The 57,671-nt window shown below is 45.5% G+C and carries 48 protein-coding genes, 3 riboswitches and 1 other annotated feature (2 of these 52 running past the window's edge); of the genes, 39 read left to right on the forward strand and 9 right to left on the reverse strand.

Going from position 1 to position 57,671, the window contains the following annotated elements; translation table 11 throughout:
* The 3 genes in view from M5E81_RS01690 to meaB are tightly spaced (at most 10 nt apart) and all read left to right on the forward strand, a layout consistent with a single transcriptional unit that may run on beyond the window.
* Positions 1 to 818: the end of an acyl-CoA mutase large subunit family protein gene (locus tag M5E81_RS01690; protein WP_009144833.1), read on the forward strand. Its footprint begins 1,408 nt before the window's first position; only the last 818 of its 2,226 coding nucleotides appear in the window; the start codon falls outside the window, past its left edge; the stop codon is at positions 816 to 818.
* Positions 818 to 3,013 (forward strand): methylmalonyl-CoA mutase, encoded by a 2,196-nt coding sequence (gene scpA / locus M5E81_RS01695; protein WP_009144832.1) that lies wholly within the window; start codon positions 818 to 820, stop codon positions 3,011 to 3,013. Before M5E81_RS01690 ends, scpA begins: the two co-directional genes overlap by 1 nt.
* Before the next feature lie 10 nt (positions 3,014 to 3,023).
* A complete protein-coding gene (gene meaB / locus M5E81_RS01700; RefSeq protein ID WP_009144831.1) occupies positions 3,024 to 4,199 on the forward strand; it encodes a methylmalonyl Co-A mutase-associated GTPase MeaB in 1,176 nt (391 codons plus the stop codon).
* 802 nt (positions 4,200 to 5,001) lie between these two features.
* On the opposite strand, the gene M5E81_RS01705 is transcribed toward meaB, so the two are convergent.
* Complete coding sequence (locus tag M5E81_RS01705) at positions 5,002 to 5,934, reverse strand: LysR family transcriptional regulator (RefSeq protein WP_009144830.1); 933 nt, start codon at positions 5,932 to 5,934, stop codon at positions 5,002 to 5,004.
* Positions 5,935 to 6,054: 120 nt separating this feature from the next.
* Positions 6,055 to 7,095, reverse strand: a complete 1,041-nt coding sequence (locus M5E81_RS01710; RefSeq protein WP_249746999.1) for an IS30 family transposase — start codon at positions 7,093 to 7,095, stop codon at positions 6,055 to 6,057.
* A gap of 345 nt (positions 7,096 to 7,440) precedes the next feature.
* On the opposite strand from M5E81_RS01710, the gene M5E81_RS01715 reads away from it, so the two are divergent.
* The 3 genes from M5E81_RS01715 to M5E81_RS01725 all read left to right on the forward strand — a co-directional run bounded on the left by M5E81_RS01715 (position 7,441) and on the right by M5E81_RS01725 (position 9,553).
* Entirely contained in the window at positions 7,441 to 7,620 is a 180-nt protein-coding gene (locus tag M5E81_RS01715; protein ID WP_249747722.1) for a hypothetical protein, read from the forward strand.
* Positions 7,621 to 8,061: 441 nt separating this feature from the next.
* Positions 8,062 to 8,259 carry a hypothetical protein gene (locus tag M5E81_RS01720; RefSeq protein ID WP_021720459.1) on the forward strand — a complete coding sequence of 66 codons (198 nt, stop codon included), beginning with the start codon at positions 8,062 to 8,064 and terminating at the stop codon, positions 8,257 to 8,259.
* A 16-nt stretch (positions 8,260 to 8,275) separates the two neighbouring features.
* The gene (locus M5E81_RS01725; protein ID WP_249747723.1) at positions 8,276 to 9,553 is read left to right on the forward strand and encodes an SLC13 family permease; all 1,278 of its coding nucleotides are present in this window, start codon (positions 8,276 to 8,278) and stop codon (positions 9,551 to 9,553) included.
* Between the two features lie 407 nt (positions 9,554 to 9,960).
* Here the strand turns inward: M5E81_RS01725 and M5E81_RS01730 are convergent, their stop codons facing one another.
* From M5E81_RS01730 to M5E81_RS01745, 4 genes are all read right to left on the reverse strand, one after another.
* Positions 9,961 to 10,290: a branched-chain amino acid transporter permease gene (locus M5E81_RS01730; protein ID WP_249747724.1), complete on the reverse strand. Its 330-nt coding sequence runs from the start codon at positions 10,288 to 10,290 to the stop codon at positions 9,961 to 9,963.
* Positions 10,287 to 10,982: an AzlC family ABC transporter permease gene (locus M5E81_RS01735; RefSeq protein ID WP_249747725.1), complete on the reverse strand. Its 696-nt coding sequence runs from the start codon at positions 10,980 to 10,982 to the stop codon at positions 10,287 to 10,289. Before M5E81_RS01735 ends, M5E81_RS01730 begins: the two co-directional genes overlap by 4 nt.
* A gap of 73 nt (positions 10,983 to 11,055) precedes the next feature.
* Complete coding sequence (locus M5E81_RS01740; protein ID WP_249747726.1) at positions 11,056 to 12,123, reverse strand: LacI family DNA-binding transcriptional regulator; 1,068 nt, start codon at positions 12,121 to 12,123, stop codon at positions 11,056 to 11,058.
* 48 nt (positions 12,124 to 12,171) lie between these two features.
* The gene (locus tag M5E81_RS01745) at positions 12,172 to 12,900 is read right to left on the reverse strand and encodes a glycerophosphodiester phosphodiesterase (protein ID WP_009144822.1); all 729 of its coding nucleotides are present in this window, start codon (positions 12,898 to 12,900) and stop codon (positions 12,172 to 12,174) included.
* Between the two features lie 249 nt (positions 12,901 to 13,149).
* On the opposite strand from M5E81_RS01745, the gene M5E81_RS01750 reads away from it, so the two are divergent.
* The 4 genes from M5E81_RS01750 (at position 13,150) to glpK (ending at position 17,721) form a co-directional block, all read left to right on the forward strand.
* Positions 13,150 to 14,190, forward strand: coding sequence for a C4-dicarboxylate TRAP transporter substrate-binding protein (locus M5E81_RS01750; protein WP_367317904.1), 1,041 nt, complete (start codon positions 13,150 to 13,152; stop codon positions 14,188 to 14,190).
* Positions 14,191 to 14,317: 127 nt separating this feature from the next.
* The gene (locus tag M5E81_RS01755; protein ID WP_040564727.1) at positions 14,318 to 14,800 is read left to right on the forward strand and encodes a TRAP transporter small permease; all 483 of its coding nucleotides are present in this window, start codon (positions 14,318 to 14,320) and stop codon (positions 14,798 to 14,800) included.
* Positions 14,800 to 16,077 carry a TRAP transporter large permease gene (locus M5E81_RS01760; RefSeq protein ID WP_009144819.1) on the forward strand — a complete coding sequence of 426 codons (1,278 nt, stop codon included), beginning with the start codon at positions 14,800 to 14,802 and terminating at the stop codon, positions 16,075 to 16,077. Before M5E81_RS01755 ends, M5E81_RS01760 begins: the two co-directional genes overlap by 1 nt.
* A gap of 141 nt (positions 16,078 to 16,218) precedes the next feature.
* On the forward strand, positions 16,219 to 17,721 hold the full coding sequence (gene glpK / locus M5E81_RS01765; RefSeq protein WP_249747728.1) for a glycerol kinase GlpK: 1,503 nt from the start codon (positions 16,219 to 16,221) through the stop codon (positions 17,719 to 17,721).
* Between the two features lie 189 nt (positions 17,722 to 17,910).
* On the opposite strand, the gene M5E81_RS01770 is transcribed toward glpK, so the two are convergent.
* The 3 genes from M5E81_RS01770 to M5E81_RS01780 form a co-directional block, all read right to left on the reverse strand.
* On the reverse strand, positions 17,911 to 18,699 hold the full coding sequence (locus M5E81_RS01770) for an ABC transporter substrate-binding protein (protein ID WP_249747729.1): 789 nt from the start codon (positions 18,697 to 18,699) through the stop codon (positions 17,911 to 17,913).
* 157 nt (positions 18,700 to 18,856) lie between these two features.
* Positions 18,857 to 19,801 (reverse strand): cation diffusion facilitator family transporter, encoded by a 945-nt coding sequence (locus M5E81_RS01775; protein ID WP_249747730.1) that lies wholly within the window; start codon positions 19,799 to 19,801, stop codon positions 18,857 to 18,859.
* Between the two features lie 76 nt (positions 19,802 to 19,877).
* Positions 19,878 to 19,972: riboswitch (NiCo riboswitch) on the reverse strand.
* Positions 19,973 to 20,150: 178 nt separating this feature from the next.
* Positions 20,151 to 21,125, reverse strand: a complete 975-nt coding sequence (locus M5E81_RS01780; protein WP_249747731.1) for a M14 family metallopeptidase — start codon at positions 21,123 to 21,125, stop codon at positions 20,151 to 20,153.
* Positions 21,126 to 21,380: 255 nt separating this feature from the next.
* Between M5E81_RS01780 and M5E81_RS01785 the strand changes: the two genes are divergently transcribed.
* From M5E81_RS01785 to mutM, 29 genes are all read left to right on the forward strand, one after another.
* A complete protein-coding gene (locus M5E81_RS01785; protein ID WP_249747732.1) occupies positions 21,381 to 22,688 on the forward strand; it encodes an MATE family efflux transporter in 1,308 nt (435 codons plus the stop codon).
* Between the two features lie 146 nt (positions 22,689 to 22,834).
* Positions 22,835 to 22,963, forward strand: a riboswitch (cobalamin riboswitch).
* A 108-nt stretch (positions 22,964 to 23,071) separates the two neighbouring features.
* A complete protein-coding gene (gene nikB / locus M5E81_RS01790) occupies positions 23,072 to 24,013 on the forward strand; it encodes a nickel ABC transporter permease (RefSeq protein ID WP_009144812.1) in 942 nt (313 codons plus the stop codon).
* Positions 24,014 to 24,019: 6 nt separating this feature from the next.
* Positions 24,020 to 24,856, forward strand: coding sequence for a nickel transporter permease (gene nikC, locus M5E81_RS01795; RefSeq protein WP_009144811.1), 837 nt, complete (start codon positions 24,020 to 24,022; stop codon positions 24,854 to 24,856).
* Positions 24,857 to 24,938: 82 nt separating this feature from the next.
* Positions 24,939 to 26,513 carry an ABC transporter substrate-binding protein gene (locus tag M5E81_RS01800; RefSeq protein WP_249747733.1) on the forward strand — a complete coding sequence of 525 codons (1,575 nt, stop codon included), beginning with the start codon at positions 24,939 to 24,941 and terminating at the stop codon, positions 26,511 to 26,513.
* A gap of 31 nt (positions 26,514 to 26,544) precedes the next feature.
* The gene (locus tag M5E81_RS01805) at positions 26,545 to 27,339 is read left to right on the forward strand and encodes an ABC transporter ATP-binding protein (RefSeq protein ID WP_249747734.1); all 795 of its coding nucleotides are present in this window, start codon (positions 26,545 to 26,547) and stop codon (positions 27,337 to 27,339) included.
* Entirely contained in the window at positions 27,329 to 28,309 is a 981-nt protein-coding gene (locus M5E81_RS01810; RefSeq protein ID WP_249747735.1) for an ABC transporter ATP-binding protein, read from the forward strand. Before M5E81_RS01805 ends, M5E81_RS01810 begins: the two co-directional genes overlap by 11 nt.
* A gap of 892 nt (positions 28,310 to 29,201) precedes the next feature.
* Positions 29,202 to 31,574 (forward strand): heavy metal translocating P-type ATPase, encoded by a 2,373-nt coding sequence (locus tag M5E81_RS01815; RefSeq protein WP_419720853.1) that lies wholly within the window; start codon positions 29,202 to 29,204, stop codon positions 31,572 to 31,574.
* A gap of 245 nt (positions 31,575 to 31,819) precedes the next feature.
* Positions 31,820 to 32,029, forward strand: a complete 210-nt coding sequence (locus tag M5E81_RS01820; RefSeq protein WP_148495308.1) for a FeoA family protein — start codon at positions 31,820 to 31,822, stop codon at positions 32,027 to 32,029.
* Positions 32,030 to 32,046: 17 nt separating this feature from the next.
* Positions 32,047 to 32,268, forward strand: a complete 222-nt coding sequence (locus M5E81_RS01825) for a FeoA family protein (protein WP_021720435.1) — start codon at positions 32,047 to 32,049, stop codon at positions 32,266 to 32,268.
* 14 nt (positions 32,269 to 32,282) lie between these two features.
* Positions 32,283 to 34,430: a ferrous iron transport protein B gene (feoB, locus tag M5E81_RS01830; protein WP_249747737.1), complete on the forward strand. Its 2,148-nt coding sequence runs from the start codon at positions 32,283 to 32,285 to the stop codon at positions 34,428 to 34,430.
* A gap of 14 nt (positions 34,431 to 34,444) precedes the next feature.
* Positions 34,445 to 34,615: a hypothetical protein gene (locus M5E81_RS01835; RefSeq protein ID WP_009144802.1), complete on the forward strand. Its 171-nt coding sequence runs from the start codon at positions 34,445 to 34,447 to the stop codon at positions 34,613 to 34,615.
* A 398-nt stretch (positions 34,616 to 35,013) separates the two neighbouring features.
* A riboswitch (ZMP/ZTP riboswitch) is annotated at positions 35,014 to 35,096 on the forward strand.
* A 76-nt stretch (positions 35,097 to 35,172) separates the two neighbouring features.
* Complete coding sequence (locus tag M5E81_RS01840; protein ID WP_249747738.1) at positions 35,173 to 36,384, forward strand: L-lactate MFS transporter; 1,212 nt, start codon at positions 35,173 to 35,175, stop codon at positions 36,382 to 36,384.
* 181 nt (positions 36,385 to 36,565) lie between these two features.
* A complete protein-coding gene (locus tag M5E81_RS01845) occupies positions 36,566 to 37,105 on the forward strand; it encodes a hypothetical protein (protein ID WP_249747739.1) in 540 nt (179 codons plus the stop codon).
* Between the two features lie 144 nt (positions 37,106 to 37,249).
* Positions 37,250 to 37,492, forward strand: coding sequence for a hypothetical protein (locus M5E81_RS01850; RefSeq protein ID WP_249747740.1), 243 nt, complete (start codon positions 37,250 to 37,252; stop codon positions 37,490 to 37,492).
* Between the two features lie 555 nt (positions 37,493 to 38,047).
* On the forward strand, positions 38,048 to 39,469 hold the full coding sequence (locus M5E81_RS01855) for an ISLre2 family transposase (protein ID WP_050787089.1): 1,422 nt from the start codon (positions 38,048 to 38,050) through the stop codon (positions 39,467 to 39,469).
* A gap of 192 nt (positions 39,470 to 39,661) precedes the next feature.
* Positions 39,662 to 39,943, forward strand: a complete 282-nt coding sequence (locus M5E81_RS01860) for a DUF7724 family protein (RefSeq protein WP_009144797.1) — start codon at positions 39,662 to 39,664, stop codon at positions 39,941 to 39,943.
* Positions 39,936 to 40,172, forward strand: a complete 237-nt coding sequence (locus tag M5E81_RS01865) for a DUF7723 family protein (protein WP_009144796.1) — start codon at positions 39,936 to 39,938, stop codon at positions 40,170 to 40,172. The genes M5E81_RS01860 and M5E81_RS01865 overlap by 8 nt, the downstream gene beginning before the upstream one ends.
* The gene (locus M5E81_RS01870; RefSeq protein WP_009144795.1) at positions 40,156 to 40,437 is read left to right on the forward strand and encodes a DUF4160 domain-containing protein; all 282 of its coding nucleotides are present in this window, start codon (positions 40,156 to 40,158) and stop codon (positions 40,435 to 40,437) included. Before M5E81_RS01865 ends, M5E81_RS01870 begins: the two co-directional genes overlap by 17 nt.
* A gap of 130 nt (positions 40,438 to 40,567) precedes the next feature.
* Positions 40,568 to 41,062, forward strand: coding sequence for a hypothetical protein (locus M5E81_RS01875; RefSeq protein ID WP_249747741.1), 495 nt, complete (start codon positions 40,568 to 40,570; stop codon positions 41,060 to 41,062).
* Between the two features lie 28 nt (positions 41,063 to 41,090).
* Positions 41,091 to 42,410, forward strand: a complete 1,320-nt coding sequence (locus M5E81_RS01880; RefSeq protein ID WP_249747742.1) for a uracil-DNA glycosylase family protein — start codon at positions 41,091 to 41,093, stop codon at positions 42,408 to 42,410.
* Positions 42,411 to 42,482: 72 nt separating this feature from the next.
* Positions 42,483 to 42,695 (forward strand) — a binding site (T-box leader).
* Between the two features lie 41 nt (positions 42,696 to 42,736).
* Entirely contained in the window at positions 42,737 to 45,391 is a 2,655-nt protein-coding gene (locus M5E81_RS01885) for a valine--tRNA ligase (RefSeq protein ID WP_249747743.1), read from the forward strand.
* A gap of 387 nt (positions 45,392 to 45,778) precedes the next feature.
* Positions 45,779 to 47,200 carry an ISLre2 family transposase gene (locus M5E81_RS01890; RefSeq protein ID WP_050787089.1) on the forward strand — a complete coding sequence of 474 codons (1,422 nt, stop codon included), beginning with the start codon at positions 45,779 to 45,781 and terminating at the stop codon, positions 47,198 to 47,200.
* A gap of 176 nt (positions 47,201 to 47,376) precedes the next feature.
* Positions 47,377 to 48,180 (forward strand): DUF805 domain-containing protein, encoded by an 804-nt coding sequence (locus tag M5E81_RS01895; protein ID WP_249747744.1) that lies wholly within the window; start codon positions 47,377 to 47,379, stop codon positions 48,178 to 48,180.
* A gap of 173 nt (positions 48,181 to 48,353) precedes the next feature.
* Positions 48,354 to 49,658: a bifunctional folylpolyglutamate synthase/dihydrofolate synthase gene (locus tag M5E81_RS01900; protein ID WP_249747745.1), complete on the forward strand. Its 1,305-nt coding sequence runs from the start codon at positions 48,354 to 48,356 to the stop codon at positions 49,656 to 49,658.
* 510 nt (positions 49,659 to 50,168) lie between these two features.
* Positions 50,169 to 51,530, forward strand: coding sequence for an O-antigen ligase family protein (locus M5E81_RS01905; RefSeq protein WP_009145585.1), 1,362 nt, complete (start codon positions 50,169 to 50,171; stop codon positions 51,528 to 51,530).
* 465 nt (positions 51,531 to 51,995) lie between these two features.
* On the forward strand, positions 51,996 to 52,604 hold the full coding sequence (locus M5E81_RS01910) for a hypothetical protein (protein ID WP_148495334.1): 609 nt from the start codon (positions 51,996 to 51,998) through the stop codon (positions 52,602 to 52,604).
* A gap of 219 nt (positions 52,605 to 52,823) precedes the next feature.
* On the forward strand, positions 52,824 to 54,245 hold the full coding sequence (locus M5E81_RS01915; protein ID WP_050787089.1) for an ISLre2 family transposase: 1,422 nt from the start codon (positions 52,824 to 52,826) through the stop codon (positions 54,243 to 54,245).
* Positions 54,246 to 54,442: 197 nt separating this feature from the next.
* Positions 54,443 to 57,040 carry a DNA polymerase I gene (gene polA, locus M5E81_RS01920; RefSeq protein ID WP_249747746.1) on the forward strand — a complete coding sequence of 866 codons (2,598 nt, stop codon included), beginning with the start codon at positions 54,443 to 54,445 and terminating at the stop codon, positions 57,038 to 57,040.
* Positions 57,041 to 57,079: 39 nt separating this feature from the next.
* Positions 57,080 to 57,671, forward strand: the 5' portion of a protein-coding gene (mutM, locus tag M5E81_RS01925) for a bifunctional DNA-formamidopyrimidine glycosylase/DNA-(apurinic or apyrimidinic site) lyase (RefSeq protein ID WP_249748085.1). 221 nt of this gene lie beyond the right edge of the window; 592 of the gene's 813 nt are visible here — the first part of the coding sequence; the start codon lies at positions 57,080 to 57,082; its stop codon lies off the right edge, out of view.

Raw genomic sequence — 57,671 nt, forward strand, 5'->3', positions numbered from 1 at the left:
ATCCGCAAGCACAAGTTGCTGACGTTCTGGCTAAGCGCTTCAAAGCTCTGGAAATGCGCAGCGATCGCGCTGTTGGCGTAAACATGTACCCGAACATGACCGAAGAACCGCTGGAGCGCCGCGAAGAGGACACTCCGAAACTGAAGAAAGAACGCGAAGCTGCTGTTGCTGCTTACGTTGCTGACATCGACACCAACTACCTGGCCGGCAAGCTGGCTGCTGTTGAAACTGTTGAAGGCGCAATCGAAGCATTCAGCAACGGTGCTACTATCGGCCAGGTTGCTGCTGCATCCTGCAAGGCTGAAGCTCCGGAAACCGTTGAAGCAATCGCTGCTCATCACTGGACCGAGCGCTATGAAGCACTGCGTTTCGAAACTGAAGACTATGTTAAGAAAACCGGCAAAAATGTTGAAGTATTCCTGTGCAACATGGGACCGATTCCTCAACATAAAGCTCGTGCCGACTTCTCCACCTCTTTCCTGCAGGTTGGTGAATTCAACGTTCATCTGAACGATGGTTTCCAAGACGGCGAAGATGGCGATCAATACGAAAAATGCCTCAAAGCTTTCAAAGAAGGCGACTACGATGTTGCAGTTATCTGCTCCACCGATGCTACCTATCCGGAAATCGTTCCGAAACTGGCTCCGATGATTAAAGCAGCTATGAAACCGTCCGCTACTCTGTTCCTGGCCGGCGCTGCTCCAAAAGACATGGAACAAGTTTACAAAGATGCTGGCGTTGACGATTTCATCAGCGTAAAAGCTAACTGCTTCCAAACTCTGAAGATGCTGCAAAAGAAGAAAGGGATGATTGAATAATGAGCATTAATCCGGATTTCACTAAAGTAGCCCTTCCTGATCATCCTTCTTGTTCTTATGACGAATGGAAGAAAAATCTGGAAGAAAAAATGGGCGAAAATTATGATGCCCTTTATGATACTACCTTGGAACGTATTCCTAAAGCTCCGCTGTACACCAAGGATATCTATGATAAATGTAACCATTTGGACTTCATGAGCGGTATTCCTCCGTTCCTGCGTGGTCCTTACTCCACAATGTATGTATTCCGTCCGTGGACTGTACGTCAATATGCAGGTTTCTCCACTGCGGAAGAATCCAACGCATTCTATCGTCGTAACCTGGCTGCAGGCCAAAAAGGTCTGTCCATCGCGTTCGACTTGCCGACTCACCGCGGCTATGACGCTGATAACCCGCGTGTAGTTGGTGACGTTGGTAAAGCAGGCGTATCTGTTTGCTCCATGCTCGATATGAACATCCTGTTCTCCGGTATTCCTCTGGATCAGATGTCCGTATCCATGACTATGAACGGCGCAGTACTGCCTGTACTGGCATTCTTCATCGTATCCGGTGAAGAACAAGGTGTTGATAAATCCATCATGGCCGGTACCATTCAGAACGATATTCTGAAAGAGTTCATGGTACGTAACACCTACATTTATCCGCCTGCTATGTCCATGCGTATCATCGGTGATATTTTCGAATATACCACCAAATATATGCCTAAATTCAACAGTATTTCCATTTCCGGTTACCATATTCAAGAGTGCGGCGCAACCTGCGACCTTGAATTAGGCTACACTCTGGCCGATGGTATGGAATATATCCGTACCGGTGAAGCTGCGGGCCTGCCTGTAGACGCATTCGCAAAACGTCTGTCCTTCTTCTGGGATATGGGCAAAAACTACTTCATGGAAGTTGCAAAAATGCGTGCTGCTCGTGTTCTGTGGGCTAAGATTCTTAAGAGCTTCGGCGCTAAGAACCCGAAATCCATGGCACTGCGTACTCACAGCCAGACTTCCGGCTGGTCTCTGACCGAACAGGATCCGTTCAACAACATCTCCCGTACTTGTATGGAAGCTATGTCTGCTGCTCTGGGCCATACCCAATCCCTGCATACAAACGCACTGGACGAAGCTATCGCACTGCCGACCGACTTCTCCGCTCGTCTTGCTCGTAACACCCAGCTGTACATCCAGGATGAAACCAAAGTCTGCAAGATTATCGATCCGTGGGGCGGTTCCTACTATGTTGAATACCTCACCAACGAAATCATTCGCCGTGCTTGGGCTCATATCCAGGAAGTTGAAGCACTCGGTGGTATGGCAAAAGCTATTGCAACCGGCCTGCCGAAAATGCGTATCGAAGAGTGCGCAGCTCGTCGCCAAGCTAACATCGATAGCGGTAAAGAAACCATCGTTGGCCTGAACAAATATCGTCTGGCTAAGGAAGATCCTCTGAACGTACTGTCCATCGATAACACCGCTGTACGTAACGCTCAGATTAAACGTCTGGAAAAACTGAGAGCAGAACGCGACAACGACGCTGTTGCACGCGATCTGGAAGCTATTACCCGCGCAGCAGAAACCCGTGACAACGGCAACCTGCTGGAAATGGCTGTACAAGCTGCTCGCGACCGTGCTTCCCTCGGTGAAATTTCTGACGCAGTTGAAAAAGTATCCGGTCGTTTCAATGCTGTAATCCACACTGTATCCGGTGTATACTCCAGTGAATTCAGCGGCAACGATGACATGGAAAAAGCTACCAAACTGGCTGATGAGTTTGAAAAACTTGAAGGCCGTCGTCCTCGTATCTTCTTGGCTAAAATGGGCCAAGACGGTCATGACCGCGGACAAAAAGTTCTGGCAACCTCCTTCGCTGATATGGGCTGGACCGTCGACGTTGGTCCTCTGTTCCAGACTCCGGAAGAATCTGCACAAGACGCTGTAGATAACGACGTTGATATGGTTGGCTTCTCTTCTCTGGCTGCAGGTCATAAAACCTTGCTGCCGGCAATCGTTGAAGAACTGAAGAAACGTGGCCGTGAAGATATCATGGTATGTATCGGCGGCGTAATTCCTGCACAGGATTACGACTACCTGTATGAACATGGTGCAGCAGGCATCTTTGGACCTGGTACCAACATTCCTAAGTGCTGCATCCAATTACTGCAAATGTTGGTTGACCGTGCAAAAGCTGAACACGCTGAAGACTGAGGTGATATAAATGCCTGAAACTGGTGAAAAAGATATTAGGCCGAGTTGGGTACCCCTGAAAAAAGATCCTAACTTTGCCTGCTCTGTAATGGGCGGGATTGACAGTGCCGTAAACGCTGTCAGCGAGGAGAAGTATAACCCTGTGGATAAAATTAGGAAATTCCCCTTGAGGAAAAAGCCTAGTCCGGAAGAGTTAATAAAAGGAGTCAGTGAAGGCGATCGTAAAACCTTATCTCAAGCTATTACTCTTATAGAAAGCAATGCACCGAGGGATTTTGATAAAGCACAGCGTGTCCTGCAGGCTCTTCTGCCGCGTACAGGCAAAGCTTTGCGCATCGGCATTTCCGGTGTACCGGGTGCCGGCAAAAGTACCTTTATCGAGTCCTTTGGCCAGATGCTGTGTCATCAGGGCTACAAGGTCGCAGTTCTTGCTGTCGACCCTACCAGCTCTATTACCGGTGGCTCTATTTTGGGTGATAAAACGCGTATGCAGATGCTTTCGCGTGAACCAAATTGCTTTATCCGTCCGTCCCCTGCAAAGGGTACCTTGGGCGGCGTTGCCCGTAAAAGCCGTGAAACCATGCTGCTTTGCGAGGCTGCAGGCTGTGACGTTATCTTAGTAGAAACCGTAGGTGTAGGCCAGTCCGAAATCACTGTCCGTTCGATGGTTGACTTCTTTATGCTGGTAGTACTGACCGGTGCCGGTGATGATCTGCAAGGCATCAAGAAAGGCATCATGGAGGTTGCCGACGCTATCGTTGTCAACAAAGCCGATGGTGACAATCTGCCGAAAGCTATTGTTACCCAGGGTGAGTATGAGCGTATGATTGAATTCATCCGCCCTGCTACCGAAGGCTGGAAAACTCACGCCTACAGATGCTCTGCTTTGACCAAGGAAGGCCTGCTTGAGCTTTGGGCAGTAATGCGCAAGTTCGAAAAGGTTACCAAGGAATGCGGTTCCTTCGACAGACGTCGTAAATCGCAGACTATTTCTTGGGTTAACAGCATGATTGACGAGCATTTACATAACCTGTTCTTTGAAGACCCGATGATTAAAGGACGCTTACCGGCAGTAATGGAAGCAGCTGTTAATGGCGTGGTATCCCCAAGTCAGGCTGTTACCGAGCTGATTAATGCCTTTGATATTGATCGTGCTTCAATGAGGCATCGCAATCAAAACAAATAAAGTCTGGCAAGAAAGCACCCAGTGGTGATTTTTGACCGGCAAGCTAAAGGCTGTCATTGATGAAGCTTCATCGGTGACAGCCTTTTTGTTTTTTATAATGGCTTATAGGTGCTGCAAAACATTAATATAAAAGTGTAAAAACACAATGTAAAACAAAGCGGGGCGTGATAATTTTTAACCTAAAAAGAGTAAGAGATGCTAATTCTTTTATTGTCAACAAATAAGCGCCTCTTTAGTGATATAAGTTCTTACAATATTTTTTTCGAGAACTTTTTCGCTAAAGCCTTGACATTCTTAATCGGACTTAGTATAATTAAAAGCAACAAATCAATATTTCGTATGAAGCGCTAATTGGTGAAAATCCACACGGTCCCGCCGCTGTAACAGGTTTGCCTGGAGTCAGCAAAGCACTTCGTACAAGCATATGCTTGACCTGCGAGCGACAGGAGAAGATGTTAACAGACAAGATACTGTTTATGTGAGAGTGGCAGCTATCTTAATTGTGCGCATTAACCGTCTTTGCTTGCAAAGACGGTTTTTTTCAACTATCAAATGTGGGTCGAAATATTGATTTCCCAAACATTAGAACAAACCAAGCAAATCGGACAATTTGCTGTTCTGTTACGTAAAGATTTTTCAAATTCTCCTTCTCCTCCAATTTTATCGTGTGTAGCTTGTTACAGGGGTGTGGCAATGCAACAATAAAAAAACCGCCAGGTAAGGCGGCTTTTTTATTGCCTTCGCAAGGAAAGCATAAGCATAGTATTATAAAACAAAAAACCGCCGTGAGGCGGTTTTTGTTTTATAACGAGGAGTTTTTCAGGACTTCATCCAGGTTGCATACCTGTTGTGAATTACGTGTCTTGGAATAGAATTTGAGGAAATGCTGGGCAACGACGGAAAGCGGTCTGTCCTTAACCTTTACTACGGTTTTGTAAACGTCTGCCTTGATGTCGGATATAGGACGGGTGATAAATTCTTCACCAAGGTCCTCTCCGGGCTCTACAGGCACTATAGAAACAGCTGCCTTGACGCGTGTCCATTCCAATGTAGTGCTGCGGGTTGTGCTGGTGCAGGTGATACGCGGCACGATGGATGTCTGCGCACAGGCCTTGAGAAAAATTTCGGAGCAGCCGGAGCTGATGCTCAGAGGTACATCCTCTAATTCCTTAAGGGTGACAACCTTTTTGCTGTCGTCCAAAAAAACAGAGTTTTTATGGAAAACGGCTGTAAGCTCTTCATCGCGACGGAAGAGAACCTCAAAGTTATCCTGATGCTCTACCGGAACACTCAAAATTCCCAGCTCGGTAATACCGTTAAGCATTTGCTGTGTCTGTTCATTTATGCTTGCTTCAAACAGCTCACATTTAATATTAGGATAAAGAGCACAGAAATCCTTGAGTGAGGATTTGATGAATAAAGCACTGCGGGAGTTGGCAATGCTGAAACGCAGGGTACCTACAACACCGCCCATGATGTTTTCGATTTCGCTTTTGGCAAGATCCTCCAAAGCGCACATGTACTTTGCTTTTTGATAGAGGACGCGTCCTGCTTCGGTCAGGAGAATCTGACGGCTGCCGCGGGTGGTAATTATAAGCTTGGTGCCGAAATAGTTTTCCAGGGCACGCAGCTGCTTGCTGAGGGCCGGCTGAGCGATGTGTACGTAATCAGCCGCACCGGTAAAACTGCCGGCTTCGATAATTGCCAAAAAGTTTCTGTAATTGTCTAATTCCATGTTTTGCAGACCTCCAACTAAAACTAAACTTATGTAAAACAAAAACAGTAATGAATTCTAAATATGGGAATAATATAATTAGTTCTAAATTGCAATAAGAAGTTGCACACTTTTTGAAAATTAAGATGCATAGATCTTATCCAACTCAAAGTCAAACAGTTCATCTGGAGTTTTATATCCCAGAATCTTCCTTGGAAGTGAATTACACCAATCAGCGATAAACATAATATCTTCGTAGCTATAATTGTCCATCCTCTTTCCTTTTCGGATGAATCTTCTGAGCAAACCATTATGGCGCTCATTACTGCCTCTTTCCCAAGAACTGTAAGGATGTGCGAAGTATATTTTTATAGAAGTGTCATTCTCTATTTGCGAGAGTTCTGCAAACTCGCTTCCATTATCGCTAGTAATTGTCTTAAACACCTGACTGAATTTAGTACCATAGTATTCCTTTAGGTAAGCAATGCCTTCGTTAACAGCAAAGGATGTTTTACTAGTTATTTTCAGTGCGATATACTTGCGTGTTATACGTTCCACAAGAGTCAACACCACGTTGTCACTCTTGCTTTTACTTCCTATAACAGTATCTATTTCCCAATGACCGAATTCATTGCGTTCATCCACATTAGAATCCCTCTCGTCTATGCTGCGACCCATATGCTTCAGATTTTTCTTTATGCTGCGGGTTGTTCTACGTCTTCTTACCTTTAATGGAAGGTCAATGTTGCGCAATCTAAGCAGCATGGAATCTACATAGTTATAGAGAGTCTTTACGCACACAATTTCTTTGAGAGGAAATAGATGATTGTCTAGGGCATAGCCATGGCAGGCATCCAAAGACCAGTGTTCTTGCAATACTTTTCGAACAGTCCAAGTAACAAAATTACTTGTAAGAAATCTTTTAGACTTGCAAATACTGTTGCTATGGCTAGCAATATAGGCACGTTGAGCACGAGCAGCTCCATATCTACCGGTATGAGGATGAGCACCACGCTTGAGTTCATTCCTGATAGTATTTGGAGCACAGTTAAAATACTTTGCCAGCTGACGAAGAGAATACTGTTTAGAGCTGTCAGACAGAATTCCTTGTAATTCCCTGCGGTCTCCTAAAGAAAAGTGTTTACCTTTTTGATGATTTGTGATATCTTTGGTGTAGTCCATTGTGATTACTCCTTAGTTAGTTTTTGTGTAGCAACTTAATCTTAACACAAAGGTATCACAATGGACTATTTTTTATTCAATTTTTCAGGTGTGCAATTTCATTATACAATGAGCCTAATATAATTAGTTTATCATATTGCTAGTATGATTTCAAGAATTTAAGTGGTTAAGGCTATTATAGAACAGAAGAATGCTAAAAAGCAATAATAAAATGTCATATCTATAATTCCTATTAGCTATTTTTCTTATTAAGCAATATCTGTTATACTAAATGCGTATAAAGCAGGGGCCTTATACAGAGCAAATTGACAAATTGACTTATTCAAAGCAAAGGAGAGAACAATCATGGCTGAAACAAAAATGGCAGTCGAAAAAGAAATCGGTTTATTCGCACATCTATGCCGTCAACGCAACGGTGCAGCAAAAGTATTCCCGCATTGTGGTGAAAAAGGCTTTGCCTTCAGCAAAAGAGTACAGGGCTTCAAACTGAGCGAAGCATCCCTGAAAGCATTAACAAGAGGTTAAGAAGAAAGATGAGCTTTGTACTGAACTATCTCAAAGAGTTGGACAGAGAATACTATAGTAAGTGGTTTAAGAATATTTTGCTTTAAGCTTTAGACAGCAGCATTATAATATGCCAGTCCGCGAGCGATGACGTTATAGCCTACCTCCTTGTACGTCGTTGGCAGACTGGCTTTTTGTTCGCCTAAAATATTCCTGACTGATATATGAATAATGCTACATAGGTATTTTTATTCCGGCGATAATTATAGTATAATGTAAAACTGCCTGCTGTAAAAAATAAGTGGAAATCAGTTCCAAAATATATTTAATTACTTTCCGAAATATACTTAATTCATATAACTTCTATTCCAACTAGGTATTTTTATTATTTTGGAATATATTGTATAATCTCTAACAGTGAAAGGCACTCTCCAAAAGGAACAAGAAAGGAGCTGATAAGTTTTGGACATTGCACTTATCATGAATGATGAAAAAGAAGATTCTAAGATTCGGGAGTACCTGAAACAGGTAGACAAGAAGTTTTACTATCGAGCTATCGAGAACAGGAAAAAGGAAGGTAAAGTCTTCCCGCATCGAGGCGAAGATGGCAAGCTCTTTGTAAACACTTTTCAATATGTAAACCTATTTAAGAAGAAATAAGTGGAGGGAAATTTTTATGACACCAGCAATTAAATGCTTGATTTTGTTAGCAGTAGTTGCACTGTTATTCGTTACCGAAATGATTCCGCTGGCAATGACCGCGGTTCTGGCTGCTATAGCCTGCAGTGCATTGGGCCTGGTTCCTGAGAACCAAATCTTCCTTGGCCTGGCAGATTCTACTGTAGTTCTTTTTGGCGGTATGTTCGTCGTTGGCGCTGCTATGTTTTACACCGGCCTTGCTCAAAAGGTTGGCGGCGCTGTAGTAAAGCTGTTTGGTACCAATGAAAACAGCCTGATGTTTGGTCTTATGATTATTGCAGCTGTTATGTCTGCGTTCTTGTCTAACACTGGTACCACCGCTTGCCTGATTCCTGTAGTTATGGGTATCTGCGCACAAGCAAAGCTTTCCGCTTCTCGTCAGCTGATGCCGTTGGCTTTCGCTGCCGGCCTTGGCGGTACCTGCACCCTGATTGGTACCCCGCCGAACATTCTGGCAAACGTTGCTCTGAAAGCAGCCGGCATGCCAGAGCTGCAATTTGGCTTCTTTGAATATGCCTACATCGGTATTCCTATTACTGTTGCCGGCATAGTTTACATGATGTTCCTTGGCAAATACATCCTGCCGGAAGCTAAAACCGACGAGGTTGCAGATGTAGAGCAGGAGATTGATGCTACCAACACTACTCCTAAAAAACAAATGATCTGCGGTATCATCATGGTTGGCGTTATCGGTTCTATGGCAACTAGCATTGTTCCTTTGGAACTGGCTGCTGTTGTCGGAGCGGTACTGTGCGTACTGACAGGCTGCATCACTGAAAAACAAGCCTATAACTCCATCGACTGGATTACCATCTTCCTGTTTGCAGGCATGATTCCTGTTGCAACAGCTATGAACACCAGCGGCGCTGGCAAGCTGATTGCTGAATTCACCGTAAGCCTGATGGGCGGTAACCCGTCTCCGTACCTGGTAACTGCAGTACTCTTCGGTCTGGCAGTTGTCCTGACTCAATTTATGAGCAACACCGCTTCTAAAGCTCTGCTGTGCCCGGTTGGCATCGCACTGTCCGCACAAATGGGTGCATCTCCGAAAGCTGTACTGATGGCAATCCTGATTGCTTCCAGCTGTGCATTCGCTTCTCCGGTAGGTACTCCTCCGAACACCCTGGTACTTGGCCCTGGCAAGTACAAATTCATGGATTATGTTAAATGCGGCGGCGGCTTGGTAGCAGTCAGCATGATTGTTGCAATCATCGTTATTCCTATCGTATGGCCGTTCTTCCCAACTGCAGCATAATTAATTAAAGACATAAGTCTTACCACCTTTCTTAAAACGTCTGCAACGCTCCCGAAAGGGAGCGGTCAGCAGACGCAAATTGGATAGAGAACAATTTATTATAGACGGGGCGGAAGCTGCCCTGACGCACAAAGCTTCAAAGATGCTTACAATTACAAATTCCTTCTTTCTGTATATATTTGCTTAGGGGACATTGGCAGTATATATAGGATATAAATGAAAAGACTACCCTTCGTCATGTTGGACAGAGCATGGCGGAGGGTAGTTTTAATTTTGTACGGCAGATAAAAAACATTCCCCTATACTATATATAATAGTAGAAAATCAATTTACCATTATATATGGGGAATATTATCTTTCGTATTACAGCTTTGCTGATATCTTTGTGCTTGCTTTCGAACATTCCTTTACATAAATACATATTGCACCAGCAGCATATAGCCTATAGTGCCTGCTGCTATCGTCAGCAGCAGATTACGCAGGGTTGCCTGCAATATAACTGTCAGCGCTACAGCTATGGCTTCGGGAATACCATGACTGCCGGTCATAATTTGTGTATCCTTGAGGGAGTAGACCACAAGCATGCCCATAACGGCCGCAGGCAGCATTTTACCTAAAAATGCTACCAGAGGCGGCGTTTTTTTATTGGCCGGAAACAGGATGAAGGGCAGAAAGCGCGTTAACATCGTGCCTGCGACAACGGCGGCAATGGTTATGATTTGTTCTGTGAAGCTCATAATTTAATGCCCCCTTTGTAATATGCGGTGATGAATACCAGCAGCAGAAGCAGCATAGCCGGCGGAATAAAGCTTTGCGGACCGATGAGCACGAGGCAAACCAACGGAATGACAATGCCTAAAACAGCAGGAGTGTTATTTTCTGTCGATTGCCATTGGCTGACGAAAATTGCCGTGAAGAGAGCGACGAGGGCAAAGTCCAGGCCTTTGGTATTGATTTGCAGACTGTTGCCTAAAAGACCGCCGATGGTTGCGCCAGCTACCCAGTAGATTTGGTTCAGCAGATTTACGCAGACCATGAAGCAGCCCTTGTCGATGCCTTCAGGTATAACAGTATTGCAGTTGATGGCGAAGGATTCATCACACATACCGAAGATCAGATAAAATTTCTTCAGACCGGTATTCTTATACTTTTCCAACATGCTCAGGCCATAGAAAAGATGACGCGAGTTAATCATCAGTGCCATAAAAAAGCAGTATAAAGGATTGAAGGGGCTCAGCAGCATCGTGACCAGAACGAATTCCATGCTGCCGGCAAAGACGAGAGCACTGGTAAAAAACGGATACCAGGGCGAAAAGCCCTTGCTGCAGATGTAAAAGCCGTAGGAAATGCCTAAAAAAAGAAACGCTGCGCAAATTGGCAGCGTTAGTGGAAAAGCAGCTTTGAGTGCTTTTGTATATTTGTTGTTCATAATTAAAACCTGCACAATTCTTTAATTCATAGAAACTATGTAGGCTTTATTGTACAGTATCCTGCGGGAATTGTCAACGCATGGGAGCAGTGCCGCTGCTGGAGCGGGCAACAAGACGGCATTTGTATTCTACATGGGTAATAGGCTCAAATTTACCGTGGTGCTCGTAGCTGGCTATTTCCTCCTGCAACAGCTTAAAGGCGCTTTTGCCGCATTCTGTCAGCGAGTTGTCGATAGTTGTGAGGCTGACACCGCGCAGATACGAGGGGAAGATGTTATCGAAGCCGCAAAGGCTGATATCATCGGGAATCCTTAGGCCTCTGTCGATAATGGCATTATATGCACCATAGGCAACCATATCGTTGATAGCGACCATGGCTGTTGTTTCAGGCGCTGTATCAAGACAGCGTTTGGCAAGCTCATAGCCTGTGCTGTATTCTACTTCAACGTGCGAAAGCTCGTAGTCAGAAGTAATCTCTTGGGTGAAGAGGGAAAGCTTGGCATCTGCTGCCTTGCAGGCATCCTCCAGACCCTGATAGCGGCGCACACGTGAGGTGTGCTGATCGTTGAGCGTTGTAGAAAGATAGGCAACATGTTTATGTCCCAAATCCGTAAGATGCTTGCCGATGAGCTGACCTGCAGTAAAATTATTCATATCTACTGTAGCAAGCTCCAGATCACTGCGTCTGTCACCGATGGCAACAACCGGCAGATATTTGCTCAGCTGATATGCCAGCTGCGGCTGTTGGGGAATCATGGCAAAGATGACACCGGCAACGTTGAATTTACGGGCCTGCTCCATGATAAATTTTTCCGTATCCGTATCCCAATAGGTGGTGCGGACGGAGGTGACAAAGCCCTGCTTACGGGCAGCGATTTCAATACCCTGGATAATAGTAGTATAGAAAGGATTGAATAATGAAGGACAGATAATAATAATCAGTGTATCTGAGGGCCTGACGAGGGCGTAGGCCTTTTCCTTGCTGCTTTTGTAGCCGAGCTCAGTGGCGATAGCGTAGACCTGTTCAACAGTTTCTGCATTGAAACGGTCAATACTGCGCCTGTTGAGAATCATCGATACGCTGGCAGGCGAAAGACCTGCCTTGGCAGCAATATCCTTCAGGGTAACCTTCTTAGGCATAAACACAATCCTTTCTAATTTAATTATGTATCAGGTTGCTGATATAAATTATCTGCCTAAAACCTTTGCGGCAATGTCAGGATAATTGGTAATCAGAACGTCAACACCGGCATCAACCAGCTCCTGCATCATTTCAGCATCGTTAGGAGTCCATGCCTGCAGAGCGATGTTGTGTGCGTGCAGATCAGCAGCAACGCCTTCCTTAGCACAGAAATAGGTGCGAGCGTTAACACTTGCAGCGCCTTGGGAAGCAGCATATTCACCGATGTTCATCAGCCAGGTGTCGGTTAAAAGACCGCATTTTGCTTCCGGCATCAGTTTTTTGATTCTGGCAACAGTGTAATGGTTGAAGGAAGAATACCAGATCTGGTCTTCCAGACCGAATTCCTTGACCATAGCAATGAGCTTTTCTTCAATGCCTTCATATTCAAAATAGCTGGTTTTGAGCTCGATATTGGTAATCAGCTTGGTGGTTTTCAGCCAGGTGAAATATTCGCGTAATGTAGGAATGGTTTGGCGAGGGAAGAAGCCTTTGACATTAACGCCTACAGAAAGCATTTTCAGCTCTTCCAGGGTATGGTCCTTCAGCCAGCCGCTGCCGTTAGTGGTGCGGTCGAGCATTTCGTCATGCATGATAACGATTTCACCGTCTTTGGTGAGCTGGATATCCAGTTCAATGCCGTCAGCAACAGTTTCTTCTGCTACCTTTTGGAAAGCAAGCATAGTATTTTCAGGATAATAGCCGCTGAAGCCGCGGTGCGCAAAAATTTGAACCATTTCTATTCCTCCTTGAAATTTTCAATAATGTTCAACACTATCTTAGCATAAGATAAGCGAAAAAACAAGTGGGACACAATAAGGCCAATAGGGATAAAAAACGGCCAAAAGCAAGACTGCAAGTGCATTTGCTAAATATGCGTAAAATTATTGACAATTCTGTGTCACTCTGTTAATATGATATTAGATTCAAAACGGGAATCTCTATAATAATAAATTTCAACAAAATTCAACAAGGGATTTAGGAGGATGAACATGAAAAAGATCGTAGCTCTTCTGTTAATGTCTGTTATGATGTTGGCGCTGACCGGTTGCGGCGGTTCTGACAAAAAGGATGAAAAGGCAGCAGGTTCTGACAAAAAGGTTGTTTTGAAGCTGAGCCATGTATTTTCTCCCGATGAGCAGCTGTACAAATCCATGGAATTGGTTGCTGAACGTATCAAGAAGAAAACCAATGGCCGTGTAGAAATTCAATGCTTTGGTCAAAACCAGCTGGCTTGCTACAAGGATGGTCTGGAGCAGGTTGCTAACGGTGCCAACTTTATTTCTGTAGAAGACCCGTCTTATCTGGGTGACTATGTACCTGATTTCAAACCTTTGGTTGGTCCGATGCTGTATCAATCTTATGACGAATATGAGAAGATGATTGAAACTCCGTTGGTTAAGGATATGGAAAAGAAAGCTGAAGAAAAAGGTATTAAGGTTCTGGCTCTGGACTACATCTTCGGCTTCCGTAATGTTATGACCAACAAGGTTATTACTAAACCTGAAGACATGAAAGGCCTGAAACTGCGTACTCCCGGCAGCAAGCTGTTCATTGACACCATCAATGCTATGGGCGCTACTGCTACCAGCCTGCCGTTCTCCGAAACTCTGTCCGGCGTTTCCCAAGGCGTTGTAGATGGTCTGGAAGGCTCCGAATTCACCAATATCGGTACCAAATGCTATGAGCACGTTAAAAACGTAGCTACCACCAAGCATTTCCTGGGTACCTGCGGCGTATACATTTCCACCAAAGTATTCAACAGCCTGTCTCCGGAAGATCAGAAGATCGTTGCTGAAGAATTTGCTTACGGCGGTAAAGAAATGACCAAGATTTCCACCGAATCCTATAACAAGGTTTATAAGGAACTGGAAAGCAAGGGCGTAAAATTCAACGATGTTGACCATGTTGCTTTCGAAAAAGCTACCGAACCTGTATTCAAACAGATGGAAGAAAAAGAAGGCGCAACTCCTGGTATCTATGAAAAGCTGAAAGCTGAGCTGGCAAAAATCCGCGCTGCAAAATAAGCTGTAGATTTTTTCAACATTACTAAACCGTTATAATGAAACACTAAGGAGCTACCACGCTGCATGTATGCGGCGTGACAGCTCCTTCCTTTGCATAAGTATTACTATAAAAAATGGAGGTAAAATTTTGGGTAAAAACCTGAGCTTCGTGCTAAATAATCTGGAAGATTTAGTTGCTGCATTTTTCATCAGCATTACTACTATCCTTGTTGTCATCAATATTGTTCTGCGTTATGTTTTTAACTCCGGCCTTGTTTGGTCTGAAGAGGTTGCTACCGGCTGCTTTGTCTGGTCGGTATTTATCGGCGCTGTTGCCGTATTCAAGCATCGTGGTCACGTTGGCGTTGATATCATTGTTAAGAGAATGCCCCAAGGTATGCAGAAGGCTATCGGCCTGATTACCGACGTTATTCTTGTCGCGCTCAACGGCTACATGTCTTATCTTTCTATTATCTATATTTCCAAATCCTATACGAAAATGACCCCGGTACTGGGTATTTCTTCCGTTTATATCAGTTCTTCCGTACTGATTGCGTTTGTACTCATGACCATGTATTCTATTAAATTTGTCTGGCAGGATGTTACCGGTTCCGGAAAGGAGGAAAAATAATGGCTTATTTGCCCGTCATCATCGTTTTTGTGCTTTATTTTTCCAGTATTCCAATCGCTTATGCCCTGTTCGGTGCAACGATTTCCTACTTTACCTTTTTGGATGCGACTTCTCCTGCGCATCTGGTATTCCAACGTATTATTACCAGCACGCAGTCCTTCCCGCTGCTGGCAATTCCCTTCTTTATTATGGCAGGCTCCATCATGAACTATGCCGGTATCAGCGATAAGCTGATGAAATTTACCGACGTGCTCATGGGTCATATGACCGGCGGTCTGGCTCAGGTTAACGTACTGCTCAGCCTGCTGATGGGCGGTGTTTCCGGCAGTGCTAACGCTGATGCTGCTATGCAGAGTAAAATGCTTGTTCCGGAAATGGAAAAGCGTGGTTACGGCAGAGCCTTCAGTGCCGCGGTAACAGCTGCATCCTCCGCAAGTACGCCTGTAATTCCTCCCGGAATTAACCTGATTATTTATGCGCTGATTGCCAGCGTATCCGTAACTAAAATGTTTATGGCAGGCTATGTGCCCGGCATTCTCATGGCAGTATCTATGATGATTGTTGTTGCCATTGTTTCCAAAAAGCGTGGATACAAGCCTTCGCGTGAAAAGGCTGCTACCTTCGGCGAAATCATGACTCAGCTTAAGGAATCTATCTGGGCGCTGCTGTTCCCGTTCGGTATTATTGCCGGCCTGCGCATGGGTATGTTCACTCCGTCCGAGGCAGGCGCTGTAGCAGTAGTATATTGCATCTTGGTAGGTGTCTTCATTTATAAGGAGCTGAAATGGGAATATGCCTGGCCTATTATGAAGGAAACTATTTACGGTACCAGCTCCGTTGTACTGATTATCGTTGCAGCTTCTTTCTTTGGCTATTATCTGAACTGGGAGCGTATTCCGCAGCATATAACTTCCGCAATGCTTGACTTTACCCGCAATCCGTACATGATGCTGATGCTGGTAAATATCCTGCTGCTGATTTTGGGCATGTTCCTTGAGGGTGGCGCTGCACTGATTATTCTGGCTCCGCTGCTGGTTCCTGTTGTAACCAAACTGGGTGTAGACCCTGTACACTTCGGTATTATCTGTATTGTTAACATTATGATCGGCGGTCTGACGCCACCGTTCGGTTCGATGATGTTTACGGTTTGTGCGATAACGGAAACGCCGCTCGGCGAATTCTTCAAGGAAGTTTGGCCGTTTATCGTAGCGTTGTTAGTAGCATTACTTATTGTCACCTATGTTCCGGGGTTGGTAATGTTCTTGCCTAATTTATAAGACGTCCGATAAGGCACCGTATACATTATCAGGATTCCAATCACATATAATTAAATATGCTTTTTCAGGAGCTGCTACGAAAGTGGCGGCTCCTTATGTTTTGTGTTATACTTAAAAATATCAAGGAAAGGTCGTGAAAGTATGAAGAATAAATATATCATGGCGCTGGATTTGGGAACTACCAGCTGCCGCTGTATTTTATTTGACAAGCATGGAGAAATCTGCAGCGTAGCACAAAAGGAGTTTACGCAGTATTATCCGCAGGCAGGCTGGGTAGAGCATGATGCCGAGGAAATCTGGGCTACTCAGGTAGGCCTGATGTACGAGGCAATGAGCAAGCTGGATGTTACTCCGGCTGATATTGCCGGTATCGGTATTACGAACCAGCGCGAAACTACCGTAGTTTGGGACAAGAACACCGGTCGTCCTATCTGCAAGGCGATTGTTTGGCAGTGCCGTCGTACCGCTGAATATTGCGATTTACTGAAAATCCGTGGCTATGCTAATATGTTCCGTGAAAAGACAGGCCTGGTTCTGGATGCTTATTTCTCCGGTACCAAGCTGCACTGGATTCTGGAAAACGTACCTCATGCACGCGAGCGTGCGGAAGCAGGACAGCTGCTGTTCGGTACTATTGACAGCTGGATTATCTGGAAGCTGACCGGCGGTAAGGTTCATGTTACGGATTATTCCAATGCTTCGCGTACATTGATGTTTAATATTCATACTCTGCAATGGGATGACGAAATCCTGACTGTTTTGGGCATTCCGCGCCAAATGTTGCCGGAGGTTAAACCATCCAGCTGTGTATACGGTTCTACCGATGCCAAGCTTTTTGAGGCTTCTATTCCTATCGCCGGCGCTGCAGGTGACCAGCAATGTGCGCTGTTCGGACAGACCTGCTTTGCACCCGGCGAAGCAAAAAATACCTACGGTACGGGCGGTTTTATGCTGATGAATACCGGCGAAAAGCCTGTAGACAGCAAAAACGGTCTTGTTACAACTATCGCCTGGGGTGTAGACGGCAAGGTGGAATATGCGCTTGAAGGCTCCATTTTTGTTGCCGGTGCTGCTATCCAATGGCTGCGTGATGAGCTGGGGCTGATTCGCAATGCTGCCGAATCCGAAGCTATGGCGAAATCTGTGCCCGATTCCAACGGCTGCTACATGGTTCCTGCTTTTGTAGGCTTGGGTGCGCCGCATTGGAACCAATATGCGCGCGGTGCGATTGTAGGCCTTACGCGCGGTGTTAACCGTAATCATATTGTGCGTGCAACGCTCGAAGCTATTGCTTATCAGGTGTACGACGTACTGAAGGCTATGGAGGAGGACAGCGGTATTAAGCTGAGCTCGCTGCAGGTTGATGGCGGTGCCTGTGCCAACAGCTTCCTGATGCAGACGCAGGCGGACATCATCAATGTTAAGGTGGAACGCCCGAGCTGCATTGAAACCACTGCCATGGGCGCTGCCTATCTTGCAGGTCTGGCAGTAGGCTATTGGGATGACAAGGAAATGATTAAGGGCAATCACGTTATTGAGCAGACCTTTATGCCTGATATGGATGAAGAAACTCGTAATCATCTGCTGCGTGGCTGGCATAGGGCGGTGCGTGCGTCCTGCATTAAGCTGCATCCGGAGGATTAAATTGAATATAAAAATACAGCAAAAAAGCCTTGCAGTTTGGACTTACTGCAAGGCTTTTCTGCTTTTTGATGAGTTGGGTGTTTGTTCGCCGGCTTTAGGAGTGCCGGCTGATAAGGAGTATTATAAAAAGAGTATTGTAAGGGGTGTGATATATATAAGCTATTAGCTTTTAGCTGAGTTAGGGGTGTATCAGGACTGTTTTTCGATATCGCCGAAGTAGAATTTGATGAGTCTTTTGTATTCGCCGCTTTTTTTATAGTCGCTCAAAGCAACGTTAAACTTTTTAATCAGCTCTTCATTTCCTTTTTCAGCATAGACAACAAGATCATCCTGGCGTTCGGAATGGCCTACAACCTGCAGGCAATTGTCGTCATCGGTATGAGTCATATAGTAAGCAGTGGTCAGGTTACCGCAGATAGCGTAATCTGCTTCGCCGGTTTCTACTGCATGTAAAGCGCTGGCATTTTCCGGATATTCAACAATGATGCTGCCGGGGAAGGATTTTACAACACGCTCAGAGGAAGAGCCTTTTTTGATGGCAACCTTACGGCCGTTCATGCTGTCGATGTCTGCTTTAAGTTTGCTGCCTTTTTTGGCAACAATAGAGAAAGCAGCCTTGGCATAGGAATCACTTGCAGCATAGTCAATGGAACGTGCCTTGGTTTTACTGAAGTTGTTCATGGCAATATCATATTTTTTCTGATTCAGGCCGGGCAGAAGCTCGTCGAACGGGGTATTGATAAATTCAACCTTGTCATAGCCCATTTTTTTTGCTACATCGTTGATTAAATCGATATCAAAACCGGTAAATTTATTTTGCTCCTTAAGATAAAGCTCAAAGGGCGGAGAAGCAGGTGATGTTGCCACACGCAACACCTTGTCGGCGGCAGGTGCTTGCGCTGCCTGTTTGTCGCTGCCGCAGCCGGCTGATAAAAGCAGGCACAGCATGCTGACAAGAATAAATAACATCTTTTTCATTAGCAGATACCTCCATGCATTTATTAATATGTTCAATAATACATATGAGCAATCACTCATTAATTACCTAAATTATATACCCCCTTAAGATAGCTTGTCAAGAGGGTATATCAAGAAAAATTTAAAATTATTTTATGTGGCGTAAGCTGAGTTTTGTTTAATTATTCTGATTGTGCGGACGCAAGTCCGGAGGCAGCATAGTGCAGGATTCATGGCTGTCCTCGCTCAAAGGGTTGACATGCACCATGCAATGCTTTACCAGCGGAAAGTTTGCTTCAACAGCGGTGTGTACCATTTCTGCGATGTGATGTGCCTGCAGCAGGGTAAGGTTATCCTTGACGCTGATTTCAATATCAACGTAGATACGGCTGCCGAAAAGGCGGCTGTGCAGACTGTCGAGATGCTCTACGCCTGGAACACGGGAAACAAGGTCTTCCATTGCGATGGTAGTTTCTTCATCGCAGCTGCGGTCAACCATTTTATCCATAGAATCCTTGAATACTTCGTAGGCAGCATATAAAATCATCACGCAGATTACCAGGCTGGCGATGGGGTCTAAAATAGGATAGCCCATGCGTGCGCCCAAAATACCGATAAAAGCGCCGACGGAGCTCATAGCGTCACTGCGGTGATGCCATGCTTCTGCCATCAGTGCGCCGGAATTGATTTTTTGTGCAGCGTTGCGGGTGTACCAGAACATTGCTTCCTTAGCAACAATGGAAATAATGGCTGCCCACAGAGCAAGCTGGCCGGGGATTTCCAGCTCAGCAGGGTCACCTACGATTTTTTCGTAACCACTGTAGCCGATGAGCAGTGCGATAATCGTCAGGATTATTGCCAAAAGAATAGCTGCAATGCATTCAATACGCTCGTGGCCGTAAGGATGGTCATCATCCGAAGCCTTGTTGGAAAATTTTACGCCGGCCATAACAATGAGGGTACCGAAAACATCGGACGCAGAGTGGATACCGTCGGAAACCATGGCAGCGGATTGGGCGACGAAACCGGCAATAAGCTTGCCCAATGATAAAAGCAGATTACCGATAATACTGTTGATGGAAACAATCATAGCGATTCTTTCGGCATCATTTTCAAATTTCATAATAAAACCTCCTAAAGTGATCTTTGCATTTTTGCAGGCCTTTTTACATATAAAAAACGCCTGCGAGATAGTAGTTAACTGTCCCGCAGACGTTGCGTCAAGGTCTGCTGCCCAGAGGGCCCGGCTGCAAAAACCCGGAAGAAGGTTTACCGCCTGATCAGTTTGTACTGTAGCTAAAATTGCAGTGCAAAGAGATTATCTGAATTATAAGCGGTTAGCAAAGGCTTTGTCAAGCGGTTTTTGCAAAATATTTTACAGTTTTCAGAGAAAAAATTCCTGCATAGAGATTAAGTGCTAACTTAAGCAGGAGGATACCTATGGCTAATCGATAAAGGCCATCAAGCAATTTTTACTCTTCGTCATCAAATTCCTTGATGGTGCCGTAGGCTACAAGAATGGTGCCCTTGGGAGATGCCAGTGCAGGGCAGACGTAAAGGATTACGCCTGTCTGCTCTGCGTAATAGGTTGTCAGCGTATTGCCGAAAACGTCGGTAATGCGTCCCAAAACCTGGCCTTCCTCAACAAAATCGCCGCTATGGATGTGGTGCAGCCAGCAGCCTGTTTCCAGCGCTTCCAGATAAATAAGATTTTCTACATCACGCGGAGAGTGATGGCGTGGCTTTACAGGCAGGGAGAACATTTTCAGCTTGCGCAGGATATTGCGGATATCATCCTTGTAGGCTTCGATATCCTCGTGCAGGCAGAGACCGGCACCGCCGCGTTCGATAAGGATAGAAGGAAGTCCGGTGCTGGCGGCGTAGTTATAGGCACCGCCGGTTGCAAGCGAACGTACCATATATTCCATATCGAGTACGCGTGCCACGGAACGGGATTTCTTTTCTACTTCAGGCGTAGGCTGGCCGGGGTAGTAAACATAGGGATGCAGGCTTTCGTGGATATCGCCGCTGTGCATGTCTACATAAAAATCGGCAATAGAGAAGAAGTTATTGCTGATTAAATATGCAGTTTTATCGGCAAGCGTTCCCATGGGGTCACCGGGGAAAACGCGGTTCAGGTTTTTGCCGTCTTCAGGAACAATCATTTCGCGACGTGCCCAGAAGCCCTGGATATTTACCGGGTGCATCATAATCAGGCAGCCTGCTACGTGCTCAGGCTCAATATCGCGGCCCAGCTCCATTGCTGCGGCGATACCGGGATATTCGCCGCCGTGGATGCCTGCGGTAATAAGCAGGGTGGGACCGTCTTGGTCACCGTTGATAATAGTCAGAGGGATTTTTACATTGGTGTCCGGGACAGGCAGGTACGTACGCAGTTTAGTGCCACGTTCAATAGTCAGTCCACATACCTTTAGTGTGTCAGACATGTGCTCACTCCTTTGATATATTTCTCATACTTTTTATAATAATTTTTCTATTAGCGTCAGCTAACTGAAGTCTAAAAAATTAAGCAATGGCGTATAAATTTTTCTTTTGCGAAGAATGGCAAATTTTCCGCAGAAATATTTTTGGCAATTGCTACTTTTTTTACTTGCAATAAATTATAACATATGATAAGCTATTCACACAAGATGTTTTTTTAAAATAAAATTTAGTGCGAATAAACAAGGGAGATAGATAAAGTGAACCTTCTGACTGATAGGGAATACTTGGGACTGACAGTACCGTTTATGCTGTCGACAATGACGCAGCCTTTGATGGGTGCGGTAAATACTGCAGTAATGGGGCAGCTTCCTGACCCTAAATATATTGCAGCAGTTTCTCTTGGAGCTATTTTGTTCAACAATTTATATTGGTTATTTGGTTTTTTACGTGTGAGTACTACCGGTTATGCGGCACAGGCCTTTGGCGCTGCCGATAAAAGACTTGGTATGCTCGCCTTTTTTAAGCCCTTGGTTCTGGCAATGCTGATAAGTGCCTGCTGCATCCTTTTCCAAAAGCCGATTTTGGAACTGTATCTGGCCATGATTGGTGCTGCACCGGAGGTTAACGAGCTATGCCGTGATTATTATTACATCCTTATCTGGGGTGCACCGCTGGTTTTTGGTAACTATGTGACCCTTGGTTGGCTCATGGGCCAGACGCGGGTGCGGGCGAGTGTGTTTATGCAGGTTTCCATGAACGTGCTGAACATGGCGCTGAGTATCTGGTTTGTTTTTTGGCTGCATATGGATATTACGGGCGTGGCTTTTGCTACTTTGCTAAGTCAGCTTTACGGCGGTATCTTGAGTGTAGTACTGATGTACTATTACGGTGATTTTGATTACAAGGCGTTGCCTTGGAGCGAGCTGCTGGATTGGCGTGAGTTTATCGGCATGCTGCAGGTAAACGTCAACCTGATGATTCGTACTGCCTGCCTGCTGACCGTCAACAACATTATTGCGGCAGTCGGAGCTTCCTTCGGTACTGTGGTGCTGGCAGCTAATGCTGTACTGCTGCAGCTCAAGGATATTATGAGCTATCTGATTGATGGTATGGCGAACGGCGCGGCGATTTTCAGCGGCCGTGCGGTAGGTGCGAAGAACGGTAAGCTGTTTGCCGCTACCATAAAAATGACCTTCAAATGGCTGGTGGTACTGGTCGCTATTCTGATGCTCGGCTACCATCTGGGCAATGAATTTTTTATCCTCCTGTTTACTAATATTGAAGAGGTTGTAGCGATGGCTATGACCTACAATGTATTCGTTTTGTTCTATCCTGTCTGCGCCGGTATCGGCATGGTGCTTTACGGAGTTTTCTGCGGAGCTACCAAAACCGCACCGGTACGTAACATGATGCTGATGGCACTCTTAGTATTTTACCTTTTGCAGTGGCAGCTGGTGCCGCTTTGGGGTAACAGCGGACTGTGGCTGGCCTTGTTAGGCTTTATGCTGTCTCAATCGATAATACTTTTATTCTATTTGTCTTCTTTGAGAAGAATATTTGCATAAGCAACGTTTTCATTACAAATTTGTTGCAAATTATGAGAATTAATGCTATTATAAATTCATAAGTAGTTGCAAATTATGAGAATTAATGCTATTATAAATTCATAAGTATTAGATTATTCTTTTTTGCCGATATAAAGACCTTTTTCAAATTTATACTCTTCTGAGGTGCCTGCCTATGCAGGTAATAATCGGAATACGGTGCAAATCCGTAGCGGTCAAGCCACTGTGAGGCCGAAAGGCTAAGTCAGGTTGATTTCCTCAGTTGATATATTCCTGCTAGCGACGGAAATATATGTAATTACAATTGTGCACATTGTAAGTATGTATCCTTTCTGCGCTCATTTTGCAGGAAGGGTAAATTTTTTTGATGGAGATGATGTGCTTTGACGAAAAAGCAGCTTCTGTCCCGTTTGGGACAGATCATCCTTGTTCTGCTGGGTATCAGCTTTATTACCTTTGCTTTGGTAATGCTGGCTCCAGGTGACGTTGTTCGCCAGATGATTGCAGGTAACGAGGATATTATTGTTAGTCAGGCCGAAATTGATGCACTGCGTGCTGAACTAGGTCTGGACAAGCCCTTCTTCTTCCAATACCTTGACTGGTTAGGAAGAGCTTTACAGGGCAATCTTGGCTTCTCTTACATGGTTAAAAAGCCTGTAGTTGAAGCACTTATGGAGGGCCTTCCCGGTACTATCGTACTTTCCTTGGCTTCTCTGATTATGATGATGGTGGTGGCAATTCCTGCCGGCATCTACTCTGCCGTAAAGCGTGGCAGCATGGTTGACAATATCGTGCGTGGCTTCACTTTTATGGGCGTATCCATGCCCGGCTTCTGGGTAGGCTTGATGCTACTGTGGTTTTTTGGTCTGAAGCTTGACCTGCTGCCCATCGTTGGTGGTGAGATTGGTATTGATACCTTGATTCTGCCGTCCCTGACATTGGCTATCGCTATGGCCTCCAAGTATACACGTCAGGTACGTACAGCAATTCTGGAGGAGCTGCATCAGGACTATGTTGTCGGTGCACGTGCCCGCGGTATGAGCGAAAGCCATATCCTCTGGAAAGAGGTTCTGCCGAATGCTATGCTGCCGCTGATTACTTTGCTTGGTTTGTCTTTAGGTAACCTTCTGGGTGGTGCTGCGGTTATCGAGATGGTTTTCCAATGGCCCGGTCTTGGCCGTATGGCGATTGAAGCTATCACCTACCGTGACTTCCAGCTTGTACAAGGTGTTGTCGTGTGGATTGCGTTGATGTATATGGTTATCAACCTCATTGTTGATATCTCTTACAATTATCTTGATCCGCGTCTGAGAAAGGTAAGGTAAGAGCAGATGGAAACAATTATCAATGGTTTTAAAACCAACCGTGCTTTTGCCGTAACCTCTGTTCTGGTGCTGTGTCTGTTGCTGATAGCAATCGCAGCTCCGGTAATTGCTCCCTATGACCCGACTCATGCTGCTATGAAAGATGCCTTTTTGGAACCCGGTGCACAACATCTTTTTGGTACAGATAAGTTAGGCCGTGACTGCTTCAGCCGTGTGCTGTACGGCGCACGAGCTTCTCTGACCGGCGTATTGGTTCTCGTAGCCAGCGTATTTGTTGTAGGTACTACGATGGGCGTTGTTTCCGGTTACTTCGGCGGTAAGGTTGATATGGTTATCATGCGTATCTCCGATATGATGATTTCCTTCCCCGGTATGATTCTGGCAATTGCAATCGCCGGTATTATGGGCGGCAGCCTGGTTAATGCAGTGTTTGCGCTGACGATTGTCAGCTGGACCAAATACGCGCGTTTATCCCGCAGTATGGTTTTAAAGGTAAAACGTCGTGACTTCGTAGAAGCAGCCATCGTTAATGGTGGTACTCCCGGCCATATCCTTTGGGTGCACATCCTGCCTAATATTCTGCCGATGATGGTTATTACCGCAGCAGCAGATATCGGTGCTCTGATGATGGAGCTTGCAGGTTTATCCTTCCTGGGCTTTGGCAGCCAGCCGCCTGCTCCTGAATGGGGCCTGATGCTGAACGAAGGCCGTCAGCAGCTGCAGACTGCACCCTGGCTGATGTTCTTCCCTGGTCTGGCAATTTTTGTTACCGTAGTAGTTTTCAACCTGTGGGGCGATAATCTGCGTGATGTGCTTGACCCGCGTGGTGATGTTGAAGATTAAGGCTTACTTGGTGAAGCTTTGATTTTCAGATATGTTTTACGTTTTTTGTTTAACTTGAGTATAAGAAATGGAGAGATGTACAATGAAAAAATCCTTAAAATTTACCGCAGCAGCGGCTATGATCGGCTTAATGGCATTTGCAGCAGCAGGCTGCGGCGGTGGCGATAAAAAAGCAGCTGTATCCAACGAAGTAGTAAAATTCGGTGTAACCAACTTTGCTGATAACTTGGATCCTGCCGATAACTTCTTCAGCTGGGTTGTAATGCGTTACGGCTTGGGCGAATGCCTGGTTAAATTCGACGAGAAAATGAACGCTACTCCGTGGCTGGCTGATAAATGGACTATTTCCGACGATAAACTGACCTGGACCTTCCACATTAACGATAAGGTTTGCTTCTCCAATGGCGATAAGCTGACTGCTGAAATTGCAAAAGAGTCCATTGAAAGAACCTTTAAATTGAACACCCGTGCTCAGTCCATCTTCCAATATGCTGAAATCAAAGCTGATGGCCAAAACCTGATCATCAAAACCAAAAAACCTGTACCGACTCTGCCGGGCATGCTGGCTGACCCTCTGTTCATCATGATTGATACTAAAGTAACCAACCGTGATATCAAAAAAGAAGGTCCTATCTGCACCGGTCCTTATGCTGTAAAATCCTACAGCAAGGCTAAAGCAGTAATGGTTGCTAACGAAAAATACTGGAATGGCAAGGTTCCGTTCAAAAATGCTGAAATCTCGACTATCGACGATCCTAACACCCGTGCTATGGCACTGCAAAAAGGTGAAATCGACTTTGCTATCAACATTGCAGCAGGTGACCTGCAGCTCTTCAAAGATAAAGCTAAATATAACATTTCCGAAATTGCTTCTCTGCGTACCGTATTGGCTCAAATCAATATGAACGAAGGCAAACCGTTGCATGATCCTAAGGTTCGTGCTGCTCTGATTCAGTGCCTGGACCGCGAAACCTACAACAAGGTTCTGCTGAAAGATACCTTTATCCCCGGCAAAGCACCTGTTCCGCCTTCCTTGGACTATGGCTTTGACCAACTGAAGGATCCGAATGCTTACAATCCGGAAAATGCTAAGAAGCTGCTGGCTGAAGCAGGCTGGAAGGATACCAACGGCGACGGCTATGTTGATAAAAACGGCAAGAACCTGGAAATCGACTTCGTATTCTACAGCGGCCGTGCCGAGCTGCCTCTGTATGCAGAAGCTACCCAAGCTGATGCTAAGAAAATCGGTATTAAGGTTAACATGAAGAACGTTGACTATAACGTACTTGACCCGATGCGCCGCAATGGTGAATTTGACTTGATTATTTCCAACATCCTGACTGCTAACACCGGTGACCCGGAAGTTTACCTGAACTGGTACTGGAAGACCAATATCAACGGCAGCCAGCCGCAAAACTCCACCGGCTACAGCAATCCGCAATACGATGCACTGTCTGATAAGCTGGCTGTAGAATTTGATCCGGCTAAACGTCGCGATTACATGATTCAAATGCAGCAAATTCTGCTGGATGACGGCGCAGCTCTGTTCTTTGGCTATCCTAAGACCAACATGGTATCTAAAGCAGGCCTGGCTAACGCTAATATCTTCCCGGCTGACTACTACTGGCTGACCAAAGATGTTTGCCCGAAACAATAATTAATTAAAGAAATAAAGAGGTAATTGTTCAATGCTTCTTGAAGTAAAAGATTTAGACATCAGCTACGGCGACAAGCTCACCGTAACCGGTGCTAGCTTAGAATTGGATAAGGGCGAGATTATGTCCATCGTTGGCGAGTCCGGCAGTGGCAAAACAACCGTTATCCGCGCTATTATGGGTTGCCTGCCTGGTGCTGGCCGCGTTAGCCGCGGCAGCATCATCTTTGATGGCAAGGATGTATTGCAAAATACCCCTGATGAATGGCGCAAAATGTATGGCAGTGAGATGTCCATGATTTTCCAGGACAGTGGCAACATGATTAATCCTATCCGCCGCATCGGCCAACAGTTCATTGACTATGTTCAGGCGCATCAGCCGGATAAGTCCAAGGATCAGGCTTACAAGATGTGCTGCGATATGCTGACTAACGTGCGTCTGCCGAACCCGGAAAATATCATGAACAGCTATCCGTTTGAGCTGTCCGGTGGTATGCGTCAGCGTGTAGGTATTGCTATGGCTATGATTTTCAGCCCGAAAATCCTCCTGGCCGATGAACCTACCAGTGCGTTGGACGTAACTACTCAGGCACAGATTATCCGTCAGATTGTTGATATTCGTGACGAATACGGCGTGGCCGTTATTATGGTTACGCATAACCTGGGCGTTGCTTCCTACGTATCCAACAAGCTGATGGTTATGAAGGGCGGTCATGTTGTGGAATATGGCAAGCGTGAAGACGTTATCGGAAATCCGCAGGATGAATATACGAAGCAGCTGCTTAAGGCAGTACCAGTCATAGGAGGGACGACATATTATGAGCAATAATGAAAAACCAGCCTATGAACGTACTAAACTGGTACTGGAGATTAACCACCTTACCAAAAAATTCGCAGTTGACGGCGGCAAGTTTCTGACTGCCTGCAATGACATCACCCTGCGTGCATACGAAGGCCGTACCCTGGGCATCATCGGTGAATCCGGCTGCGGTAAGAGTACACTGGTGCGTACTCTGCTGCGTATTCACCCTGCTACCAGCGGTGAAGCTATTTTCGAAGGCCACGATTTGATGAAATCTAGCGGTGAACAGCTGCGTCAGGACAGAAAGAACATCCAAATGGTGTTCCAGGATCCTACTGCTGCCTTCAATCCGAAGATGCTTGTTAAGGATATCCTCACCGAGCCTTTGAAAAACTTCGGCCTGATAAAAAACAGCGAGGTAGACGCCAAAGCAGCAGAGCTGCTGGAAATGGTTGAGCTGCCTGCTGAATTCAAGGACCGCTATCCGCACAGTATGTCCGGCGGTCAGCGTCAGCGTCTGGGCATTGCCCGCGCTCTGGCACTTGAACCGAAGATTATCGTGTGCGACGAGGCAACCAGCGCGCTGGACGTTTCTGTACAGGAAAAAATCTGCGAGCTGCTGTGCCGCATTCAAAAAGAAAAAAATATTACCTATCTGTTTATTGCCCATGACCTCGGTCTGGTAGACCTGATGTGCCATCAGGTTGCGGTAATGTACTTGGGTAACCTTGTAGAATGGCTGGAGCACGGCCGCATTGCAGAACAGTGCAAGCATCCGTACACCAAGGCACTTATGGGTGCTGTATTTAAGGTAGACTTCAAGCCGGGAGAAAAGATTGAGCCGTTGGAAGGCGAAATCCCGAGTCCGCTGGACCTGCCGCCGGGATGTCCCTTTGCCAGCCGTTGCGAGCACTGCACCGAGCATTGCGTACAGGTTAAGCCTGAGCTGAAAGAGGTTGAGCACGGCCATTGGGTTGCCTGCCACCTGTTTGATTAAGGCAGTCCTAAAGCAATATGCGCAAGCATAGAGCTTATCTTAAAGTAATTTTCTCCATCAATTTTTATAGTGGGTACGGCGAATGTGCTGTACCCATTTTTTTCTTAGGAATTTTTATCACTAATTTCATGAGTGAGTATTGACTCATACGTTATTTGTGTTATAATATAGGTATCAAAGAATTTACTGAAAGGTGTTATCACCTTTCCTATTATTTTTTATATTACATATGAATAGATACTCATATGAAGAGTGAGACAACCTGAAAAGAAAGGTGGTAGATACAATGAAGAAAGATTTGGAAGATATCCGTAACGGTGCCGGCGATGTAAGAGCATTTCGTCATATTGACGGCCATATCAATAGTGTAGAGGATTACAGCAAGCATCCGGAAGGCTGCACCTGCGGTCACTGCGGTAAGGATCATGATCATAAAACTATGGGACATGTGCCTAAGCATACTCATGGCGATGCTTGTGGTTGCGGACACGACCACGATCATGACCATGACCATGAAGAGCATTCCCATGAGCATGGCGATGATTGCTGCTGTGGTAATGATCATAAGCATGAAGATGAAGAACACGCTCACGCACATGCGCACGGCGACGAATGCGGCTGCGGACATGACCACGACTATGAGCACGAACATACTCATGCGCACGGTGACGAATGTGGCTGCGGACACGACCACGGCCACGAGCATGAACATGCTCACGCACACGGTGACGAGTGTGGCTGCGGACACGACCACGGCCACGAGCATAAACATGCTCATGCACACGGACATCACGTTCCCGGTCATCCTGCTGACTGTAATTGCGAAATCTGCCATCCGCATGAGGAGTACTGCGATGTATGCGGCGAAAGCCTGGCTAATTGCACCTGCCGTATGCCGGATGCCGATAAAATTAAGCGCGTATATATTCTGCAAAACCTTGGCTGTGCTAACTGCGCTGCCAAAATGGAATACAAAATCAAAGAGCTGCCGGGTGTAACCTATGCCAACGTAAGCTTTGCTACCAAGCAGCTGCGCCTCAGCGCTGCTGACCATGAGGCTTTGCTGCCGGAAATTCAAAAAATCTGCACATCTATTGAGTCCGACGTTGTGGTAGTACCGCGTGACCGCCGTCCGCAATTAGGCGGCAAGAGCAGAGTTTATCTGGTGCATAATCTGGACTGCGCTAACTGCGGTGCCAAGATTGAACGTGCGCTGAACGCTATGCCTGAGATTGATGAAGCTACCCTGACCTTTACTACGAAAAAGCTGCGCGTAAGTGCTAAGAATTACAATGGTCTGCTGGAGAAAATGCAGGCTGTAACCGATAAGGTAGAAGAGGGCGTTGTACTGCTGGAGGCTGAAAGCAAGCCTTCTCTGGCTCCTGAGCTGGAGGAACGCAAAAAATCCGGCGGTATCTTCTCCGAGCTGAGCGAAAAGCAGACGATTATAGAAATTGTACTTGGCGGTGCAGTATTCATCATCACCGAATGGCTGGGCTTGGTGCCGGAAGCATATCATATGTACTTCCTGATTTTTGCCTATATTCTGCTTGGCGGACGCATTGTGCTGACTGCTTTGAAGAATATTGCGAAGGGTAATGTATTTGACGAAAACTTCCTCATGACCGTTGCAACATTGGGTGCGTTTGCTATTCAGGCTTGGGAAGAGGCTGTAGGCGTTATGTTCTTCTATCGTGTGGGCGAATACTTTGAGCAGCGTGCGGTGGAAAAGAGCCGTGGCCAGATTATGGACGCTGTTGACCTGCGTCCTGAGGTTGTCAACCTGCTGGTAGGCGAAGATGTGAAGGTTATTCCTGCCGCTGACGCACACGTAGGCGATATCCTGCTGGTGCGCGTAGGCGACCGTATTCCTCTGGATGGCGTTGTTATCGACGGCGAAAGTCTGGTAGATACCTCTCCTGTAACCGGCGAGCCTGTGCCTGTAAAACGCAAATATGGCGATGAGGTTGTTTCCGGTTGCGTGAACACCTCCGGTATGCTGAAAATCCGTGTAGAAAAGGTTCTGGAAGAGTCCATGGTAACCCGCATTCTGGACAGCGTAGAGAACGCTGCTGCCAGCAAGCCGACTATCGACCGCTTCATTACCCGCTTCGCACGTATCTATACTCCGTTTGTTGTTGCTGCCGCAGTACTGACTGCTGTGATTCCGTCCCTGATTACTGGCGACTGGAATAAATGGATTTACACCGCGCTGACCTTCCTTGTTATCAGCTGCCCCTGCGCACTGGTGCTGAGCGTGCCGCTGGCTTTCTTCTCCGGCATCGGCGCCGGCTCCAAGTACGGCATTCTCTTTAAGGGCGGCGTTGCTATGGAGGCTTTGAAAAACATTGCTGCCGTAGTTATGGATAAAACCGGTACCGTTACCAAGGGTAACTTCGTGCTGCAGAAGGTTAATGCTGCCGAAGGCATGAAAGCTGACGAGCTGCTGCGCCTGTGTGCAAGTGCAGAGCTTGTTTCTACCCACCCGATTGCCGTAAGCATTGTAGAGGCTGCTAAGGCTGAAAAGCTTGAGCTTGTACGCCCCGATAAATTTGAAGAAATTGCCGGTGAAGGCCTGGTTGCGTACTTTGGCGCACGCAAGGTTCTGTGCGGCAATACCAAGCTGCTGCAACGCTTTAACGTTGAATACGGCGGCTATACTCCTACCGAAAGCGGCAGTGAGGTGCTTGTGGCCGACAATGGCTTATACATGGGCCAGCTGCTGATTAACGATACTCTGAAGGAAGATGCCAAGGAAGCAATTGCTTCGCTGAAGGCACAAGGCCTGGTAACTGCTATGCTCACCGGCGATGCGCAGAAGGAAGCGCAGGCTGTGGCTAAGGAAGCAGGTATTGACGAGGTACGCGCTCAGCTGCTGCCGCAGGATAAGCTTAGCGAGCTTAATATGCTGCGCAACAAGTACGGCCCGGTTATGTTCGTTGGTGACGGCATTAACGATGCGCCTGTATTAGCCGGTGCGGATGCCGGCGCTGCTATGGGCAGCGGTGCAGATGCAGCGATTGAGGCTGCCGACGTTGTCTTCATGAATTCCGAAGTGAAGGCTATTCCGCAAGCGATTGCTATCGCGCGTGCAACAGGCGCGATTGCCTGGCAGAACGTAATTTTCGCTCTGACTGTTAAGGTTATCATTATGATTGCAGGCCTTATGGGCTATGCTTCTATGTGGGCGGCAGTCTTTGCGGATACCGGTGTATCGCTGCTGTGCGTGCTGAATTCTATCCGTATTCTCTACAAAAAGATATAATAAAAAGCTATAGCTAATATGCTGATTTGCTTTACATCGGCTGACTATAAAGTCAGCCGATGTTTTTTTTGTAAACATGACAGCGTAAGCTAACCAATTTTGTAAATTAGCGTAGGATTTTACAAAAAATGCTTGACAAAAATTTATAGCTGGCGTAAACTTTCAATAGTAGTTAGGAGTGTCTAACTGCTATTGAAATCGTGTCAAGTTAGTATCTGCTAACAATTTTTTTGGAGGGAATTATGATGCCTTTATTAATGGCCCGTCGTGGCGAGACTAACAAGATTAGCGCTGTTCACGGCAAGGATGAAATCAAACGCTTTCTGGCTAACCTGGGCTTTGTAGAAGGCTCAGATGTAACTGTTATTTCTGAAATTGACGGTAATCTTATTGTCAATGTGAAGGATGCCCGCATTGCCCTGAGCAAGCAGATGGCAGCCAAAATATTTATCTGATGCAAGTGGAGGGTGTTATGAAAACATTAAAAGAAGTTCCTGTTGGTGAAACAGTTACCGTTGCTAAGCTCGTTGGCGAGGGTGCGGTAAAAAGACGTATTATGGATATGGGCGTGACTAAAGGTGTGAGCGTATTCGTACGTAAGGTTGCACCGCTGGGTGATCCGGTGGAGGTAACAGTACGTGGCTATGAGCTGACTTTGCGTAATGGCGAGGCTGAACACATCGTTGTAGAATAATTTGGAGGGAAAAGATGAAACAGATCAAGATTGCCCTGATTGGTAACCCTAACTGCGGCAAAACAACAATGTTTAATGATTTGACAGGTTCCAACCAATATGTTGGTAACTGGCCCGGCGTAACTGTAGAGAAAAAAGAAGGCGGCCTTAAAGGTCATGATGATGTAATTATTACCGACCTGCCCGGTATTTACTCCTTGTCCCCGTACACTTTGGAGGAGGTTGTTTCTCGTAACTATTTGCTGCAAAATGATGTTGATGGTGTGCTGAATCTGGTTGACGGCTCTAACATCGAACGTAACCTGTACCTGACTACCCAGGTTATGGAGATGGGTTATCCTGTAACTATTGCTTTGAACATGATTGATATCGTCCGCAAGAACGGCGATAAGATTGATACCGCTAAGCTGGCTGCCGAGCTTGGCTGCGAGATTGTGGAAACCTCCGCACTGCAGGGTGAAGGTACCGGTGAGGCTGCCGAAAAAGCAATTAAAGCTGTCGGCGGTGCTGCACCGAAATATATGCGCTTCTGCAGCGAGGTTGAGGATGCTCTAACTGCGATTGCCCGCGAAGCCGGCAACAAGGTTCACGGTATTAGCGAGCGTTGGCTGCTGGTCAAGCTGTTTGAGCGTGATAAGAAGATTGCTGAAGCTTTGGGCCTGAGCGAAGGAGAGCAGGCTAAGATTGAAGAAATCGTTGCAGCCTGCGAGGAAGCACTTGATGATGATGCCGAAAGCATTATTACCAACGAGCGTTATAACTACATTGGCGAGCTGATGAGCAATGCTGTTGTCAAAGGCCATACCGGTCTGACGATTTCCGATAAAATCGACAGCATTGTAACGAATCGTTTCCTGGCTTTGCCGATTTTCGCGATTATCATGTTCCTGGTTTACTATATCGCTGTAGAAACTATCGGTACGGTTGTAACCGACTTTACTAATGATACACTGTTCGGCGAATGGATTCAGCCTTGGGTGCAGGAGCACATGGAGGCTGCCGAATGTGAGGATTGGCTGGTATCTCTTGTTGTTGACGGTATTATCGGCGGCATTGGCGCACCGATTGGCTTTGCTCCGCAGATGGCGATTGTTTTCCTGCTGTTGAGCTTTTTGGAGGACTGCGGTTATATGGCGCGTGTAGCCTTCATTATGGACCGTTTCTTCCGTCAGTTCGGGATGAACGGCAAGAGCTTCATTCCTCTGCTGATTTCCGCAGGTTGCGGCGTACCGGGTATTATGGCTTCCCGTACTATTGAAAACGAAACCGACCGCCGTCTGACTATCATGACTACAACTTTTGTTCCCTGTGGTGCTAAGCTGCCTGTTATTGCTTTGCTTTCCGGCGCTATTATGGGCGGTGACTGGTACATGGCACCGATTATGTACTTCGTAGGCTTCTTTGCTGTTATTACTGCCTGCATCATTCTGAAAAAGACTGAGCTGTTTGCCGGTGATCCTGCTCCGTTCGTTATGGAGCTGCCGCCGTACCATCTGCCTGCTGCTAAGAACGTGTTGCTGCATACCTGGGAGCGTGTTGCTGGCTTCCTGAAAAAAGCCGGTACTATTATTTTCCTGTGCTGCGTTGTTATGTGGTTCCTGGCAAGCTTTGGTATTGATGAAGGCTCTGTTGCTATGGTTGATACTGAAAAGAGCTTTGTTGCTTACATCGGTAACGGTCTTGCTCCTATATTCGCTCCTCTGGGCTTTGACAGCTGGCAGGCTGTGGCTGCTGCCTTCTCCGGCTTTGTGGCTAAGGAGTCTATCGTCAGCACGATGGCTATTCTTTCCGGTCTGGCTGAGGCTGCCGAGGATGAGCCTGATTTGTGGACTGCTGTTATGGCGTTCTTCCCGAGTACTGTTGCAGCGTTCTCCTTCCTGGTGTTCAATCTGCTGGATTCTCCCTGCCTGGCAGCGATTTCCACTATGAGCCAGGAGATGAACAGCAAGAAGTGGACCTGGGCAACTATCCTCTTCCAAAACCTGTATGCTTACAGCATCTGCCTGATGGTCTACCAGTTCGGCAGAGTGCTTGTCGGTGGTGAAGCGTTCAGCTTCGGTACTGGCGTGGCTGTCGTTTTCCTGATTGCGTTTCTGTATCTGCTCTTCCGTCCGGCTAAGAAATATAACAAAGAGACGGTTATGAGCATTGATGCAAAATAAAAGAGGTGTTTCGTATGGCAACCTGGATTATTGGTCTGATTATTGTTGGTTGTGTGTATTTGGCATCCAAGCAGGTCATCAAGGCACATAAAACCGGTGGCTGCATTGGCTGTGATGCCGGCGGTGGTAAGGCTTGCTGCCCGCATTGCAAGCATACGACAACTGTAAATCTTCGTAAGAAATAATTTTAGTATGATGAGTATTGAAGGGCCGCGCGTTCGCTCGGCTCTTTTTGTGTTTGTGTGAGCTTTAGCTTAACCTTCTTGCCTGCCCCATAGGGGAAGGTGCCGAACGAAGTGAGGCGGAAGGGGGTTATGTGCATCGCAATTGATATATCGCAACCCTTCCGTCTGCTCGCAAAGCTCGCAGCCACATTCCCTTTCAGAGAAGATATAATGATATATTGAAACTCTAATTTTCTATATGCTCCCTGCAAGGGAGCTGGCATCGCCGTAGGCGATGACTGAGGGTTGTGCCCCTTGGGGAAGGTACTCTTTTTCCTACACTATATAGTAACAAAATATTAACAAAACACTATATGTTGACAATTACGGAATTTTGTGTATAATAGAGTCATAACCTAATGCAGTCTGCTTCCTGACGGATAAGTGGAATTGACCACGTGGAGGCAGATGAATGTATGCGCCGACCGTCTGGGCAAAATCGCCCAGACGTTTTTTCTTTATAAGGAGCAAAAGAGAAAACCCGGGTGACTAGGTAATACTTATAAAGAGAGGTATTCATGATGCAACAGACAAAAAACAGATGGCTGATCGTGCTGGCAGCCATCGGCATTCACATCAGCATTGGCAGCGTATACGCATGGAGTGTACTGACGAAGCCTATTATGCAGGCTATGGGTTTTTCGCTGAAGGAGGTTACCTGGACCTTTTCGCTGGCGATTTTGTTCTTGGGAACTTCAGCAGGCTTTTTGGGAACGTATGTTGAAAAATACGGACCGCGCCGCAGCGGTCTGATATCCATGTGCTTTTTCGTAAGCGGTCTGCTGGGTACGGCCTATGCACTGACGCAGCACAGCCTGCTGCTGTTATATCTTTTTTACGGCGTTATCGGCGGTATCGGTCTGGGAACAGGCTATATTACGCCGGTGTCTACACTGGTGAAGTGGTTCCCCAATAATCGCGGTCTTGCAACCGGCTTGGCGATTATGGGCTTTGGCTTTGCCAGCCTCGTTGCAGGTCCGTTGATGCAGATTTTGATTGCTAAATACGGCCTGGTAGAAAACTTTGTGATTCTGGCCTGCATCTACGCAGTAGTGATGACTGCTTCCGCGCTTTATCTGGAGCCGCCTAAGCAGGAAACTGCAGCAGGCAAAGGACAGTTTAAGGCAAAGATGCCTGAGCATGTGCAGTACTCCGTGAAGGAGGCTATGCACACCTGGCAGTTTTATGCTTTGTGGTGGATTTTCTTTACGAACATCACCTGCGGTATCGGTCTTTTGGCTGTGGCTTCGCCTATGGCACAGGAGGTTATCGGTATGTCTCCGATTGCGGCGGCGTCTATGGTTGGCATCATCGGCTTGCTGAATGGCGGTGGTCGTATTGTGTGGTCCACTATTTCCGACTACATTGGTCGCGCAAATACCTATCTGGCATTTTTCGTGATTCAGATTGTGGCCTTCTACCTTTTGGGTGGCGTAAATGAAAGCTTTATGTTCCAACTGCTGGTGTTTATCATCATCACCTGCTACGGCGGCGGCTTTTCCTGCATGCCGGCATATCTGAGCGATTTGTTCGGCACCAAGCAGCTGAGCGCAATTCACGGACGTATTTTAACAGCGTGGGGCCTGGCAGGTATTGCAGGACCGCTGCTTTTATCCGTAATTTACGAGCGCACACACAGCTACAGCTTTACGCTGTACTTCTTCAGCGCCTGCTTTGTAGTAAGCCTGCTGCTGGCAGCAGTGCTTAAGCTGAAGGGCAAAACTGCCTGAGCTTTTGCCTGAAGAAGTAATTTCCACTGAAAAATAACTTTTTTAGCTCAAAAAACGAAATATTTTAAGCGTCCTACCCTAAAACATGTTTTGGGGTAGGGCGCTTTTTCGTTACCGGGCATATAATAAGCGTAGAGAAAAGCAAAAAGCTTAAGCAGATGTAAAAAAGGGGGCGTACATTATGAAAAAGCATTTTAAGTATTTGGCTGCGGCAGGTTTGATTGCTGCGCTGTTTTTGTCGGCGGGCTGCGTAGATGATGCCAAGGACAAGAAGCCTGCGCCTGAGACGGAGAAGAGGGTGGAGAATGTTGTAGTAAAACCTCAGGACGGGAAATATTACAGATATCCCGATTACATTAATGATGTGACCAAAACACCGAAGATGACACCGGAAATAGTTAAGTACATTGATGATTTTGCTTCGACGCTTAAATTCCACCCGGATTCCAAGGGCAAATTCACCAATACCTCCCTGATAAAGAATCCGGAAGAAACAACTCACTATATCAATATGTCTGCCCTTGGACCCAATCATAACAATAAGATAAAGTTTAAAAATTCCAAAGGTAAGGAAGTTTATCAGCAGGAGGTTTACAGCATCAATATGACGATAGATGCCGCTACCGATAAATTAAAGTCTGTAAGATGCTCTATTTTCGAACAGAATCCGGATATTCCTGACGGTCAAACTACATATGTTGTGAAAAAAAGATTTGATTGACCTGTTTTAGCATAAATCAATAAAAATTTTAAGCGTCCTACCCTAAAACGGCTTTTGGGGTGGGGCGCTTTTTAGTTCCATAGCATATAATAAGCGTAGAGAAAAGCAAAAGCTTAAGCAGATGAAAAAAAGGAGGCGAAGATTATGAAAAAGCAATTTAAGTATGTGGCTGCGGCGGGCTTGGTTGCAGCACTGCTTTTGGCAGCAGGCTGCGGTGATGATGCCAAGGACAAAAAGCCTGCGCCTGAGCCCGATAAGAAGGTGGAGAATGTTGTAGCAAAACCTCAGGATGGAAAATATTACAGATATCCCAGTTACATTAAGGATGTGACGAAAACACCTAAAATTACGCCGGAAATGCTTAAGTACATTGATGATTTTGCATAGACGCTTGAATTCCATCCGTCTTACAATGGTAAATTCGTCAATGATTCCAAGATAAATAATCCTGATGAAAAATATCATGCTATTTATCTGTATGCCCTTGGACCCAAGCATAACAATAAGGTAAAGTTTAAAAATTCCAAAGGTAAGGAAGTTTATCAGCATCAGGTTTACACCATCAATATGCAGTCAGAGGCTGCTACCGATAAATTAACGTCTGTACTATGCTCTATTTTCGAGCAGAATCCGGATATTCCTGATGGCAAAACTACATATGTTGTGAGAAAATCCTTTGATTGAGGTGCACTTTGCAATGGTGTTATGGTATTTACTAAGAAAGAAATGCTTATCTTAACAAGCTGCCGATGAAAAGCAGTATATGTGGCGGTGAGATAAGTGAACTGCTGTGAGCCGCTGCGCGTGAGCGTGGCGGCTTTTTGAAGTGGGCTAGCGTAAAGTTTTTGTAGGAAAAACGGGAAATAAAAATAAAAGAGAACACCAAATTGTGTTATGATTAAGTGACCAAACAAAAACAAATACACAATGGAGGTGTTCTCTTTGCATACTAGTATACAACGTTTTGTCGCATTTGGCACTTATAATTTGCAAAAAGCTATTGAAAAATTTATTTCCCATCCGGAAGACATAGCTAGCTTTGTTAACGATGTTCAACAAGAAGTTCTGAAGTTTGGTCTGGATATTATTTCTGAGACGTTGGAGGATTGCAACCAATTCCTCGTAGAAAGTGAAGCAAGAAAGCAGAAATGGCATGTAGTTCGTACTGACTTGAAGCAGCTACTTACTTCCATGGGACCAATTATATTTCATAAAACTCTATTTAAACATAAGGCAACTGGCAAGAGCGAGTATCTTTTAGATAAATATCTAAAGATAGAGAGCCATGAACGTATTAGTGAGGACGCCAAGGCATGTATCCTTAAAGAAGCTTCTCAGACCTCTTACCGGAAAGCAGGTGAAAACGCCAGCATTCTGGATATGGTGAGCAAACAGGCCGTTATGGACATAGTCCATGAGTTGCATTTCCCCAAAGAGAAATATAGCGGGGAGAAAAAGGTAGTAAAATACCTTTATGTAGATGCTGACGAGGACCATATTGCATTACAGAAGGCAGGAGAATTGCATTCTACAATTACCAAAATGGTATATGTCTACGAAGGCATAGAGTCTGAATATCCTGGAAGCAAACGCAGGAGATTAGTAAATCCACACTACTTCTGTGGCCTATATTCAGGCAAGGAGAATAAAAGGTTATGGGTACAAGTATATAGATATATTGAACAACATTATGATTTAGATAAGATAAAAAGAATTTATATAAATGCGGATGGAGGTATGTGGATAAAAACAGCCTTGTCACACCTAGATAAGTCTAAATATGTTTTGGATGGTTTTCATCTTAACCAAACCCTGTTTAGGATGACAGCATGCCTTAAAGGAGCAGCAGGAGACGCAAGAAGTAGAATTTGTTCTCTGATTGCAGCAGGAAAACCAAAAGAATTGCAGAAATTAGTAAAGAAAATAGCAGAAGGAACGGATACCAAAGCGGATGAGAAGAGGCTATTGGATGGTCTAGATTATCTTCTGAATAATTTCAAAGCTGCCCAAGCTAGATTAAGTAGGGCCAAAGGACTGGTGGCATGCAGCGCAGAAGGGCATGTGAGCCATGTATTGAGCGCTAGAATGAGTAGTAGGCCAATGGCGTGGAGTTTGGTAGGTGCTGATGCAATGGCAAGGCTCAGAGCATACAGCTTGAACGGCGGAAAGATGATAGATCTTGTTAGATTCCAAAAGAAGCCTATTGAAATCGAAGAAGATGAGATTTGCTTTACACCACAACAAATGATTGCTTTTGAAAACAAAGCTCGCAGACCCTATGGTAAATATTTTGATGGAATTCAGTGTGGAGTAAGCTCCCAGACCATTAAAAAGATGTGGTTCCAACACCAAGTTAGACTTTGAGAATGCTTGGCGGCCCTTGAATGGTATGCCAAGCTCGAATAACTTAATTAGTAAGACAAAATTGGTGGAGTCTGTCCTTTTGATTCCTACAGTAAACTGACGCGGCCTTGAAGTGGTAAATAGTTATCAAAAAGTTATTCGTGTGATATAATTTGAGTAGAGCTGATCAGCAATTTATGAGGTGGTGAAAATATGGAGAACAAAGATACAGCTTATTTGAGCAACAAAGATGGGTTTACGACTTTTTCTTATGGTGGTTATGATTTTCGTTTTAAAACATCAGATAGGTTAGTGAAATATTTAAAAGTTAAAGAATGGGATGCTCCATATGGATACATTGTTGTTGATTGTTTGCACGAAAAGTTAGGTGTGGTTGAAGACTATATTGATTTGCTTCCCATGCTGGATAACTTATATTTTAATGCTAAGAAATTTTTAGCGCCGATAAAAAAAGTGGAGGTGCGTTATGGCTGATGTTCAAAAATTAGCAGATGCTGCTGAGGTTATCGTTCAAGGATATGCGTTTATTGATAGGGGCGAGGGTGTAACTGTTATAAATTTGCATAAGCCTGATCATGCTGCTTATTTCTATAATCATGAGCTTGTAGAAACTAATATGGATGATATCGAAGCGTATAAAGTCAACAAGCTTTATCAGGCTAATGTGAAGTATATGGAGAAGGATTATGCCAAAGTACTTTGATTTTAAAGTTTGCGGATATTATCTTTATTTTACAAATAAGTGCATTATTGAATGTATGCATGTACATGCTAGTGATAAAAGACTTTCAGAAGCGGGTTCAGCAAAGTTTATTGTAAAAGGTAACGGCGATACAGAACTGATGAAGCAAGGTACGTTAAATGATTTGGATGTACGTAAAATACAAGGATTTATCAAAGAACATTATGTAGAAATGTATGACTTGTGGTCAGCATGGAGTGATAATGGATATTATAGGGGAAAGTAATAATATGCCTTTGATTTGGGAGATGGCTAGGGAGAAAGAGCTTGGGGTAGCTGTGCCGTTTTTGCCATAACGTGTGTAGTATAATGCAAATTAAGATGAATTAAAAATATTCTTGTTGGAGGTATAGTTCATGTCAGGAATAGGTCCGTGTTTAATTTTTCTTTTTTTAGCGCCAATTATATTCGTTGCGTTGATTGCATTCGATTCTGCTAAGAAAATGAAGCCTGAGCAAGATAATTCTTCTATTTGTGATAATACTAGAGCAACTGAGCTTCCTAGCTCTAGTCCTATTGCCAAAACAGATGCTTATGCTGTGTCTGCTTTGAAGAAAGATCGCTATAATCCTAATAATAAAGAAACTCGTGCTTTAGAATTTAATAGAATATTAAGTGAAAATAATAATGAGAGTAAGCGTGTAGCTAAAAAACAAAAAGATTATAGCTTAGTTAATGATGCGTATTATAAAGCTTATAACGAAGTGGAATCAATGATGACAGATTATAATGCAGCTAAAGAAATTACTAATAATCGTGCGGATTTAGCTACTTTTGAAGATGGCTATCATTTTGATAATTATGCTGAAGATTTTAAACAGGACACTGACAGCGATAATGAGAATTATTGACGTAATATAAGTTTTGGAGGTTAAGGGTATGTCTGACACAAATAACCCTAACAACTTTGAATTTCCATTTCAAAAGAAGCATATTAATGCTTGCTCTGGTGTTGAAGAATTATTGCCTCTGTGGAAATTAGCACATAAATGCGAAGTTAATACAGACTATATTACCGGAAATGTACCTGGTTATGCTTTTTTACCTGATGGGATAATTAACGAAGAAAGTTTTGCTAAAAGTTCGCCAAGAATTTTGTTTATTGCTAAAGAAGCTTATTGGTATGGTGAACACGATGATGATAAAGCGGCTACTAAAAATGCTGAAACTGTTATGTTTTGGCATCGCAGGGTAGCTTATGGTGAAGTGCCGGAAACGATTTTCTCTAAGCGTCTTGCTATGCTGGCTAATGCTATTTTTAATGATGATTTTAAGACGATAAATAAAGACCATACCGCTTTGCGTTCTGTCGCAGTTATAAATTTGAATAAGCGTGGAGGGTTTGTTGGTTGCGTATGGAAAACTTTAGAGGAATATGTAAAACGGTATGCTGAATTTATCAGCCAAGAGATAGAATTAATTTCTCCTGAATTAATAGTGTGTTGTGGAGATGGAGTACGCTGGCTGTTAGAAAATTATATTCGATTAGATAAGCAAATCAATGTTATTTCATTGTACCACCCTAGCTGTTGGAGTATTAGCGATGAAAAATATCTTCAGATGCTGCAAAAAGCTCTTGCAGGTAATGTTGTAAGTGATAGTGAAACTCTTTCCGTTATAGAAAATGCAATTGAAAGTGAAAATAAAAACCTTTCTGCTGATAAAGATATAATTGAAAGCGAAAATGTCGAACTTCCTGCTACGAAAAATGTAATTGAAAAAGAAGATTCGGCTAGAAGTACTTATATGAAGATGTATGGTGCTGGGACTACATTCCAATTTAACAAAAAAGCAAATGTTTATTATGATACGTTAGCACACAGTCCGCAAAACTATCCATATATAGCTTTATATACGGATAAGGCAGTAAGAGCTATAGGTAAGGTGAATGCTGTTATTGTAACTGAATTTGCAGATAATGTATTACTGTATCGTGCTGAACAGGGTGAAATAACAGATGAACGTAAGCAGACGATACTTGAAGCTATAGAGGATGGTAAAAAGTATGGTTACAATTTGCTTAGATGTCCGCATAAATACTTTTTTGTTGAGCAATTTTTCCAGACGGAATATAAAAAGACTTCGTATGGTGGAGCGCGATTTGTTAAAGTGTTTGATTTAAACAAATTGCTGGGAATTGATGAATTGCCTTCAACAGAAGAAATAGCCAATATACTTGCTGAAAAAACATGGGAGTGAGAATAATTGCTTTATTTCTCCTCTTGACAATCCCACCTGTTCCTTGCTAAGATATAGAGTATAACAAAATATCTACAGGCAAGGAACGAGAGGCTTATCTCCGTAAAGCCACTAAAGAGAAGCAGCGGTTGGTGCAAGCTGTGTGGCGGTGAGGTGAGTGTAGCTCGGGAGCTGTTTTGCTGAACATTGCAGTAGGCAAAAACGTGCGCACACGTTACGTGCATTGAGTGCCTTGTGCAAAAAGCATGAGGAAGATAGGTGGTACCACGATTATTCGCCCTGTCCGTAAAGGACAGGGCTTGTTTATTTTAAGGAGGAATTTTTTTATGTGTGAAGAGCATAATATCCCTAAGGTTTATGATCCTGCTTCCGTAGAGAAGAAATGGTATAAATTCTGGGAAGAGCATCGTTATTTTCATGCCGAAGTAGAAGAGGGCAAGGACGCCTTTAGTATTGTTATCCCCCCACCGAACATCACCGGTCAGCTGCATATGGGCCATGCGCTGGATAATACTCTGCAGGATATTTTAATCCGCTGGCACCGCATGATGGGCCACAACACCCTGTGGATGCCCGGCTACGACCATGCAGGCCTGGCAACCCAGATTAAGGTTGAAGAGGTTATCAAAAAAGAGGAAGGTAAGACTCGTTACGACCTGGGCCGCGAAGAGTTCCTGAAACGCGTTTGGGAATGGAAGGAGCAATACGGCGACCGCATTATCAACCAGCTGAAGCATCTGGGCGTTTCCTGCGACTGGGAGCGTAAGCGCTTCACTATGGATGAGGGCTGCTCCAAGGCTGTTCGCGAGGTTTTCTGCACTCTGTTTGAAAAGGGCCTGATTTACAAAGGCACCCGTATCACCAACTGGTGCGTAAACTGCAACACCGCACTGAGCGATATTGAGGTTGAGCATAAGGATGACCCGGGCCATCTCTGGTACATCAACTACCCGGTAGTTGAAGAAGAAGGCCGCAGCCTGATGATTGCTACCACCCGTCCGGAAACTCTGCCCGGCGATACTGCTGTAGCAGTTAACCCGGAAGACCCGCGTTATGGCGATTTGGTTGGCAAAACCCTGCGTCTGCCGACTACCGACAGAATTATTCCTATTATCGCCGACAGCTATGTTGATACCAAATTCGGTACCGGCGCTGTAAAAATTACTCCATCCCATGATCCTAACGACTATGAGATGGGTATCCGCCACAACCTGCCGAGCATCGTTGTTATCGGCATGGACGGCATTATGACTAAAGAAGCAGGCAAGTACGAAGGCATGACTCGTGAGGAATGCCGTAAGGCGATTGTTGCCGATTTGAAGGCTGACGGTTATCTGGTTAAGGTTGAAGAGCATTCCCATGCTGTTGGTCACTGCCAACGCTGCGGCCATGCTGTTGAATCTCAGGTTTCCACCCAATGGTTCGTTAAGATGGAGCCTTTGGTTAAGGCTGCTGTTGATTGCGTTGAAGACGGTCGTACTCAGTTCGTACCGGAACGCTTCACCAAAACCTATACCGGCTGGATGGATAACATCCGTGACTGGTGTATTTCCCGTCAGATTTGGTGGGGCCACCGCATTCCTGTATGGTACTGCGATGACTGCGGCGAAATGAGCGCCAGCCGTACCGATTTGACTGTCTGCCCGAAATGCGGCAGCGCACATATCCATCAGGACGAGGATGCACTGGACACCTGGTTCAGCTCCGCTCTGTGGCCGTTCTCTACCATGGGCTGGCCGGATAAAACTCCGCTGCTGAAGCAATTCTATCCGACAAGCGTACTCGTAACCGGTTACGATATCATCTTCTTCTGGGTTGCACGTATGCTGATTATGGGTATGGAATTCATGCATGAGATTCCGTTCGACAAGGTATTTATCCATGGTCTGGTTCGCGACAGCCAGGGCCGCAAGATGTCCAAATCCCTTGGCAACGGCATCGACCCGCTGGAGGTTATTGACCAATACGGCGCTGATACCCTGCGCTTTATGCTGATTACCGGCAACACCCCGGGCAACGATATGCGTTTCTACTGGGAGCGCGTTGAGGCAACCCGTAACTTTGCCAACAAGATCTGGAACGCTTCCCGTTTCGCTCTGATGAACATGGAAGGCTACGATGCCAACGCTAAGCTGGCTCCGTATACTCTGGCAGATAAATGGATTCTTTCCCGTCTGCAGCACACCGCTAAGAGCGTTACCGAAATGCTGGAGAAGTTCGAGCTTGGCGAAGCAGGCCGCATGATTTACGACTTCATCTGGGGCGAGGTTTGCGACTGGTACATCGAGCTTGCTAAACCGCGTCTGTATAATAAAGAAAACGCCGAAGAGCGTGCAACCGCACAGCATGTTCTGGCAACCGTACTGACCAGCGCTATGCAACTGCTGCATCCGTACATGCCGTTCATCACCGAGGAAATTTACCAATGCCTGCCGCATGAAGCAGAAAGCATTATGATTTCCAAGTGGCCTGAGGCTGACGAAGCTCTGATGGACGACGAGGCTGAGCGTCTGATGGGCGCAATTATGGAAAGCATTAAGGCTATCCGTAACATGCGTGCAGAAGTAAACGTACCGCCCGGAAAGAAGGTTCCGGCAACCATGCTGGCTGCTGCCGACCTGAAGGACGGCATTGAGGCTAACGCCGACTACATACACCTGATGGGCGCTATCAGCGAGCTGACTGTGCTGGCTGACAATGCTGCTAAACCGGAAAATGCTATGGCTGCAGTTGTAGCAGGCATTGAGGTTTATCTGCCGCTGGCAGGCCTGATTGATGTCGAGAAGGAAAATGCCCGCCTGAATAAAGAGCTGGCTGCTATCGACAAGGAGCTGAGCCGTGTTGAAGGTAAGCTGGGCAACGCCGGCTTCCTGGCTAAAGCACCTGAGGCTGTTATCGAAAAAGAGAAGGCTAAGGCTGAAGAGCTGAACGGTAAAAAGGCTGCGATTAACGAGCGCCTGGAATACCTGAAGACTCTCTGATAAAACCGTACAAACCGTACAAACCGTACAAAACCGTACAAAACCGTACACCCCCTTGCCACACAAGGATTTGGGGCTGTACGGTTTTTGCATGTGTACGGTATGGAGTTGGCGGATATTAAAATGTCCTCATGAAAATGTAGTGAGTACCTCAAAATAGGCTCATGAAATTGTAATAAATGCCAAAAATATCCTCATGAAATTGTTGTCAGTACCCAGAAATAGGCTCATTTTTTGTTGAAGGAGTATTTGCGCAGCTTTGGCAAGTAGGCCTGGCTAGCGTAAAGTTTTTGTAGGAAAAACGGGAAATAAAAATAAAAGAGAACACCAAATTGTGTTATGATTAAGTGACCAAACAAAAACAAATACACAATGGAGGTGTTCTCTTTGCATACTAGTATACAACGTTTTGTCGCATTTGGCACTTATAATTTGCAAAAAGCTATTGAAAAATTTATTTCCCATCCGGAAGACATAGCTAGCTTTGTTAACGATGTTCAACAAGAAGTTCTGAAGTTTGGTCTGGATATTATTTCTGAGACGTTGGAGGATTGCAACCAATTCCTCGTAGAAAGTGAAGCAAGAAAGCAGAAATGGCATGTAGTTCGTACTGACTTGAAGCAGCTACTTACTTCCATGGGACCAATTATATTTCATAAAACTCTATTTAAACATAAGGCAACTGGCAAGAGCGAGTATCTTTTAGATAAATATCTAAAGATAGAGAGCCATGAACGTATTAGTGAGGACGCCAAGGCATGTATCCTTAAAGAAGCTTCTCAGACCTCTTACCGGAAAGCAGGTGAAAACGCCAGCATTCTGGATATGGTGAGCAAACAGGCCGTTATGGACATAGTCCATGAGTTGCATTTCCCCAAAGAGAAATATAGCGGGGAGAAAAAGGTAGTAAAATACCTTTATGTAGATGCTGACGAGGACCATATTGCATTACAGAAGGCAGGAGAATTGCATTCTACAATTACCAAAATGGTATATGTCTACGAAGGCATAGAGTCTGAATATCCTGGAAGCAAACGCAGGAGATTAGTAAATCCACACTACTTCTGTGGCCTATATTCAGGCAAGGAGAATAAAAGGTTATGGGTACAAGTATATAGATATATTGAACAACATTATGATTTAGATAAGATAAAAAGAATTTATATAAATGCGGATGGAGGTATGTGGATAAAAACAGCCTTGTCACACCTAGATAAGTCTAAATATGTTTTGGATGGTTTTCATCTTAACCAAACCCTGTTTAGGATGACAGCATGCCTTAAAGGAGCAGCAGGAGACGCAAGAAGTAGAATTTGTTCTCTGATTGCAGCAGGAAAACCAAAAGAATTGCAGAAATTAGTAAAGAAAATAGCAGAAGGAACGGATACCAAAGCGGATGAGAAGAGGCTATTGGATGGTCTAGATTATCTTCTGAATAATTTCAAAGCTGCCCAAGCTAGATTAAGTAGGGCCAAAGGACTGGTGGCATGCAGCGCAGAAGGGCATGTGAGCCATGTATTGAGCGCTAGAATGAGTAGTAGGCCAATGGCGTGGAGTTTGGTAGGTGCTGATGCAATGGCAAGGCTCAGAGCATACAGCTTGAACGGCGGAAAGATGATAGATCTTGTTAGATTCCAAAAGAAGCCTATTGAAATCGAAGAAGATGAGATTTGCTTTACACCACAACAAATGATTGCTTTTGAAAACAAAGCTCGCAGACCCTATGGTAAATATTTTGATGGAATTCAGTGTGGAGTAAGCTCCCAGACCATTAAAAAGATGTGGTTCCAACACCAAGTTAGACTTTGAGAATGCTTGGCGGCCCTTGAATGGTATGCCAAGCTCGAATAACTTAATTAGTAAGACAAAATTGGTGGAGTCTGTCCTTTTGATTCCTACAGTAAACTGACGCGGCCGTACGCTTTTTACTCTCTTGAATTGCAGTGCTTCTTGGGTTACAATAAAAGAAAAAGGGGGCGATGAAAATGGCTAAATTCTGTACTAATTGCGGAAGTGAAATTAAACCAGGTACCAAATTTTGCGAGAATTGCGGACAAAAGCTGGAGCAGGAGCAAAAGCCGCAGGAGGGAGCAGGCGGAATTGCCGCGGCTGCCGGAGCTGCTGATGCAGCCGGTGCTGCTTCTGGTGCCGATGCAAGCTATAAAAAAAGCATTTGCGACAGCCATGATAATTTTGAGTCGGGAGCTAAGGCTGATGCTGCGCAGGTAAATCATAATACCGATGGTCAGGCAAATACCTATAATAATTTTGCTGCTGATAATCAGCAAAAGTTTGCGGATGAACGTTTTGGCAGCAATGATGATAACGGTTCTGCCGCTTATAATACACCGCCGAGAGCAGGCAAGAAGTTTTTGAATCTTGGCGAAGGCCTGGACCTGCTGTTTAAGGACAGCAGTGCGGATAAGGAAGCTGTTTTCAAGGAGCTGTTCTTTACGTCTGAGGGACGCTTGAACCGCAAGTCATATATTTACAGAAGCTTTTTCCTGTCAATTGTGCTTTTTGTAGTGCAGGGAATTTGGTCCTTTGCAGCCGATACTTTCGGCGCTCTGGATCTTCTCTTTTCGATTGTCGCTTTTGTGCTTGGTATATTCCAGCTGGCAGCTAATATTATGATGGGCGTGCGCCGCTTGCATGATTTGGATAAATGCGGCTGGTGGATGCTGCTTTTGATTGTGCCGCTGGTTAACCTTTTCTTCTGCCTTTATCTTCTGTTCTTCAAGGGAACGGAGGGGCCGAACCAATACGGGGACGACCCTTTACAGCAGTAGGCTTGCATTGGCAGCTAAAAGCTGCTATATATAATGTATAAGTATTTCGCTTAGCAAAATAGTCGCTCGTCCTTGGGGACGCAGCGGCTATTTTTGTGCTTTTCGCAAGACGCAGTGCGCAAAACTATGTTATAATAAACTGTTAGTTAATTATTAATGGAGGCGTAAGCACAATGAATTATACAGAAAGCCTGGCATATTTAGACAGCCTGGGCAAATTTGGCATTAAGCTCGGTATGGAGCGTATTGAAGGACTTTTGCGTGAGCTGGGAAACCCGGAGCAAAAGATTAAAACAGTGCATGTAACCGGCACTAACGGTAAAGGCTCTGTTACCAGCATGATTACGAGTATTCTGCTGGCAGCAAACCTGAAGGTGGGCAAGTTTACTTCCCCGCATCTGGTGAAGTACAACGAACGCATTAACCTCAACGGCAAGGATATCAGCGACGAGGATTTTGCTATGGCAATTACTGCGGTAAAGGTTGCTGCTGACAGCGTTGTCAAAAAGGGCGTCTGCGAGCAGCCGACGCAGTTTGAGATTTTGACGGCTGCAGCGTTTTTATATTTTTATCTGCAGAAGGTTGATTACGCCGTTATTGAGGTAGGCATGGGCGGCCTGTGGGATTCCACCAACGTAATTACGCCGGTGGTCAGCGTTATTACCAATGTTGCGCTGGACCATACCGACCGCTGCGGCAAAACGCTGGAGCGCATTGCTATGCAGAAGGCAGGCATTATCAAGGAGAAGGTGCCTCTGGTTACCGCTGCCGAGGGCAATGAAGCTCTTGGTCCTATTGTAAGCCTGGCTATGTTTAAGGAAGCGCCTGTTTATCTTTACGGCAAGGCTTTTCACGGCACGGAGGTAAAAAGCTCGATGGAGGGCCAGGCCTTTACGCTGCATGCAGGCGATTTTTATCATTCCGATTATGAAATCAAGCTGCCGGGCGAGCATCAGATTAAGAATACGAGCGTAGCTATTGTGGCTGCCAAGCTGGTGAGCAAGCAGGATGACCGCATTAACGAGCTGGCGCTGCATGTGGGCGTGGCCAATACCGTTTGGCCGGGACGTTTGGAGCGCATTCACAAGAACCCGGATATTATTCTGGACGGTGCGCATAACCCTGACGGTGCCAAGGCTCTGCGTAATGCTTTGGATAAATATTATCCCGGCAAGCAGGTGCAGTTTGTCTTTGGTATGATGGGGGACAAGGATATGAGCGGTGTTATCAAAACGCTGATTAATCAGGATGATGTTGTTTATACCGTGCGTGCCGATGAGGGTGCGCGTGCTGCGGAGGCTGCGGATTTGGCGAAGCTGGTGGGCAGCAATGCTGTGGCGGAGGCTAATCTTGCTACGGCGTATGATGCTGCTATCCGCGGGGCAGGCACTGACGGTGTTGTATGTGTTTGCGGCAGCCTGTATCTGGTGGGCGAGTTTAAGAAGATGCTGCTGGCGGATAAATGTAGAATGAACTGAAGGCGATATTGAGGTTTATTGACTTCGGGAACGAGTATCTGCGTCGCAATTAAATATCGTTCCAGTCAGAAGCAATTTTCCCGTGCCTGAGGGCACAACGCAAATTTCGTGTGGAACCAGGACGAAGCTTCGGTAAAATTTGTCAGATAGTAACAATATGTTACGTCCCCTCGCTTAGCGGTTCGTGTCAAACCAATCAGCTGCGCTCTTTGAGCTTGCTTCTTGGGACACTATCGCATGGCGCGCATGAGCCAATCAGCATCGTCCTGCGGACTCGCTTCTTGGATGCGCCCGCATATGGTTCCGGACACTCATTTGCTAAAATTGCTATTCCTTACACGATATATTAATTGCTCGTTAAGGCTGTTTGCTAACCTTCTTGCCTGCCCCTCGGGGAAGGTGCCGAGCGTAGCGAGGCGGAAGGTGGCGTATCTGCGTCGCAATTAAATATTGCGCTACGATATATTAATGGCTTGTTTAAGAAAATAGAATCTTTTGTTAGGGTGTATCATGACAAAACTGGCAAATTATCTCGAAAATAAAATATGGTATATGCTGCTGTTTACTGTGGCGGTTATTCCACTGGAACAGGAATTTACCTCCTTCTGTGTGGCGATGACCTTTATTGGTGCTGTGATTGTAGCGCATGTTAAGGGACTCCCGCAGCAGGAAAATGTGCTGAAGCCGTGGCAGCAGGGAGCGTTTTATCTTCTTTTGCTGATATCGGTTGGTTCGGTATATTTTTCCTTGGACAGATTTTTGTCCTTCTGGAATCTTATCTATGTTGTAGGCCAGTATGCGGCACTGTTTTTTGTGCTATTGCGTTACGGCCGCAGCAGTGAGCAGGACAGGGCGCATCTGACTGCCTGCGAGGCTGAGCCGCTGACGCAAAGTGAGGCCTGGAAAAATGCTGACGTCAAGCAAAGGCTTGCGCTTGTGTGGCAGCGCTTCGGCACTTTGCCGCGTCCTTTGCAGCTCATCAGTGCTTTTTTAGGTGTATCGCTGTTGGTGAGCGCCATCGGTATTGCGCAGAAGATTTTCGGCGTTACGGCCGAGGGCATCTGGGTGGACCCGGCGCAGTTCCCTGATTTGAAGGTGCGTGTTTTCTCTACGCTGGTTAACCCCAATATCCTGGCAGGCTATCTGGTGCTGGTTGTGGCTTACAGTACAGCATTTTTCAATCAGACGAAGGCGTATAAAAAATGGCGTCTGACGTTTCTTATTACAGGACTTTTGGCAGCAGTCTGCCTGCTTTATACATATTCACGCGGCAACTGGGTAGCCTGCGCTGTGATGCTGCTGGCGTTCTGCGTGCTGTTCTGCCGTAAGGCTTTTATTCCTGTCCTTGGCGGCGGGGCGGCGGCTCTGGCGCTTGGCGGTCAGGCGGTGCTACAGCGTCTGGAATCTATTCGCGGCGGTTATGGCGGTGATACCTCGATTGCTCTGCGCATGGCTTATTTGAAGAGCACCAAGTGGATTATCGAGGAATTTCCTTTGGGAGTAGGCTGGTACGGCTATCGCTTTGTTTATCCTACATATAATTTCTATCTGGCGGACAAGAACGTTATCATGTACCACTGCCACAATATCTTCTTGAATATCTGGGCGGAGCTGGGTGCGCATGGTCTGCTGATTTTTCTTGTTATCTGGTTCGGAATTTTTCTGCCTGCAGGCTGGAAGCTGGCATATCATGGACGCAGCTTGTGGCTGAAGGCTATGGGACGAGGTTATGTGCTGGCAACAGTAGGCATTATTATTGGCGGATTGACTGACCATGTTTATTTCAATACTCAGATGGGATTGTTATTTTGGACTTTGGGTGGCCTGACTTTGCTATGTGCCGGAATCAATAAATGCTCAGACGAGGAATAAAAAATGCTCATTAAAAAGGCATCCTGAGAATCATATGAATAACGATTAGATATAATCCAAAAAAAGTTGCATAATTTTCAAAAATACTAGACAAAAACGCTGTATTATGGTATAATTATGTATAAAGAAAGTGGTTTTTAAAACTGCTCTGAGAACGGAAAAATTTATTACGGCTATTTGTGATATGTGAAGCTCAAATAGCCGTAAAAAATAGCGATAAATTTTGCGAATAAAGAAAAGAATCTGAATAAAGAGAATTATGAATTTATACTAGGGGTAGTATAAATAGATAACTTCTATAATCAGGGAAAGGAGAGTAGCCTTAAAAGGCATGGGGAGAAGATAAGTATATAATCTATTATTTAAGGAAGGGATGATGCAATGTATAAGTGCAAAGATGCAAGCACTAGGGAAATCATTGCTTTTCAAAAAACTTATTGTGAGAGCCTGGCGGCAGCCATAGGAATGAACAATAAGTTTCGTATTCAGGTGGAGTCTTACGAGGAGCTGCCGCCATGGAGTTTTGTTTATAATGCTGATGGCAGCGATCGCTTTTTGAAGGATGATATAATTATGCTTAAGGTGTGCGATTTGGAAAAGAGAATTGCCTATTATCCGGTTTTTCCCGAAAAAAGGGGCCTTAAACTGCTCCAATGCTGGGAAATGGCAGTGCCGCCGAAGCTGACTGCATTTGAGAAGGAAGGTGAAACGGAAGGCAATATACATCGTGCCAACCAAAGCTTGCGTAATCTTATTGCCTTTGCCCGTTTGTTTATGCTGTCGCAAAGCCGTTGGCATAAGCCCATGGCTTATAGCTTTAATAATATTATTTCACAATTATACCTTGTTCCGGAGTCGGATGTTGCTCCGGAAACAATTAAGCTCATTAATGATGTAATCGGCAAATATATCAGGGATAATTCTCAGGAGCATTATATTAAATGTGATAATTTACAGGATTTTATAGATTATATTAAAACCAAGTATTCTCTGGTGACGTTTAAATCGGATGATTTTTCACTTTTAAGGAAAATACTGCACGACTATTATCCGGTAGAAAAAATATATTTTTAGACAGTAGCTTAGCGCAGAACTCGGCATGCAGACAGTTCTGCGCTTTTGTATTGTATGTATATCAATGCGGCAGTTTATGCCGAAGTTTAGCCTTTCTTACATTTTAGGCTAGCGTAAAGTTTTTGTAGGAAAAACGGGAAATAAAAATAAAAGAGAACACCAAATTGTGTTATGATTAAGTGACCAAACAAAAACAAATACACAATGGAGGTGTTCTCTTTGCATACTAGTATACAACGTTTTGTCGCATTTGGCACTTATAATTTGCAAAAAGCTATTGAAAAATTTATTTCCCATCCGGAAGACATAGCTAGCTTTGTTAACGATGTTCAACAAGAAGTTCTGAAGTTTGGTCTGGATATTATTTCTGAGACGTTGGAGGATTGCAACCAATTCCTCGTAGAAAGTGAAGCAAGAAAGCAGAAATGGCATGTAGTTCGTACTGACTTGAAGCAGCTACTTACTTCCATGGGACCAATTATATTTCATAAAACTCTATTTAAACATAAGGCAACTGGCAAGAGCGAGTATCTTTTAGATAAATATCTAAAGATAGAGAGCCATGAACGTATTAGTGAGGACGCCAAGGCATGTATCCTTAAAGAAGCTTCTCAGACCTCTTACCGGAAAGCAGGTGAAAACGCCAGCATTCTGGATATGGTGAGCAAACAGGCCGTTATGGACATAGTCCATGAGTTGCATTTCCCCAAAGAGAAATATAGCGGGGAGAAAAAGGTAGTAAAATACCTTTATGTAGATGCTGACGAGGACCATATTGCATTACAGAAGGCAGGAGAATTGCATTCTACAATTACCAAAATGGTATATGTCTACGAAGGCATAGAGTCTGAATATCCTGGAAGCAAACGCAGGAGATTAGTAAATCCACACTACTTCTGTGGCCTATATTCAGGCAAGGAGAATAAAAGGTTATGGGTACAAGTATATAGATATATTGAACAACATTATGATTTAGATAAGATAAAAAGAATTTATATAAATGCGGATGGAGGTATGTGGATAAAAACAGCCTTGTCACACCTAGATAAGTCTAAATATGTTTTGGATGGTTTTCATCTTAACCAAACCCTGTTTAGGATGACAGCATGCCTTAAAGGAGCAGCAGGAGACGCAAGAAGTAGAATTTGTTCTCTGATTGCAGCAGGAAAACCAAAAGAATTGCAGAAATTAGTAAAGAAAATAGCAGAAGGAACGGATACCAAAGCGGATGAGAAGAGGCTATTGGATGGTCTAGATTATCTTCTGAATAATTTCAAAGCTGCCCAAGCTAGATTAAGTAGGGCCAAAGGACTGGTGGCATGCAGCGCAGAAGGGCATGTGAGCCATGTATTGAGCGCTAGAATGAGTAGTAGGCCAATGGCGTGGAGTTTGGTAGGTGCTGATGCAATGGCAAGGCTCAGAGCATACAGCTTGAACGGCGGAAAGATGATAGATCTTGTTAGATTCCAAAAGAAGCCTATTGAAATCGAAGAAGATGAGATTTGCTTTACACCACAACAAATGATTGCTTTTGAAAACAAAGCTCGCAGACCCTATGGTAAATATTTTGATGGAATTCAGTGTGGAGTAAGCTCCCAGACCATTAAAAAGATGTGGTTCCAACACCAAGTTAGACTTTGAGAATGCTTGGCGGCCCTTGAATGGTATGCCAAGCTCGAATAACTTAATTAGTAAGACAAAATTGGTGGAGTCTGTCCTTTTGATTCCTACAGTAAACTGACGCGGCCACATTTTAGTTACATATTTTCTTGCCTCGCTATGATATAATAATTACATTAATGTTTATTCTATGTGAGCGGCATAGAGGAGGAGCAGTTATGGCAGATAAATTTTTAGTAATAGATGGCAGCAGCTTAATACATAGAGCGTTTTTTGCTTTGCCGCCGCTGACTACGCGTCAGGGTATCCATACGGGAGCAGTGTACGGACTGTGCAATATGCTGCTGAAGCTTTTGGATGAGGTGAAGCCTCGTTATATGGCGGTTGCCTTTGATAAATCGCGCAAAACATTCCGCAGCAAGCTGTATGCGGAATATAAGGCGCAGCGTAAGCCTACTCCGAGCGAACTGAGCGAGCAGTTTCCTTTGGCGATGAAGGTTTTGGAATGCATGGGAATACGCACGCTGGAGCTGGATGATTATGAGGCCGATGATATTATCGGTACTTTTGCCGTGCAGGCACCGCCGGAGGTTTATGTTATCATTGTTACCGGTGACCGCGATGAGTTGCAGCTTATTGATAAGCGCACCAAGGTTTTTTATACCAAGCGCGGCATCAGCGATATTCAAGTTTTTGATGAGGCAGAATTTGCCGCCAATTACGAGGGCCTGCAGCCTAAGCAGCTGATTGAGCTGAAGGGCCTGATGGGCGATACCTCGGATAATATTCCCGGCGTTCCGGGCGTAGGTCCTAAAACAGCGATGAAGTTGATTAAGGAATACGGTAATGTGGAAACGGTGCTGGAGAATATCGAAAAGGTTTCCGGCAAATCGTTAAAGACGAAGCTGACGGACAACAAGGAATCTGCCTTACTGTCGAAGCAGCTGGCAACAATCTGCACGGAAGCACCTGTTGATACCGCTGTGCAGACTTATGAGCTGCAGCCGATTAAGGAGGAAGCACGCACCCTGATGCAGGATTTGGAGTTCCGCAATATGTACGAGCGCTTTGCCGTGGTACTTGGCGGTGCGCAGGACAGCTTTGACCTTTTCGGTGAAGCTGTTGAGCAGGAAGGCCTGCAGCAGATTGCTGTCAATACGCCGCAGCTGGCAGAGGAGCTTTTTGCAGCCTTGGGAAAAGCAAAGCAGCCTGTTACCGTGCATGCGCAGGTAGCAGGACAGCTGCCGGAGCTGTATTTCAGCAGTGCCGAAATTTTGGCTGATAATAAAATTTATCTGCTGGACGCGCAAAGCGGCTGTTGGGATAAATTCGACAGCTGGCTGTCAGACGCAGGCAGCAAAAAGATAACGATAGACAGCAAGGAGCTTTATAAATGCTGCCTGTGCCGCAAGGTGAAGGTGCAGGGAATAGTTGATGATGTTGCCCTGGCAGGCTATGTTGCCGACCCCGGCCACAGTTCCTACAGTCTGGAGGATTTGAGCCGCCGCAATCTGCCGGGAGTACTGGCAACGCCTTGCGAAAATCTGCTGCAGCTCGCATCCAAGCTGCGCAGCATGTTGGCTGAGCAGCAGCAGCTTAAGCTGTACGAGGAATTTGAGCTGCCTTTGGCACCGGTGCTGGCGCAGATGGAGTTTGCCGGTATTACGCCGGACAAGGAGCTTTTGCTGCAGCTGAACGAAGATATGGGGCACCGTATTGCCAAGCTGGAGGCATTGGCACAGGAGCAGGCGGGCGAAGAATTTAACCTGAAATCTCCCAAGCAGCTGGGCGTGATTTTATTTGAACGCTTGCAGCTGCCGGTAATCAAAAAGACGAAAACAGGCTATTCTACCGATGCCAAGGTATTGGAAGCACTGGAAGGCAAGCATCCGCTGATTGCTACCATTCTGGAGCATCGCAAGCTGGCGAAGCTGCAATCCACATATCTGGAAGGACTGCAGCCGTTGATTAATCCCAAAACGGGACGCATTCATACGCACTTCCAGCAGACTGTAACGGTAACAGGCCGTTTGTCCAGCACTGATCCTAACCTGCAGAACATTCCTGCACGCACGGAGGAGAGCAGACAGATTCGCCGTATTTTTGTTCCGGGCGCAGGCTATGACCTGCTGATGAGCTGTGATTATTCGCAGGTTGAGCTGCGTATTCTGGCCTGCATTGCGCAGGATGAGCTGCTGTTGGAGGCCTTCCGTCATGGTCAGGATATCCATGCGCGCACCGCTGCCGAGGTTTTCGGTGTGCCGCTTGACGAAGTAACGCCTCAAATGCGCAGCCGTGCGAAGGCTGTTAACTTCGGCATTGTTTACGGTATCAGCGACTTTGGGCTGGCCAAGCAGCTGGATGTCGGCCGCAAGGAGGCAGCAGGCTATATCGCCAGCTACTTTGAGCGCTATACAGGTGTAAAAAAATATATGGAAGATATTGTAGCCGAGGCACGTGAGCAAGGCTATGTCAGCACGCTGATGGGACGCAGACGTTATCTGCCGGAAATCCGCAGCAGTAATTTCAATCTGCGCAGCTTTGCGGAGCGTACCGCTATCAACACCCCGATTCAGGGAACTGCCGCAGATATTATGAAGAAGGCAATGATTGCCGTACAGCGCGAGCTGGATAAGGCGCAGTGCAAGAGCAGAATTTTGCTGCAGGTACACGATGAGCTGGTGCTGGAAGTTACTGAGGATGAGAAGGAGCAGGTAGCGCAGCTTGTGCGCACAGCCATGGAAGGTGCTGCGTCACTGGATATTCCGCTGCTGGCCGACGTTAATTGCGGTCGTGACTGGGCGGAAACAAAATAACGGATACTTTACGGAAAGAGGGGAAGACCTGTGCCGGAAATGCCTGAGGTGGAGCAGGTGCGCAAAACACTTGCGCCTCATATAGAAGGAAAGAAAATTTTAGCAGTAGAGATATATTTGGAGCGATTGATAAAATATCCTCAGCCTGATGCCTTTATCAAAGGACTGGTGGGCAAAACTATCAGCAGCGTGGGCCGACGCGGTAAATATCTGGTGCTGCATACAGCACCGAAGCAGCAGCTGATAGTGCATCTGCGCATGACAGGCGCGCTGTTGGCGCAGCCGTCAGCCGCACCTGCCCCGGCTTATGCTAAAATCAAGTTCACGCTTTCCGATGACGTAACAATGTGGTTCACGGATATCCGTACCTTCGGTACGCTGTATCTGGTAACCGATAACGATACATATATTGAAGGCTACGAAACGCTGGGACCGGAGCCGCTGAGCAAGGGCTTTACTGCCGGATATCTGCTGCCGTTGGCGCAAAAAAGCAAGAAGGCTATCAAAAGCTTTATTCTGGATCAACAGATTATTGCCGGCCTTGGCAATATTTATGCCGATGAATGTCTGGCTCTGTCCGGCATTCTGCCTATGCGCAAAGCCTGCAGCCTGAGTGCTGCTGAGGTAGGGC

It is taken from the genome of Phascolarctobacterium succinatutens, assembly GCF_023497905.1.
Taxonomy (GTDB): domain Bacteria; phylum Bacillota; class Negativicutes; order Acidaminococcales; family Acidaminococcaceae; genus Phascolarctobacterium_A; species Phascolarctobacterium_A succinatutens.

Coding starts and splice junctions, on each gene's coding strand:
- scpA (WP_009144832.1), top strand. CDS start 818: ATGAGCATTAATCCGGATTTCACTAAAGTAGCCCTTCCTGATCATCCT.
- meaB (WP_009144831.1), top strand. CDS start 3,024: ATGCCTGAAACTGGTGAAAAAGATATTAGGCCGAGTTGGGTACCCCTG.
- M5E81_RS01705 (WP_009144830.1), bottom strand. CDS start 5,934: ATGGAATTAGACAATTACAGAAACTTTTTGGCAATTATCGAAGCCGGC.
- M5E81_RS01710 (WP_249746999.1), bottom strand. CDS start 7,095: ATGGACTACACCAAAGATATCACAAATCATCAAAAAGGTAAACACTTT.
- M5E81_RS01715 (WP_249747722.1), top strand. CDS start 7,441: ATGGCTGAAACAAAAATGGCAGTCGAAAAAGAAATCGGTTTATTCGCA.
- M5E81_RS01725 (WP_249747723.1), top strand. CDS start 8,276: ATGACACCAGCAATTAAATGCTTGATTTTGTTAGCAGTAGTTGCACTG.
- M5E81_RS01730 (WP_249747724.1), bottom strand. CDS start 10,290: ATGAGCTTCACAGAACAAATCATAACCATTGCCGCCGTTGTCGCAGGC.
- M5E81_RS01735 (WP_249747725.1), bottom strand. CDS start 10,982: ATGAACAACAAATATACAAAAGCACTCAAAGCTGCTTTTCCACTAACG.
- M5E81_RS01740 (WP_249747726.1), bottom strand. CDS start 12,123: ATGCCTAAGAAGGTTACCCTGAAGGATATTGCTGCCAAGGCAGGTCTT.
- M5E81_RS01745 (WP_009144822.1), bottom strand. CDS start 12,900: ATGGTTCAAATTTTTGCGCACCGCGGCTTCAGCGGCTATTATCCTGAA.
- M5E81_RS01750 (WP_367317904.1), top strand. CDS start 13,150: ATGAACATGAAAAAGATCGTAGCTCTTCTGTTAATGTCTGTTATGATG.
- M5E81_RS01760 (WP_009144819.1), top strand. CDS start 14,800: ATGGCTTATTTGCCCGTCATCATCGTTTTTGTGCTTTATTTTTCCAGT.
- glpK (WP_249747728.1), top strand. CDS start 16,219: ATGAAGAATAAATATATCATGGCGCTGGATTTGGGAACTACCAGCTGC.
- M5E81_RS01770 (WP_249747729.1), bottom strand. CDS start 18,699: ATGAAAAAGATGTTATTTATTCTTGTCAGCATGCTGTGCCTGCTTTTA.
- M5E81_RS01775 (WP_249747730.1), bottom strand. CDS start 19,801: ATGAAATTTGAAAATGATGCCGAAAGAATCGCTATGATTGTTTCCATC.
- M5E81_RS01780 (WP_249747731.1), bottom strand. CDS start 21,125: ATGTCTGACACACTAAAGGTATGTGGACTGACTATTGAACGTGGCACT.
- nikC (WP_009144811.1), top strand. CDS start 24,020: ATGGAAACAATTATCAATGGTTTTAAAACCAACCGTGCTTTTGCCGTA.
- M5E81_RS01800 (WP_249747733.1), top strand. CDS start 24,939: ATGAAAAAATCCTTAAAATTTACCGCAGCAGCGGCTATGATCGGCTTA.
- M5E81_RS01805 (WP_249747734.1), top strand. CDS start 26,545: ATGCTTCTTGAAGTAAAAGATTTAGACATCAGCTACGGCGACAAGCTC.
- M5E81_RS01810 (WP_249747735.1), top strand. CDS start 27,329: ATGAGCAATAATGAAAAACCAGCCTATGAACGTACTAAACTGGTACTG.
- M5E81_RS01815 (WP_419720853.1), top strand. CDS start 29,202: ATGCCGGATGCCGATAAAATTAAGCGCGTATATATTCTGCAAAACCTT.
- M5E81_RS01820 (WP_148495308.1), top strand. CDS start 31,820: ATGCCTTTATTAATGGCCCGTCGTGGCGAGACTAACAAGATTAGCGCT.
- M5E81_RS01825 (WP_021720435.1), top strand. CDS start 32,047: ATGAAAACATTAAAAGAAGTTCCTGTTGGTGAAACAGTTACCGTTGCT.
- feoB (WP_249747737.1), top strand. CDS start 32,283: ATGAAACAGATCAAGATTGCCCTGATTGGTAACCCTAACTGCGGCAAA.
- M5E81_RS01835 (WP_009144802.1), top strand. CDS start 34,445: ATGGCAACCTGGATTATTGGTCTGATTATTGTTGGTTGTGTGTATTTG.
- M5E81_RS01840 (WP_249747738.1), top strand. CDS start 35,173: ATGATGCAACAGACAAAAAACAGATGGCTGATCGTGCTGGCAGCCATC.
- M5E81_RS01845 (WP_249747739.1), top strand. CDS start 36,566: ATGAAAAAGCATTTTAAGTATTTGGCTGCGGCAGGTTTGATTGCTGCG.
- M5E81_RS01850 (WP_249747740.1), top strand. CDS start 37,250: ATGAAAAAGCAATTTAAGTATGTGGCTGCGGCGGGCTTGGTTGCAGCA.
- M5E81_RS01860 (WP_009144797.1), top strand. CDS start 39,662: ATGGAGAACAAAGATACAGCTTATTTGAGCAACAAAGATGGGTTTACG.
- M5E81_RS01865 (WP_009144796.1), top strand. CDS start 39,936: ATGGCTGATGTTCAAAAATTAGCAGATGCTGCTGAGGTTATCGTTCAA.
- M5E81_RS01870 (WP_009144795.1), top strand. CDS start 40,156: ATGCCAAAGTACTTTGATTTTAAAGTTTGCGGATATTATCTTTATTTT.
- M5E81_RS01875 (WP_249747741.1), top strand. CDS start 40,568: ATGTCAGGAATAGGTCCGTGTTTAATTTTTCTTTTTTTAGCGCCAATT.
- M5E81_RS01880 (WP_249747742.1), top strand. CDS start 41,091: ATGTCTGACACAAATAACCCTAACAACTTTGAATTTCCATTTCAAAAG.
- M5E81_RS01885 (WP_249747743.1), top strand. CDS start 42,737: ATGTGTGAAGAGCATAATATCCCTAAGGTTTATGATCCTGCTTCCGTA.
- M5E81_RS01895 (WP_249747744.1), top strand. CDS start 47,377: ATGGCTAAATTCTGTACTAATTGCGGAAGTGAAATTAAACCAGGTACC.
- M5E81_RS01900 (WP_249747745.1), top strand. CDS start 48,354: ATGAATTATACAGAAAGCCTGGCATATTTAGACAGCCTGGGCAAATTT.
- M5E81_RS01905 (WP_009145585.1), top strand. CDS start 50,169: ATGACAAAACTGGCAAATTATCTCGAAAATAAAATATGGTATATGCTG.
- M5E81_RS01910 (WP_148495334.1), top strand. CDS start 51,996: ATGAACAATAAGTTTCGTATTCAGGTGGAGTCTTACGAGGAGCTGCCG.
- polA (WP_249747746.1), top strand. CDS start 54,443: ATGGCAGATAAATTTTTAGTAATAGATGGCAGCAGCTTAATACATAGA.